Annotated in this window: 51 protein-coding genes and 1 tRNA gene (1 of these 52 running past the window's edge); 21 read left to right on the top strand and 31 right to left on the bottom strand. The window is 45.7% G+C overall.

Going from position 1 to position 57671, the window contains the following annotated elements:
- Window positions 1–23, bottom strand: the 5' end (the start) of a protein-coding gene (locus QUA71_RS20225) for a Uma2 family endonuclease (protein WP_333287711.1). The gene continues 232 nt to the left of window position 1, outside the view; 23 of the gene's 255 nt are visible here — the first part of the coding sequence; the start codon lies at window positions 21–23; its stop codon lies beyond the left edge, outside the window.
- A gap of 90 nt (window positions 24–113) precedes the next feature.
- The gene (locus tag QUA71_RS20220; RefSeq protein WP_333287709.1) at window positions 114–2324 is read right to left on the bottom strand and encodes a Tex family protein; all 2211 of its coding nucleotides are present in this window, start codon (window positions 2322–2324) and stop codon (window positions 114–116) included.
- A 237-nt stretch (window positions 2325–2561) separates the two neighbouring features.
- On the opposite strand from QUA71_RS20220, the gene QUA71_RS20215 reads away from it, so the two are divergent.
- The 3 genes from QUA71_RS20215 to QUA71_RS20205 are packed head-to-tail and all read left to right on the top strand — an operon-like array spanning window position 2562 to window position 3328.
- Window positions 2562–2711 (top strand): hypothetical protein, encoded by a 150-nt coding sequence (locus QUA71_RS20215; protein ID WP_333287707.1) that lies wholly within the window; start codon window positions 2562–2564, stop codon window positions 2709–2711.
- 3 nt (window positions 2712–2714) lie between these two features.
- A complete protein-coding gene (locus QUA71_RS20210; RefSeq protein ID WP_333287705.1) occupies window positions 2715–3104 on the top strand; it encodes a Uma2 family endonuclease in 390 nt (129 codons plus the stop codon).
- 41 nt (window positions 3105–3145) lie between these two features.
- Window positions 3146–3328 (top strand): hypothetical protein, encoded by a 183-nt coding sequence (locus QUA71_RS20205; protein WP_333287703.1) that lies wholly within the window; start codon window positions 3146–3148, stop codon window positions 3326–3328.
- 55 nt (window positions 3329–3383) lie between these two features.
- Here the strand turns inward: QUA71_RS20205 and QUA71_RS20200 are convergent, their stop codons facing one another.
- The 3 genes from QUA71_RS20200 to QUA71_RS20190 all read right to left on the bottom strand — a co-directional run bounded on the left by QUA71_RS20200 (window position 3384) and on the right by QUA71_RS20190 (window position 5749).
- Window positions 3384–4361 (bottom strand): class II fructose-bisphosphate aldolase, encoded by a 978-nt coding sequence (locus tag QUA71_RS20200; protein ID WP_333287701.1) that lies wholly within the window; start codon window positions 4359–4361, stop codon window positions 3384–3386.
- 296 nt (window positions 4362–4657) lie between these two features.
- The gene (locus QUA71_RS20195) at window positions 4658–5395 is read right to left on the bottom strand and encodes a phosphoadenylyl-sulfate reductase (RefSeq protein ID WP_333287699.1); all 738 of its coding nucleotides are present in this window, start codon (window positions 5393–5395) and stop codon (window positions 4658–4660) included.
- 147 nt (window positions 5396–5542) lie between these two features.
- Window positions 5543–5749 (bottom strand): hypothetical protein, encoded by a 207-nt coding sequence (locus QUA71_RS20190; RefSeq protein ID WP_333287697.1) that lies wholly within the window; start codon window positions 5747–5749, stop codon window positions 5543–5545.
- Window positions 5750–6324: 575 nt separating this feature from the next.
- On the opposite strand from QUA71_RS20190, the gene QUA71_RS20185 reads away from it, so the two are divergent.
- From QUA71_RS20185 to QUA71_RS20160, 6 genes are all read left to right on the top strand, one after another.
- Window positions 6325–6690, top strand: coding sequence for a response regulator (locus QUA71_RS20185; RefSeq protein WP_333287695.1), 366 nt, complete (start codon window positions 6325–6327; stop codon window positions 6688–6690).
- A 257-nt stretch (window positions 6691–6947) separates the two neighbouring features.
- The gene (locus tag QUA71_RS20180; protein ID WP_190662981.1) at window positions 6948–7451 is read left to right on the top strand and encodes a chemotaxis protein CheW; all 504 of its coding nucleotides are present in this window, start codon (window positions 6948–6950) and stop codon (window positions 7449–7451) included.
- A gap of 90 nt (window positions 7452–7541) precedes the next feature.
- Window positions 7542–13334: a PAS domain S-box protein gene (locus QUA71_RS20175; RefSeq protein ID WP_333287693.1), complete on the top strand. Its 5793-nt coding sequence runs from the start codon at window positions 7542–7544 to the stop codon at window positions 13332–13334.
- 246 nt (window positions 13335–13580) lie between these two features.
- The gene (locus QUA71_RS20170) at window positions 13581–16442 is read left to right on the top strand and encodes a hybrid sensor histidine kinase/response regulator (RefSeq protein WP_333287691.1); all 2862 of its coding nucleotides are present in this window, start codon (window positions 13581–13583) and stop codon (window positions 16440–16442) included.
- 230 nt (window positions 16443–16672) lie between these two features.
- Window positions 16673–17149, top strand: coding sequence for a chemotaxis protein CheW (locus QUA71_RS20165; protein WP_333287689.1), 477 nt, complete (start codon window positions 16673–16675; stop codon window positions 17147–17149).
- Window positions 17150–17215: 66 nt separating this feature from the next.
- Window positions 17216–17992, top strand: a complete 777-nt coding sequence (locus QUA71_RS20160) for a pentapeptide repeat-containing protein (protein ID WP_190736023.1) — start codon at window positions 17216–17218, stop codon at window positions 17990–17992.
- A 235-nt stretch (window positions 17993–18227) separates the two neighbouring features.
- Here QUA71_RS20160 and urtE read toward each other — a convergent pair whose 3' ends face one another.
- From urtE to urtA, 6 genes are all read right to left on the bottom strand, one after another.
- Entirely contained in the window at window positions 18228–18926 is a 699-nt protein-coding gene (gene urtE / locus QUA71_RS20155) for an urea ABC transporter ATP-binding subunit UrtE (RefSeq protein ID WP_333287687.1), read from the bottom strand.
- 139 nt (window positions 18927–19065) lie between these two features.
- Complete coding sequence (gene urtD / locus QUA71_RS20150; protein WP_333287685.1) at window positions 19066–19812, bottom strand: urea ABC transporter ATP-binding protein UrtD; 747 nt, start codon at window positions 19810–19812, stop codon at window positions 19066–19068.
- A 135-nt stretch (window positions 19813–19947) separates the two neighbouring features.
- Entirely contained in the window at window positions 19948–20670 is a 723-nt protein-coding gene (locus tag QUA71_RS20145; RefSeq protein WP_333220064.1) for a TIGR00266 family protein, read from the bottom strand.
- 186 nt (window positions 20671–20856) lie between these two features.
- Entirely contained in the window at window positions 20857–21999 is a 1143-nt protein-coding gene (gene urtC, locus QUA71_RS20140) for an urea ABC transporter permease subunit UrtC (RefSeq protein WP_333287683.1), read from the bottom strand.
- Window positions 22000–22026: 27 nt separating this feature from the next.
- Window positions 22027–23181, bottom strand: coding sequence for an urea ABC transporter permease subunit UrtB (gene urtB, locus QUA71_RS20135; RefSeq protein WP_333287681.1), 1155 nt, complete (start codon window positions 23179–23181; stop codon window positions 22027–22029).
- 325 nt (window positions 23182–23506) lie between these two features.
- Window positions 23507–24826: an urea ABC transporter substrate-binding protein gene (gene urtA / locus QUA71_RS20130; protein WP_333287679.1), complete on the bottom strand. Its 1320-nt coding sequence runs from the start codon at window positions 24824–24826 to the stop codon at window positions 23507–23509.
- A 737-nt stretch (window positions 24827–25563) separates the two neighbouring features.
- On the opposite strand from urtA, the gene QUA71_RS29330 reads away from it, so the two are divergent.
- From QUA71_RS29330 to QUA71_RS20115, 3 genes are all read left to right on the top strand, one after another.
- Window positions 25564–25773 (top strand): 7-cyano-7-deazaguanine synthase, encoded by a 210-nt coding sequence (locus tag QUA71_RS29330; protein ID WP_445243807.1) that lies wholly within the window; start codon window positions 25564–25566, stop codon window positions 25771–25773.
- Window positions 25774–26115: 342 nt separating this feature from the next.
- Complete coding sequence (locus tag QUA71_RS20120; RefSeq protein WP_333287677.1) at window positions 26116–26916, top strand: PhnD/SsuA/transferrin family substrate-binding protein; 801 nt, start codon at window positions 26116–26118, stop codon at window positions 26914–26916.
- Window positions 26917–27064: 148 nt separating this feature from the next.
- A complete protein-coding gene (locus QUA71_RS20115; RefSeq protein ID WP_333287675.1) occupies window positions 27065–28984 on the top strand; it encodes an ATP-binding protein in 1920 nt (639 codons plus the stop codon).
- Between the two features lie 68 nt (window positions 28985–29052).
- Here the strand turns inward: QUA71_RS20115 and QUA71_RS20110 are convergent.
- The 14 genes from QUA71_RS20110 to QUA71_RS20045 all read right to left on the bottom strand — a co-directional run bounded on the left by QUA71_RS20110 (window position 29053) and on the right by QUA71_RS20045 (window position 40956).
- A tRNA-Ala gene (locus QUA71_RS20110) sits at window positions 29053–29125 on the bottom strand.
- Between the two features lie 120 nt (window positions 29126–29245).
- Window positions 29246–29974 carry an HAD family phosphatase gene (locus QUA71_RS20105; protein WP_333287673.1) on the bottom strand — a complete coding sequence of 243 codons (729 nt, stop codon included), beginning with the start codon at window positions 29972–29974 and terminating at the stop codon, window positions 29246–29248.
- A gap of 64 nt (window positions 29975–30038) precedes the next feature.
- Complete coding sequence (locus QUA71_RS20100; protein ID WP_333287672.1) at window positions 30039–30938, bottom strand: methyltransferase domain-containing protein; 900 nt, start codon at window positions 30936–30938, stop codon at window positions 30039–30041.
- A 246-nt stretch (window positions 30939–31184) separates the two neighbouring features.
- Complete coding sequence (locus QUA71_RS20095; RefSeq protein WP_333287670.1) at window positions 31185–33749, bottom strand: ATP-binding protein; 2565 nt, start codon at window positions 33747–33749, stop codon at window positions 31185–31187.
- Window positions 33750–34044: 295 nt separating this feature from the next.
- Window positions 34045–34770: a TVP38/TMEM64 family protein gene (locus tag QUA71_RS20090; RefSeq protein ID WP_333287668.1), complete on the bottom strand. Its 726-nt coding sequence runs from the start codon at window positions 34768–34770 to the stop codon at window positions 34045–34047.
- A 98-nt stretch (window positions 34771–34868) separates the two neighbouring features.
- On the bottom strand, window positions 34869–35855 hold the full coding sequence (gene arsS / locus QUA71_RS20085; RefSeq protein ID WP_333287666.1) for an arsenosugar biosynthesis radical SAM (seleno)protein ArsS: 987 nt from the start codon (window positions 35853–35855) through the stop codon (window positions 34869–34871).
- 230 nt (window positions 35856–36085) lie between these two features.
- Window positions 36086–36481: an arsenate reductase, glutathione/glutaredoxin type gene (arsC, locus tag QUA71_RS20080; protein ID WP_006633827.1), complete on the bottom strand. Its 396-nt coding sequence runs from the start codon at window positions 36479–36481 to the stop codon at window positions 36086–36088.
- 64 nt (window positions 36482–36545) lie between these two features.
- Window positions 36546–37205, bottom strand: coding sequence for an arsenical resistance protein ArsH (gene arsH, locus QUA71_RS20075; RefSeq protein WP_333287664.1), 660 nt, complete (start codon window positions 37203–37205; stop codon window positions 36546–36548).
- A 7-nt stretch (window positions 37206–37212) separates the two neighbouring features.
- Window positions 37213–37917, bottom strand: coding sequence for an MIP/aquaporin family protein (locus tag QUA71_RS20070; protein WP_333287662.1), 705 nt, complete (start codon window positions 37915–37917; stop codon window positions 37213–37215).
- A gap of 104 nt (window positions 37918–38021) precedes the next feature.
- The gene (locus tag QUA71_RS20065) at window positions 38022–38363 is read right to left on the bottom strand and encodes a metalloregulator ArsR/SmtB family transcription factor (RefSeq protein ID WP_333287660.1); all 342 of its coding nucleotides are present in this window, start codon (window positions 38361–38363) and stop codon (window positions 38022–38024) included.
- Window positions 38364–38502: 139 nt separating this feature from the next.
- Window positions 38503–39057 carry an inorganic phosphate transporter gene (locus tag QUA71_RS20060; RefSeq protein WP_333287658.1) on the bottom strand — a complete coding sequence of 185 codons (555 nt, stop codon included), beginning with the start codon at window positions 39055–39057 and terminating at the stop codon, window positions 38503–38505.
- Window positions 39023–39616: an inorganic phosphate transporter gene (locus QUA71_RS20055; RefSeq protein ID WP_333287656.1), complete on the bottom strand. Its 594-nt coding sequence runs from the start codon at window positions 39614–39616 to the stop codon at window positions 39023–39025. Before QUA71_RS20055 ends, QUA71_RS20060 begins: the two co-directional genes overlap by 35 nt.
- A 233-nt stretch (window positions 39617–39849) precedes the next feature.
- A complete protein-coding gene (locus QUA71_RS20050; protein ID WP_006633832.1) occupies window positions 39850–40104 on the bottom strand; it encodes a hypothetical protein in 255 nt (84 codons plus the stop codon).
- 177 nt (window positions 40105–40281) lie between these two features.
- Complete coding sequence (locus tag QUA71_RS20045; RefSeq protein ID WP_333287654.1) at window positions 40282–40956, bottom strand: HEAT repeat domain-containing protein; 675 nt, start codon at window positions 40954–40956, stop codon at window positions 40282–40284.
- A 268-nt stretch (window positions 40957–41224) separates the two neighbouring features.
- On the opposite strand from QUA71_RS20045, the gene QUA71_RS20040 reads away from it, so the two are divergent.
- Window positions 41225–43684, top strand: a complete 2460-nt coding sequence (locus QUA71_RS20040) for a CBS domain-containing protein (RefSeq protein ID WP_333287652.1) — start codon at window positions 41225–41227, stop codon at window positions 43682–43684.
- 215 nt (window positions 43685–43899) lie between these two features.
- On the opposite strand, the gene QUA71_RS20035 is transcribed toward QUA71_RS20040, so the two are convergent.
- From QUA71_RS20035 to QUA71_RS20015, 5 genes are all read right to left on the bottom strand, one after another.
- A complete protein-coding gene (locus tag QUA71_RS20035; RefSeq protein ID WP_333287650.1) occupies window positions 43900–46257 on the bottom strand; it encodes a polysaccharide biosynthesis tyrosine autokinase in 2358 nt (785 codons plus the stop codon).
- A 1039-nt stretch (window positions 46258–47296) separates the two neighbouring features.
- Window positions 47297–48727 carry an MFS transporter gene (locus QUA71_RS20030; protein ID WP_333287648.1) on the bottom strand — a complete coding sequence of 477 codons (1431 nt, stop codon included), beginning with the start codon at window positions 48725–48727 and terminating at the stop codon, window positions 47297–47299.
- A 213-nt stretch (window positions 48728–48940) separates the two neighbouring features.
- Complete coding sequence (locus QUA71_RS20025) at window positions 48941–49498, bottom strand: Uma2 family endonuclease (protein ID WP_190732282.1); 558 nt, start codon at window positions 49496–49498, stop codon at window positions 48941–48943.
- A gap of 59 nt (window positions 49499–49557) precedes the next feature.
- Window positions 49558–50112 carry a hypothetical protein gene (locus QUA71_RS20020; protein ID WP_190732284.1) on the bottom strand — a complete coding sequence of 185 codons (555 nt, stop codon included), beginning with the start codon at window positions 50110–50112 and terminating at the stop codon, window positions 49558–49560.
- Between the two features lie 115 nt (window positions 50113–50227).
- Window positions 50228–50905, bottom strand: a complete 678-nt coding sequence (locus tag QUA71_RS20015) for an ATP-dependent Zn protease (protein WP_333287646.1) — start codon at window positions 50903–50905, stop codon at window positions 50228–50230.
- Window positions 50906–50962: 57 nt separating this feature from the next.
- Between QUA71_RS20015 and QUA71_RS20010 the strand changes: the two genes are divergently transcribed.
- The 6 genes from QUA71_RS20010 (at window position 50963) to rpsN (ending at window position 54335) form a co-directional block, all read left to right on the top strand.
- Window positions 50963–51124, top strand: coding sequence for a hypothetical protein (locus QUA71_RS20010; RefSeq protein ID WP_333221131.1), 162 nt, complete (start codon window positions 50963–50965; stop codon window positions 51122–51124).
- A 35-nt stretch (window positions 51125–51159) separates the two neighbouring features.
- Window positions 51160–52254 (top strand): RIP metalloprotease RseP, encoded by a 1095-nt coding sequence (gene rseP, locus QUA71_RS20005; RefSeq protein ID WP_333287644.1) that lies wholly within the window; start codon window positions 51160–51162, stop codon window positions 52252–52254.
- 206 nt (window positions 52255–52460) lie between these two features.
- Entirely contained in the window at window positions 52461–53108 is a 648-nt protein-coding gene (gene nth, locus QUA71_RS20000; protein ID WP_333287642.1) for an endonuclease III, read from the top strand.
- 160 nt (window positions 53109–53268) lie between these two features.
- Window positions 53269–53520, top strand: a complete 252-nt coding sequence (locus QUA71_RS19995) for a hypothetical protein (protein ID WP_333221125.1) — start codon at window positions 53269–53271, stop codon at window positions 53518–53520.
- A complete protein-coding gene (locus QUA71_RS19990; protein ID WP_006633843.1) occupies window positions 53520–53852 on the top strand; it encodes a type II toxin-antitoxin system RelE/ParE family toxin in 333 nt (110 codons plus the stop codon). Before QUA71_RS19995 ends, QUA71_RS19990 begins: the two co-directional genes overlap by 1 nt.
- 180 nt (window positions 53853–54032) lie before the next feature.
- Window positions 54033–54335: a 30S ribosomal protein S14 gene (gene rpsN / locus QUA71_RS19985; protein ID WP_006633844.1), complete on the top strand. Its 303-nt coding sequence runs from the start codon at window positions 54033–54035 to the stop codon at window positions 54333–54335.
- A gap of 132 nt (window positions 54336–54467) precedes the next feature.
- Here the strand turns inward: rpsN and QUA71_RS19980 are convergent, their stop codons facing one another.
- A complete protein-coding gene (locus QUA71_RS19980; protein ID WP_333049991.1) occupies window positions 54468–54797 on the bottom strand; it encodes a hypothetical protein in 330 nt (109 codons plus the stop codon).
- 46 nt (window positions 54798–54843) lie between these two features.
- Here QUA71_RS19980 and aat point away from each other — a divergent pair, with 46 nt between their 5' ends.
- The gene (gene aat / locus QUA71_RS19975) at window positions 54844–55440 is read left to right on the top strand and encodes a leucyl/phenylalanyl-tRNA--protein transferase (protein ID WP_445243806.1); all 597 of its coding nucleotides are present in this window, start codon (window positions 54844–54846) and stop codon (window positions 55438–55440) included.
- Window positions 55441–55509: 69 nt separating this feature from the next.
- Window positions 55510–57432 carry a HEAT repeat domain-containing protein gene (locus tag QUA71_RS19970; RefSeq protein ID WP_333287639.1) on the top strand — a complete coding sequence of 641 codons (1923 nt, stop codon included), beginning with the start codon at window positions 55510–55512 and terminating at the stop codon, window positions 57430–57432.
- Window positions 57433–57671 lie beyond the last annotated feature (239 nt).

Here is a 57671-nt window from a genome sequence, read left to right as displayed (position 1 = left end):
GTGTCGCTTTTACTTGCAACCATATAATTTTGAGGTTGGTGAGGATTACACAATTATAGCCGTAGCTTGCGGGGCGGGACGCCATCGCCCTTTTTCACCTTTCCCCCAAACTTTTAACGACGGCGCGGGGCCGGAAGCCTCGCGCTATTGCCATTTTGCGGTTGCGGTTTTTCTTGCAGCTTCATCGTCAAACTAACCCGCTTTAACTTCTCATTCACCTCCAAAACCCGCACTTTCACCACTTGTCCGACTTTGACAATCTGTTTGGGGTCATCTACAAAGCGATCGGCTAATTGAGAAACGTGAACCAAACCATCTTGGTGCACCCCCACATCAACAAAGGCTCCAAAGTTAGCTACATTCGTGATTATTCCTTCTAATTCCATGCCAACTTGCAAATCGGAGATTTCTTTGATTCCTGCTTGGAAAGTGGCATATTTAAACTCGGCTCGCGGGTCTCTTCCCGGTTTTTCTAGTTCGGAAATAATGTCTCGGAGTGTTGGTTCTCCTACTTTTTCTGTGACATATTTCTTGATGTTTACAGTCTTGATTTTTTCCGAAATTTGTGTTATTTCAGTCAGAGGCAAGTCTAAATCCTTGGCGATCGCCTGCACTACAGGATAACTTTCGGGATGAACTGCTGTATTGTCCAGGGGGTTTTCGCCGCCGCGAATGCGGAGAAACCCGGCTGCTTGTTCAAAAGCTTTTGGCCCGAGTTTGGGAACTTTCAGGAGTTGGCGGCGATTTTTAAATGCGCCGTTTTCGTTGCGGTAATTGACGATATTTTTGGCAACTGTTGCCGTCATTCCCGATACAAATGTCAGCAGTTCTTTGGAGGCTGTGTTTAAGTCAACTCCGACATAATTAACGCAGCTTTCGACTGTTTCGTCGAGTTTCTTTTTGAGCAGTTTTTGGTCAACGTCGTGCTGGTATTGACCGACTCCTATTGATTTCGGGTCGATTTTCACGAGTTCGGCGAGGGGGTCTTGCAAGCGCCGTCCGATGCTGACTGCGCCGCGGACGGTGATGTCGAGGTCTGGAAATTCGGCGATCGCCACTTCGCTTGCTGAATAAATCGATGCACCGGATTCATTCACCATGACTTTAATCGGTTTCCTGTCCATTTCTGCCAATACTTCCGAAACAAATTCGTCTGTTTCCCGGGAAGCTGTACCGTTGCCGATCGCGATTAATTCAATTTTATATTTTTCAATTAAATGCTTGACAATTTTACCAGCTTGCTGGCGCTGAGCTGCCGCTTGGTGGGGGAAAATTGCTTGATATTCTAAAAATTGCCCGGTTTCGTCAAGGGCGGAAACTTTGCACCCCGTGCGAAATCCCGGATCGATCGCCAATGTGGGTTTCATTCCCGCCGGCGCCGACAGCAGCAACTCGCGGAGGTTGGTTTCAAAAGTGGCGATCGACTCGATATCAGCGATGGCTTTGTTGTGCGATCGCACTTCTGTAATTAACGAAGTCTTCATCAGTCGGTTGAAGGCATCCTTCAAAGTCGATCGATAAAACTCTTTAACTTCCGGTATCCTAGTTCTAATTTCCTGAGCTTCCAAATAAGCCATCACTGCGGATTCATCAAACGCCAGTTCCAAATCTAAAACCCCTTCCGTTTCCCCGCGAAACAGCGCTAACATATTGTGCGACTGAACGCTTCTCGCTGCAACTTGGTAATTGCGGTACATTTCAAATTTGGTGCTTCCTTCCGGAAAATCATCTTTAATTTTCGAGACAAAAACTCCTGTTTTCATCAAAAACTCTCGCAAATAAGCGCGCAATTCGGCTTTTTCCGAAACCGCTTCCGCCAAAATATCCGCAGCACCTTTGAGAGCTTCTTCTGCTGTTTTAACGCCCTTTTCTTCCGAAATGTATTTAGCTGCTTCCGCCTCCAAATCTGCTGGTTTAGCCGTCGGTAAGTTCAGACATTTGATAAAATTCGCCAGCGGTTCCAAACCTTTTTCCCTAGCAATTGTCGCTCGCGTCCGCCGCTTTGGTTTGTAAGGCAGATAAAGGTCTTCTAGTTCGTTTTTTTGCAAACATGATTCGATTTTTGCTTGCAGTTCTTCAGTGAGTTTTCCCTGAGAGCTAATCGTCTCTAAAATCGAGTTTTTGCGCTCTTCAATTTCCGTCAGATAGGTGAAGCGATCGGAGATGTCGCGCAACTGAATTTCATTCAACAAATCCGTGCGTTCTTTGCGGTAGCGGGCAATAAACGGAATAGTTGCTCCCTCGGCGAAAAGTTCCAGAGCATTATTGACTTGAGACAGATTAATGGAAAGTTCTTGAGCAATCAGTTGAGGAATGTCGATCATAGTGCAGAATTTCGGATCAGTCGATTTGAGATTTAAGAGGTGAGATTGACTTCACAAAAGAGAGGAAGAAAAGTTGGCAATAAACGTTTTACAGGGTGTTGGCGCTCGTCCTGCAAGTATTAAAAAAATGATGTTAGCATAAATGCAGTCATTTCTCAATATTATATGTTGCTTTTTAAATAATATCCTGTGTCGCAAACAGATCCGCTGCGATCGCCCAGATAAACGCTGCCGACGATGTACGATTTACCCAGCGAAGACCCGGAGGAACCTGGTTTGCGGGACGAATTTCACGATTTGCAGCCGCAGTTGTTGAGCCTGACGTTTCTGCCTCGGAATTATCCAGCTTCTGAGATATTTAGCGGCACCGACATGAACCTTTATTAGGACGTGCATCACACTCTGTGGCACCAGCGGCCGGATTGGTTTGGAGTTGTGGGAGTTCCCCGACTTGACGATCGCTCCGAACAGCGGATGAGTTACGTTACTTGGCAGGAAGGGGTGAATCCTTTTGTAATTGTAGAACTGCTTTCGCGGGGAACGGAAAAAGAAGATTTAGGCGACAATACCGATGAAGAAAAGTTGCCACCTCAGTCGGGAAAGACTGCGGGTAACGGGCAAGTTTTCGAGTCGGAGACGAAGGAGGAACCGCCGAGAAAATGGGATGTTTACGAGCAAATTTTGCGTGTTCCTGTTTATGCCGTTTTCAGTCGGTATACTAACAAATTGCGAGTGTTTGAATTGAAGGGCGGACACTATCAAGAATTAGAATTGCCCTAGTCGCGAGTGTGGATGGGTGACCTAATTTTGGGCTTGGGTTTGTGGCAGAGTTTCAGGAAATCGATCGACTGTGGCTGCGCTGGTATGATGTTGATGGCAATTGGATTCTGACTGAAGCGAAACAGCAACGGCAGCGGGCCGAGTCAGCGGAAGCTCAATTGCAGTCTTTAATTCGGTGGCTGCGGGAATCTGGCATAGCTGCCGATCGCTTTTTAAACGGTTAGAGAGGACTGAAGTCCTGACTAAAAACGGGTTCGCAGTCAGGACTTTAGTTTTTTTTTACTTCAACATAAGACTCAAGGCCTCACTATACACAGGCTTTAACCTTTGATCGAAATTTGATTGGTTGCGGCTTGTTTGTTTGTTGCGGGTACTCTTTGCGGTCAATTCAGCCGTCTCGACAGAGTGATGCAAATAAGCTTTACCGACAGAACCGAAAAGTTGCAGTTTGTCAGAAATGACCCATCGCATGGCATCGATAGCTTTTTCCATTATTTCCAACAAATCCGGATGTGCCTCAGAAATGCTACTTTTTAACACGCCCATATAAGCTTCGCGAACTTCTGTATTCACATTAAATTTCGATACTCCGAATTGAATACATTGATGAATCATTGATTCCGGCAAGCCGCTAGCACCGTGCATCACTAACGGCACTGAAACAGCAGCCCGGATTTTTTCCAAACGAGGAAAATCTAGTTTTGGTTGGCTTAAATATTTGCCGTGAACGTTACCAATTGTTACAGCTAAAAAATCCACCTTAGTTTCTTTGATAAACTCTACTGCTGCCACTGGATCGGTCATCCTTGCGGCTTTCTCATCGATTGTCAAACCCTCTTCCCTGCCACTAATTCTGCCGATTTCTGCTTCAACTGCCGCACCGTTAGCGTGGGCTAATTTAGTCATTTCCCGGCTAAATATTAAGTTTTGTTCGTATGGCAAAGGAGAACCGTCTGCCATAATGGATTTAATGCCGGCGGCTAGACCGATGTGAATGTCTTTTTCTGAGGTGCCGTGATCTAAGTGTACTGCGATCGGCACAAAAGATGCGCGGGCCGCTTTGATGCACAGCGCGACTAAAGGGGATTTTCCGTATAGGAGGGCGCTGGGGTGAAGTTGCAGTATAGCAGGACTGTGCAGCGCTTCGGCCGCTTTGATGACGGCTTTTACTCCTTCTAGGTTGTAGACGTTAAAAGCACCGATCGCATAACCACTTCTCAAGGCTGTGTTCAGCAATTCTCTAGTTGAGGCGAGCATATAGTACCTACTTTAAAAACTTTTCTGAATGTTGATCATTCTATCAAAGTTCTAGGCCAAACTCAGCTTGATTTGTGTTTATTTTAATTGCGAATTCTTCCGCTAGTATTAATTCTGAATGTCGATCATTATATCAAAGTTCTAGGGCAAGGTCAGCTTAATTTGTGTTTATTTTAATTGCGAATTCTTCGGCTACGATTTATGTGAAGTGCATTTATTTTTGGGTTGGGTAAGGTGCGCTAGGCGCACCCTACTATTTTTTTGGTGCGCTAGGCGCACCTTACTCCTTAAGTGATTTACTCTTTTTGTGCGTTACCAGCGTGCAAACCGCACTCTTTTACGGTCGCTTCTTCCCACCACCAGCGACCTTCGCGTTCGTGTTGGTTCGGCAATATCGGCTTCGTACAAGGTTCGCAACCAATACTTATAAAACCGCGTTCGTGCAACTTGTTGTAAGGCACATCCAAAGCGCGAATGTATTCCCAAACCTCTGCGGAAGACCAGTTTGCTAAGGGGTTGAATTTAATTAATTCATGGTCGGGAGTGGAGAATGCAGTGTCAACTTCAATAACTGGAATACCGTTGCGGGTACTGGGACTTTGGTCTTTCCGCTGACCAGTAATCCAAGCATCGAGAGTATTCAGTTTGCGGCGCAGCGGCTTGACTTTCCGCACGCCGCAGCATTCTTTGTGACCGTCTTGATAAAAACTAAACAATCCCTTTTCTTCTACTAGGGCTTGTACTTCTGCTGCATCGGGAAACATTACTTCTAATTTAATGCCGTAATGTTTTCTGACTTGATCCAAAAACTGATAAGTTTCGGAGTGCAGCCGTCCGGTATCTAGGGTAAAAACGCGGAAATTTTTGGTAATTTTTGAGGCAAGATCGATCAGAACTACATCTTCAGCCCCGCTGAAAGAAATCGAGATATTGTCAAAATTTTCTAGGGCAAATTTGAGAATGTCTCGCGGTGTTTTTTGACTGTATTCTGCTTCTAGCGCGGCAATGTTGAGATTTCTTTGGATGGCAACCATATTTTCGGGTTTTCGGTGTTCTTTTCCTCTAGCCCTTTATTATAGCCGATCGCCGTCTCTCCCTCACCGACTAATTTGACAATCAAGCAATGTCATCCGCAGCCTCCGGATTCATCCGTGAAACGAGAAAAAAGCTCCGAATGCTCATCACCAGCCCCCGGATTTATCAGTGGGAGCGCTTTCTTCAATTCTCAAATCTAAAATCTCAAATCTAAAATCGATTGACCGCATCTTGCAGCAGTCTTTGCTGCTGGGCCCACGATCGAGCTCAAGGATGGCGATCGCCTGCTGGTAGTAGTTTTGGTGAACCCAACACTCCTCTACTGGGTAAAATGGGACTGCCGCGCGATCCATTGAATTTGCCCCCCAATTATAAATCGCACACAATAAAATTCTTTAAATGTCCTTGTTATCCTCCTCTATTTTGACTTGTCTCATTAATAAAATAATAGCGTTCACTAAGCGATATTGGGCTGTATTTTAACTAAAAAAAATATTTTAACACCAGTAACAACACCGCTATAACTACTTTTAATTGGCTGTTAGTGGCGATAATTAAAAAATTACTCTACCTTCTTTAGGCAATGCTCTAAACTAGGTGATTGGGAATAAAGCTAAAACAATATCATAGCAAATTCGGCTTTGGTATTCCCATCGATCCTTCTACTAAGACCTGTGGGTTTCCCAACCGCAAATTACCAACGATCCATTACTAATTGCCGATTTATTTATTCAGAGTGATTCCGTTAGCAAAGTAAATTTTTATCGCTTTTTAGGGCTGACCGCCAAGCTTCAGCCATACGATCGGCTATATTGTATTTAGAAGTACATTAATTTGTCCGCAAAGCGGTCTAGTCTCATCGCCGCCGATCGCGCCAGCTTCTGAATAAACGTAGTCCGCTGTCAATAACAGCAAGGAAGTGTGGAATATGTCAAAAATTTTAGTCGTGGACGACGTTAAGAGCGAACTAGAAATCATCTGCCGCATTCTTCAAGATGCCGGAATGGATGTGATCCGGGCAGGCGACGGCGAAGAAGCGATCGCCATGATCCGCACAACCCGTCCGGCTTTGGTCGTTTTAGATGTAGTGATGCCACGAATGAACGGGTTTGAAGTGATCAGAGAATTGCGGGGCGATCGCGCAACTGCAAAATTGCCCGTAGTATTTTGTACTCATAAAAACACCGAGATCGATAAAGCTTGGGGAACTGATTTAGGCGCCGACGCTTACGTTAGCAAACCCTTTGAACCTCAGCAACTCCTCCACATAGTGCAGCGTCTGCTTTCCGCGTAATCCGAATATAAAGCGATCGGCAGCTTTCCAAAAAATATTATACCGACCAACCCCGTTTTTTTTAAGAAACTGGGTTTTTGAAACCCATAAAAGTTTTATATTTAATGATAGCAACCTGCTTGTTGGCCAACCGGCGGTTTATTTAACATAAACATTTGACGCACCAAAACTGATGCAGAAAAACTAGATCGGCGATCGACTTTAGGGTCAAAGCAAAATTCTAATTGGTAAGCTACACTATAAACAAAAAATAAGCCATGAAAATAACGGCTCCCACGGCAGGGGGGAATCAGACAAGTATAACAAAGCAATTTCTCCTGTTCGGTCAGGGAGGCAGTCTGTTCGGCATAGAATTAGAGGCAGTGCGGGAAGTCCTTTCCCTCAAGGAACAACCGATTTCCCTGGTTCCCAACACCCTGCCATTTTTGCTGGGATTAACCAACTTGAGGGGCGAAATCTTAGCAGCAGCAGACTTCGGACTGTTCGTCGGTATTGAGTCGGTTGACATCTACCACCCAAACAGCCGCATCTTAGTTGTAGAAGCGCCCGATCCGCGAGACGTGAGATTGTTGTCGAGAATCCGCCTAGGATTAGCCGTTTCCCGCGTCGAAGGAGTTTTACCTCTCCATCCCGATCGCATTGTCTCAGCACTAGATGTGAGTCCCGACCTAGCTCCATTCTTAAAAGGTCTGTACAATTCCGAAGGACGCTTGCTAATGATTGTCGATGTAGAAGCGATCGCCCATTCCGAACGCTGGTAAAAATCCACCATAAACGTAAGTCTGCAACTGCTTTGCATCAATACATTTAACTAACGATCGCCCGCATCCGATTTGCCCATCCTTAATTTTATGATCGAAATTCTCTATACCTGGATCGCAACGACTTTAACCCTGACGTTGCCTGACTTCTCCCCATCGCTGCTAGCTGGGGCTGCTAATGTCATCATTTCTGGATGTTACTTTGCCATCGCTTGGCTAATCAGCTTAGCTATGTGGCGAAACCGGCAATTCGGGTTCGACATCTTCGCCACAGTCTCAGCAGGCATATTTTGGACCTGCGCTTTCGGCCACAGCGGCCACGCTGCCGAATACCTAGGACTGCCGCACTCTGCGGTGGTGCAAACTGTGTTCGATTGGATCACTGTAATTGCGGCGATCTCTTTTTTGAGTTTGTCCAACCGCTACGGCTTTTTAGTAGGTTCCACCCGCATCCTTAACGCTAAAAAACAAACAGAACAAGCGCTGAGCGAAACAACCCAGCGATTTCACGCAATCTTCGACCAAGCTTTTCAAGCGATCGCATTATTGGAGGCAGACGGTACTCTGATCGAAGCCAATCAGACAGCGCTAAAATTGGGCGATTTCCCAGCATCAGAAGTGCAGGGGCTGAAATTTTGGCTGACACCAGGGTGGGCATCATCCCCAACCAACCAGCAGCGCCTAAAAACGAATATTCAACAAGTTTCTGCCGGAAATTTTGTCCGGGAAGAATACGAAATCACCGGAGCTAACAACCAGGTAACAGTAATTGACTTGTCGTTTAAGCCGCTGTTAAATGCAACAGGAGAAGTATTTCAAATCCTCGCAGAAGGCCGGGAGATTACCAAGCGCAAACAGGCAGAAGCCGCATTGCAGCAGCTAAGCGCAGAACTAGAGCAGCGAGTGAATGAAAGAACCGAGCAGATCCTGCAAACTAACGCACAATTGGAACAGGAAATTCTCGATCGCACCGCAGCCCAAGAGCAATTAAAAACCTCAGAACTATTCTTAAACAACATCCTCAACAGCATCCCCGACCCGATTTATGTCAAAGACCAACAGCACCGCTGGATTATATTAAATGATGCCTTTTGTCAATACATAGGTCACAGCAGAGAAGAACTAATTGGCAAATCTTACGACCAGTTTTTGCCCAAAGAGGAAGCCCAGAGATATCGAGAAAAAGACGAATTAGTTTTCTTGACAAATACCAGCAGCGAAATCCAAAAAACCCTCATAGACCCAGCAGGAAACACCCGCTTTCTCTCCGCCAAAAAATCTACATTTGTAGATACCGACGGCAGGAAATTTCTCGTTTCCGCGATGAGAGATATCACCAAGCGCGTGCAAATGGAAGAACAACTGCGGCAGACGCTCGCTGAAGTAGAAAGCTCCCAAAACTTGCTGCGGACAGTCATTGACGCTACGCCAGACTGCATATTTGTCAAAGATCGAAACTCGCGCTATACCCTAGTCAATGCAAGTTTCGCCACTGCCTTCGGCAAAACTCAAGCAGAAATTATCGGCAAAGACGACGCAGAAATAGGCATATCGGTCGATCGAATTTTTGGCAACTTCCAGGCCCAAACCGATTCCCAGAACCAAATCCAAAACTTTCGGGCAGACAACCATCTCGCCCCGAACTCCAACGACTCAGCAACCTTAGCCGACGGCAAAGTACACACCTTCGACACGCTGAAATTGCCTCTCAAAGACGCAGAAGGCAACACTTTAGGAATGCTCGGCTTGGCACGCGACATCACACAGCGCCGCAAATCTGAACAAGAACTATTGCGGTTCAAAGCAATTTTAGAAACCACAACAGATTGGGTAGGCATCGCCGACTCCCAACAGCGCACCATTTATCTCAACCGCGCAGCCAGAGAAATGTTGAGAGTTGGCGAAAACGCAGATTTAGCCGGATTCAGCATTTCCGACCTGACATCGCCCAAAAGTATCGACACTCTTATCAACGTCGGCATCCCCGCAGCTTGCCGGGAGGGAACCTGGAGCGGCGAGGCAACGTGGCGAACTTTAGACGGCCAAGAAATACCAGTTTCTCAAGTAATTATTGCTAACAAATCCGAGAAGGGAGAAATTGAATTTCTGTCAACGATCGCCCGCAACATTACAGAAAGCAAGCGCACAGAAGAAGCCTTGCAGCAGAACTTGCAAATGCTCGATCTGGCAAGCGACGCCTTGATCGTTCGGGATATGGACGGCACGATTAATTATTGGAATCAGGGAGCCGAACGGATGTACGGCTGGACAAAAAAAGAAGCCTTGGGGAAACTCACCCATATTCTATTGCACAGCATTTTTCCCCAGCCTTTAGCAGCTATAGTGGCACAGTTAGAAGAGCAGGATTATTGGGAAGGAGAAATAATTCACACCACCAATTATGACACCAAAATTACCGTATTCAGTCGCTGGAATTTGCAGCGAAACGAACAGGGAAAACCGAAAGCAATTTTAGAAACTAACAACGATATTACGGAGCGCAAGCAAGCCGAAATCGAAAAGCAAAGATTGATTTCTATCGTAGAAAACAGCTCGGATTTTATCGGCACGGCAACCATGGAGGGACAGGGAACATACCTGAATGCCGCTGGACTTAAACAAGTAGGATTGCAAAATATTGAACAAGTCAAAAGCAAAAGTATGTATGACTTCTTCTCAGTAGAAGATGCTAAGATTTTCAAAGAAGAAATCGTGCCGGCTACTGTACGAGACGGTTTTTGGCAGGGTGAATTCCGCTTGAGGAACTTTCAAACCGGCCAAGACTTTCCGGTTGACTTTACCCTATTTACAGTCAAAAACCCAGAAACCGACGAGCCTATGGGGTTCGCAACAGTTACTCGCGACATCAGCGATCGCAAACGCGCAGAAGAGATGCTGCGCGATCGCGAAAGACTGTTCCGAGCCATTTTCGACCAATCGTTCCAATTCATAGGTCTGCTCAAACCGGACGGCACCGTTTTGGAAGCCAACCAAACAGCCCTCGCCGCCGCAGGCCTGCGGAGCGAAGAAATAATAGGCACTCCGTTTTCTGAAACCCCGTGGTGGCAGATTTCCCCGGAAACCAAGCAACAGATACGAGAAGCGATCGCCCTCGCCGCAGCCGGCGAGGTAGTCCGTTACGAAGTGGATGTGCTAGTTGCCAACGGTGCAGTGGCGACCGTTGACTTCTCCATCAAACCCATTACAGACGAGAGCGGCAAAGTCTTGATGCTAATTCCAGAAGGCCGCGACATCAGCGATCGCAAAGCCCTAGAACGAGAATTAGTTGTGCGTCAAACCCGCTTTGACGCATTTTTCAAAGCCGCCCCGGCCTCAATGTTTATTTTTGACGAGCAGTTGCGCTTCGTGCAAGTCAACGATAAATTAGCGGAAACCACCGGCCCCTCAGTGGCCGAACACCTCGGTAAGACGGTGAGGGAAGTTGTACCCGAAATGGTCGATACCCTACAGCCGATGTTGCAGCAAGTTCTCGTCACCAACCAACCGTTGTTAAACGTTGAAATGTCTGGCTCAACCTTAAACCAACCGGGCGTCGTGCGAGATTGGCTAGCATCATACTTTCCTTTGCCGGGAGCTGACGGCAAACCCATCGGTGTCGGGGGTGTGGTGATCGAAATTACCGAGCGCAAAAAAGCAGAAGAAGAGCGCGATCGATTTTTTACCCTTTCCCTAGACTTGGTTTGTATTATAGGTTTTGAAGGCAAATTCAAGCGCATCAATCCCTCTTGGGAAAAAACACTCGGCTACAAGACGCATGAACTTGAAGACAACTATTATATCGATTTAGTCCATCCAGACGATCGCGAATCAACCATAGAACAAGCGGAAAAAGTAGCCAGCGGCGCCGAATTAAAGTCTTATGAAAATCGCTACCGCTGCAAAGACGGTTCCTACAGGTGGCTGTCGTGGAAAGTGCGACCTGTAACCGAACTAAAGCTCATGTATGCAGTGGCTCGCGACGTTACCGAAAGTAAACAGGCGATGGTGCAACTGGAAAAAACAACAGCCCAATTAGCCAGTTCCGAAGCGCAATTTCGCCAGCAAAGCAATCTCTTGCAACTGCTAATAAACAGCATTGGCGACGGCATAATTGCTGCCGACGAAAAAGGCAATTTTGTTTTGTTCAACCCCGCCGCCGAAGATATGTTTGGCAGGGGTGCGACAGATGCTCTTCCCAATGAATGGTCAGCAAGATACGGTTTATTTTTGCCCGATACCGTAACTCCCTATCCCCCAGCCGACATACCTTTAGCGCGCACGGTTCGAGGAGAAGCCGTGGACGACCTAGACCTTTTTACCCGCCACGCAGGCAACCCAGAGGGTCTGTGGGTGAAAGTTAACGGCCGGCCACTCAAAGACGAAACGGGGGCGCTTAAAGGCGGCGTAGTCGTTTGCCGCAACGTCACCGAACAAAGAGCATCCCAGGAGCGAATGCAGCAGTTGGCCGAGACACAGGAACGCTTGCTGCAAGAACTAAAAACTCGGCAAAATGCCCTAGACGAAGCTGCGATCGTCAGCGAAACTGATGTCCAAGGCGTCATTACCTACGTCAACGACAGATTTATTGAAATCTCCGGTTACAACATAGGAGAACTCCTGCACCGCAACCACCGCCTCGTCAATTCCGGCTACCATCCCAAATCATTTTTTGAAGAAATGTGGGTGACAATTTCTCGCGGTTTGGTGTGGAAAGGGGAAGTCAAAAACCGGCGCAAAGATGGCTCGTTTTATTGGGTAGATTCGACGATCTCTCCCATTTTTGATACCACCGGCACAATAGTTAAATATATCGCCATTCGCTTTGACATCACCGAGCGCAAAGAAGCAGAAGAACGACTAGAAAAATTGGCAGCCGAACGTAAAGCTGAAGCTGATTCTCTGACGCAGCAAGTCCTTAAATTGTTGGGAGAAATTAAAGGCGCAGCTCAAGGTGACTTGACAGTCAGGGCAGAAGTGACTAACGATGTTTTAGGCGCTGTCGCCGACTCTTTCAACTTCTTAATCGGTTCTCTGCGGAAAGTGGTAACGGGAATTCAAACTTTAGCCGAACAGGTAACATCTGCCACCGACGAGTCAATTAACAATACCAGTCAACTCACCCAACAGGCAGAAATTCAAGCAGCAAAAATATCTGCCATCATGCGCGAAATCGAGCGGATTGTGAATTCGATCCGCGACGTGCGAGATGTTTCGGTGCGGGCGGAAACAGTGGCTCAGCAGTCTTCTCAAACGGCTGAAGTCGGCGGTATGGCCGTCGATCGAGCTGTCGAAGGCATTAACGGGCTCCGGTTGACGATCGCCTCTACCTCAAAAATGATGAAGCGTTTGGGCGAATCTTCGCAGCAAATTGGCAAAATTGTGACTTCGATTTCTCAACTTGCTTCGCAAACTAATTTATTAGCTCTGAATGCTACTATTGAGGCGGCGCGAGCCGGCGAACAAGGTTTAGGCTTTGCAGTTGTTGCCGAAGAAGTGCGGAAATTAGCAGAAAGATCCGCCGGCGCTACTGAGGAAATCTCGGAAATTGTCGGTACAATTCAAGAAGAAATCAGCCGCGTGATGAAGGCAATGGAATCCGGGACGCTGGAGGTAGTGGAAGGCACTAAGCTGGCAAGCGAAGCTAAAACTCACCTCAATGCCATCATCGAAGTTAGTCGAGAAATGAATGCTTTGGTGCAGAATATTACTATCGCATCTGCCAAGCAAACTGTTTCGGCTGAGGGAATTGCTAACAGTATGCAGCAAGTCAACGAGATTGCTAACACGACTGCACAAAAAGGTGCGGATGTCAAAGCATCTTTGGACGAGCTGTCTGGTTCTCTGGGCCAATTGCAAAAGTCGGTGGCGAATTTCCGCAGTTAGTTCAGTTGACAGTTGACAGTTGACTGTTGACTGTTAACAGTTGACAGTTGACTGTTATACGAATCACTAATAACTATGGTTGTTGTCGGGGCGGGTTGACAAATATCCTGAATGCGAATTTATAGATAATCGTGAACCAACCCTGACAACAATTACAGTTAAATAACGGCACATATTATATATATAAACTGGCAACAGACAACAAACAACAGTTAACTGTCAACAGACAACAGACAACAAATTAATATGAATGATGACGATTTAAACGAATTAATAGATGCTTTTACGGCAGAATGCGAAGAGTTTCTGCAGTCGATGGAGGCGAACCTACTGGCGATGGAATCTGCGGGTTTGAAAGAGCGACAAGCGGCAGTTAAAGAAATGTTTCGGGCGGCTCACTCGATTAAAGGTGCGGGTTCGATGTTGGGCTTTCAAAACGTGTCTGTCGCAGCTCACACCCTGGAGGACTGTTTTGTCATTTTGCGCGATCGCACAGACTTGTCGGCTCTGGAACCGACTACTGTGAGTGTTTTGCTGCAGGGGGTGGATGCTCTCAAAAAGATTACGATCGAATCAGTTCAACATTCCGATGTCACAACTCCAGATCAAACGGAAAACTTGGAGGCGATCGCCCAAATTTTCGCTGAGTTCCAGGCCAAGTACGGCAAGTCAGAACAGTCGCCCGTCCCCGCAGTCAGCCAATCTGCCGCCCCGGAAACCCTGAAACAGATTTTTGAACACCAAGTGCCGGCACTCTTCAATCGCCTAGAAACCGAGCTTTCCCAAGCTTCCGAGGCAGATTTGGCAAAAAGCGTCACCGCCCTCAACCAGGTTTACTACCAACTTTCCGGTTTGGCTGGAATGCTGCTATTGCCGGAATTTGGGGAAATCGCCGCAGCCCTCAGGGCTTTGATCGACTCTCCCGACTTGACTCTACAACGGTTGCAATCCGAGGGTTGGGCGATCGCCCAAAACTTGCACATCGCACGCCAACAAATATTGGAAGGAAGGGCGATCGACCTCCCCAAAATCTCCCCCTCCCCGACTCCCCCCGACTCCCCCCGACTCCCCGACTCCCCGACTCCCCCGGAAATTTCCCCCTCCCCCTCCCCGACTCCCCCGGAAATCTCCCCCTCCCCCTCCCCGACTGTCCCCCCCTCCTCGACTCTCCCAGTCCCCAACCCGCAAAGGCCGACAATCCGGGTAGACTTAGAACGCTTAACTGAATTGGTGAATCTAGTCGGGGAATTAGTAATCAACCGTACAAATTTAGAACTTCAAGAATCCGAACTGCGCGGCGAAGTCAAGCGCATCCGCCGCAATATCGTAGATTTGAGCCAATTCGGCGGTCAGTTGCGAGAAGAATACGACAGACTCAGCTTTGCAGAGTGGAGGGGGGAAAACGGGAACTCTGGATTGGGAAAACTTGCAGCAGCAGAAACAGAATTCCCAACGATCGCTAACGGCAAATCCTCTCCGGCCCATGCTCACTTCGATATCTTAGAGATGGATCGTTATACAGAGTTCCACTCGACAGCCGCAGAAGTCATCGAAACTGCCCAAGCAATTTCTCACTCCGCCACCAAATTAGACACCTTAGCGATGAAATTCGAGCGCAGTACCGACCAACTGCGCCGCATTACCGAACAACTACGCAGCCGCGTCATGCAGTTGCGAGTCGTGAGTTTCAGTCGCGCCGTCGATCACTTGCCCAGAGCCCTGCGGGAGATGTGCCTCACATACGATAAGGAAGTCAACCTGCTGCTAGTGGGAAGAGATACCAAAATTGACGAAAGTTTGCTCGATGCTTTGCGCGACCCCTTAATACACTTAGTGAGAAACGCTTTCGACCACGGCATCGAAATGCCCGAAGTTCGGAAAGCAAGCGGCAAGCCGGCCAGCGGTCAAATAGAAATAGAAGCCCGCCACCAAGGCGGCCAAACGATTATTACTGTCGCCGATGACGGCAGAGGCATTGACCCGGAAATGATTCGCCGTAAAGTTGTCACAAAGGGTTTGGCTACGGAGGAACAAGCTCAAGAATTTTCCATTACCGAACTCTACGATTTTCTGTTTTGGCCGGGTTTCAGCACTACAGAAGGGGTCAGCGACCTTTCGGGGCGGGGAGTGGGGCTCGACGTGGTGCGAACAAATTTGCGGACTGTGCGGGGGAGTGTGAAGGTAGACTCTCGCCTCGGAAAAGGTACGAGTTTTATTATCAAACTGCCGCTGCTGCTGTCGATTACTGATGCACTGATGGTGAAGACAGATCACAATAAAATAGCAGTGCCGCTGGATGCAGTCGAGGAAATTCTCCACATTAAAGCCTCGGAAGTTCACATCGCCGGCAATCAGCCGATGCTGTGGTGGCGGGAGGAATTTATTCGTTTGGTGAGGATGCAAGATTTGCTCGAATACAGCGTCGTCGGGCCGGATGCCCCCTCTCCTGACCCTTTGACCCAAGACGAAATTCCTGTCCTGGTTTTGGCTTCTACCGAAGGAATGCTGGCGGTGGCCGTGGAACGGCTGATCGGTCAGCAGGAAATAGTGGTTAAACCTTTGCCGCCGCCTCTATCCAAGCCTCGCGGCGTTTTGGGGACTACGATTTTGGGGGACGGGCGCGTGGTGAATATTCTGGATGTGGACGATTTGGTTGGCCAACCTGGGGTAAATAGTTCGATCGCCGCTGTCTCCGGTAAAGTGCAGGAGATACCGCCGAGTTCGAGTCAGTCACCGCAGATTTTGGTAGTGGATGATTCCTATACAATTCGCCAGTTGCTGTCTATGACGCTGACTCGTGCTCGCTACCGGGTGGTACAGGCTAAAGACGGTGTGGATGCCCTGGAAAAGTTGCAAAATGGTCTTGATTGCAGTTTGGCGATCGTCGATATTGAAATGCCCCGGATGGATGGATTTGAATTGTTGCGAGCGATCAGATCGACCGAGCGCTTTGCTAAGATTCCCGTAGCCATGCTGACATCCCGTAGCGGGGAAAAACATCGGCAAATGGCAATGGAATTAGGCGCAAATCAATACTTCACCAAACCTTACAGCGAAGCCCAACTTTTACAAGCTATTCCCAAATTAATCCACCAATCAATAATTTAATTCACAATCTAAAATTTCCAATCAAATAATCCCTAATCTCAAACACAAGTTAGGAAAAAAGTAATTGATCACGCGAATTATAGAGGAAAGATACGCAGCCGACTCACCTACTAAAATCCAATAATTTTCAATTCCCAATCACATAATCTTCAATCTTCAATAAAATAATCTTCACTCTTCAATAAAATAATTCTAAAATCTAAAATCTAAAATCTAAAATCTAAAATCCAATGACTCACGCCAATTACAATCGCCGATTTCGGAGCAAGAAACAAGCCACTGTTAGAATTGCCCCTCAAAAATTTGTTTCCTTTGAACTAGGAAATATTTACTATGCTGTTCCTATTGAACGAGTGGAGCGCATTGTTAAAAACTTTAATGCCTACGGTATTTTACCTAACGGTAATAGTTTATTGCGGCATCAAGAAGAACTGATTACGATAATTAATTTATCTACAATATTTCCCAGCAGTCCGAGCTTTGCTGAGTGCAAATACCTGATTATTTGTACCTTAAATAAAAGCGATCGGTTGGGGATTCCCATTCCTGATATGCCAAAAATTTTGGAAATTACCGAAGAAAGCTTCTGCGAAATTCCCGAATTGTACCGTCAACAGCAACTGCCTTCGGTAATAGAAAAGTTAATTCGCGCACCTGATGGTTCCGAAGTTTTTTATCTGAATTTCGATCTACTTAGCGAAATGTAGGGTGTTCACTTTTCGAGGTATTATACCAGATGAATGGTATTTATGCAAACAAAAACTTATTGATTTATGAAAAAACTCACAATCATGTCGATCGCCCTACTAATTTTTGCAGGAACTCTCGAACTGCCGAAGGTGGGGCTACAACTAAGTGCGATCGGGCAAATAGAAACACCCCAACCAATCCCAACACCCCAACCAATCCAAACACCCCAACCCCTCCAAACACCCCAACCAATCCCAACCCCCCAACCAATCCCAACACCCCAACCACAAACGCCCCAACCACAAACACCCCAACCAATCCAAGCACCCCAACCAATCCAAACACCCCAACCAATCCAAACACCCCAACCAAAAGCAAACGACCCCACAAAACTCGGCTACGTCTCCCCAGAATTTGCCGAAAATTTCTCCCAGCAACAAATCGACCAAATCAACGCCAACGTCGAAATGCTGCTGCTAACTCAAAGCTGCTCCCGCTGCGACCTCCGAGCCGTAAAATTAGTTAACATTAACTTAAAAAATCCCATCCTTACAGGAGCAGATTTATCAGATGCCAACCTCAGCGGTAGTCGCTTCGAGATCTCAGATTTTGTCAACACCAATCTAGCTCGCACAAACTTAAGCGGAGCCGAATTAGTGGGAGCGAGAATCAGCAACGCTAACCTCAGAAAAGCTAACTTGACAAAGACAAATTTAGACGGTGCAGACCTGCGATTTTCCGACTTGAGAGATGCCAATCTTTCCGATGCCAACCTCCGCAATGCTAATATAGATGGCGCTAGTATCGATCGAGCAAGTATGGCCGGCACCACAATGCCCGACGGCCGAAAAAATCAATAATATAGTCTCGTTTGCGACGCGATTGAAATCGCTTCTTGTCCCACAAAGTGGGGATGGTGCCCGAACGGAATCCCTTGTTCCCAGGCTCTGCCTGGGAATAAATAGCTAGAGGCTCTGCCTCGTTGCCTCGTTGCCTCGTTTCCTGCTTCCCTCTTCCCTCTTCCTTCTTCCCTCTTCCTTCTTCCTTCCATCCGTTACATCCGTTACAGAATCCGTTGCCGAACTTCCTTCTGAATCAAACAGCCAAAAACCTCTGAATCACCTCATCACTTAATTCGCTAGTGCTTCCAGAAGCCACAATGCCGCCTTTTTGCATAGCATAATACCAGTCAGCTTGCCGCACAAAATGCAAATGTTGCTCCACCAACAAAACAGAAATTCCCCTAGTAGCAACTACGCGGCGCACGGCAGCTTCAATATCTAAAATAATCGACGGCTGAATCCCTTCCGTAGGTTCATCCAAAACCAGCAACTGCGGCTCACCCATCAAAGCCCTAGCAATAGCTAACTGCTGCTGCTGTCCCCCGCTCAAATCACCTCCCAGGCGATCGAGCATAGTTTTCAAAACCGGAAATAACTCAAAAATTTCATCAGGAATTTCAGGATTTTTGATTTTGGTTGGTTTCGCTTCCAAACCCAACAATAGATTTTCTTTCACCGTCAAACGTGGAATAATTTCACGCCCTTGAGGCACATAACCAATGCCTAATCTAGCCCGCTGGTGAGTCAACTTAGAAGCAATAGATTCTCCGCCAAAAGCAATAGTGCCACTGCGCGGTTGCAGCAACCCCATAATCGTTTTTAGCATAGTAGTTTTGCCCACACCATTGCGGCCGATCAAGCAAACCATTTGCCCCGCCATGACGCTTAAATCGACATCGCGCAAAATGTGACTTTCGCCGTAGTAAACATTCAAATTAGAGACTTGTAGCATAGTTTTTAATTGGTAATTGGGTCTGGGAATTAGTAGCAACTAACAAATAACTTCTTCCTTCTTCCTTCTTCCTGATATCCGTTACATCCGTTACATCCGTTACATCCGTTACAGAATCCGTTGCCGAACTTCCTTCTTCTTACTCTTCCGGTTTGCCCAAATATACCTCAATTACCCGATCGTCATTTTGCACCTCATCCATAGTCCCCTCACACAAAACCGCACCCTGATGCAACACCGTCACCTGCCGCGCAATTTGCCGCACAAACTCCATATCGTGTTCAATTACCAACACCGAATGACTTTCCGCCAGCGAAATTAGCAACTCTCCAGTTAACATCGTTTCCTCATCCGTCAAACCCGCCACAGGTTCATCTACCAACAACAAATCAGGAGATTGAGCCACCAACATTCCAATTTCCAACCATTGCTTTTCCCCGTGAGAAAGCAAACCAGCCGAAATATCAGCTTTAGCAACTAAACCAATTGTTTCTAACAAACCGGAAACCGTGCGTTTTTCAGCAGCAGAAGCAGGCTTAAACAAAGTTGAAAAAACATTTTTATGGCGGCTGCAAGACAATTCCAAATTTTCGCGTGGCGTTAAATTTAAGTAAACTCGCGGTGTCTGAAACTTGCGACCAATTCCCAAGCGCGAAATCCTATCTTCCGACAAGTTGCGTAAATTTTGTCCCTTAAATAATACCCTGCCCTCTGTCGGCTGCACCTTCCCGGTAATTGAATCGAGAAAAGTTGTTTTGCCCGCACCATTGGGACCAATAATAACTCGCAGTTCGCCCGCATCCATGCTGAAATTTAAACCGTTTATGGCTTTAAAACCATCAAAACTAACAGTCAAGTTTTCTATTTCTAAGACTTTTCCATTCATAATTAACAATTCACTCACTAATGAACAACAACCCATACCTCTTGTAGGTGTGGTCGGCAAATATCCTCCCTTCTTAAGGAGATTTTTGGCCCTTCTCTGACACCATACTTACTACTTTTTGCTGGCAGTTTACTCTCAAGTAAAACTGCTAGAACTGCTCGACAGTGGAGATGGAGCGGCAGCCATAATTCGCTCAGCTAATTTCGAGAGCGGCAGACTTTGCAAATACACTTTTCCAGGCCCGGTTAGCTTGACTAAAAATAAGCCTTCGCCGCCAAATAGAGCATTTTTAAACCCGCCCACAAACTGAATATCGTAATCTACAGTCGGCGCAAAAGCTACCAAACAACCAGTGTCCGCCCGCAACACTTCGCCAACTCCCAAATTTTTCTCAACTATTGTTCCTCCCGCATGAACAAAAGCTAGCCCGTCACCCTGCAATTTTTGCAGGATAAAACCTTCTCCGCCAAAGAAACCGGCACCCAGCCGCTTGGTGAATGCTACCTCAATTTCAATGCCGTTTGCTGCACAGAGAAATGAGTCTTTTTGACACAAAAATTTACCGCCAAGTTGGCCTAAATCTAGGGGAATTACTTTACCCGGATAGGGCGCGGCAAAAGCGACGCGGGCCTTACGATTGCCGGCGTTGACAAAGGTGGTAATGAAAAAACCCGCTCCTGTCAGCATCCGTTTGAAACCTTGAAATAAGCCGCCGCCTGTGGATGTTTGCATTTGGATGTCGCCTTCCATGTATGTCATGGTTCCAGCTTCAGCCCTGACGCCTTCTTTGGGGTCGAGTTCAATCTCGATGAGTTGCAAATCGTCGCCGTAGATTTTGTAGTCAATAATATCTGCCATATGTTGACCCTCAAGTTAAAGAACGAAGCTGTTTGCTAGGGATATCTAAGTAGGTGGACATATATATTGCGTCTCCTTCGAGAGAAACGCAGCTTTTCCCAATTCTATTGTGATTGCTTTGTTTGTCTCTTGCAAGTGAAATTGATTTATTTCCACCTACTTATAAATTACACGATATTTTTGCACTCAATGTTCAAGTTCTTCTTTTTCGAGCTGCACTTGGGGGTCTTGTTCCAGGCTGGGGTAAGTAGATACATACTTCGGTTTTCTGAACAGGGCGCGGATGTGGTCGAAACTTTGATCTTGCAGCCATCCGACTATGCCGTCGGGCAGGACTGTTACTACTATTAAGAATAGCGCGCCTTGGAAAAATAGCCACACTTCGGGAAATTGTTCGCTCAAGAAACTCTTGCCAAAGTTGACTAGCAACGCTCCCAGTATTGCTCCCGATAATGTGGCGCGACCTCCCACTGCGACCCAGATTACCATTTCAATTGAAAAGGCAATATCCATTGCTTTTGGCGAAATGATTCCGGTTTGTACGGTAAATAATGCGCCTGCAATCCCGGCTAAGCCGGCGGAAATTGCAAAGACTAAAACTTTGTAGCCTGTGGGATTGTAACCTGAGAAACGCAGGCGCACTTCGTCGTCGCGAATGGCAACTAGCAGGCGGCCGAAACGCCCGCTGGTCAGCCATCGGCAGAGGGCGTAAGTTGCGGCTAGAAATAGTAGGGTGAGAATGTAGAAAATATATTGAGTATCTCGGTCATTGACTGTGGCTCCGAACAGGGTTTTAAAGTCGGTGAGTCCGTTAGTGCCGTTAATCAGTTTTTGCTGACCGTTAAAGAAGTTGAAAAATACAATGGTTGCTGCTTGGGTAAGAATTGAAAAGTAAACGCCTCGAATTCGATTGCGGAATACTAAATAACCTAAAAGTGCGCCCAAGATGGCGGGGATGAGAACTACTGCTAATGCTGAGAAGGGAAATGAATAAAATGGTTGCCAAAACCAGGGGAGTTCGGTAACGCCGTAGAGGTTCATAAATTCTGGCAATTGACTGCTGGCGGTTGGGGGAATTTGCAGTTTTAGGTGCATGGCGAAAGCGTAGCCACCGATCGCAAAAAATACGCCGTGTCCGAGACTCAGCAAACCGGTGTATCCCCAAATCAAGTCTATGCCGAGGGCTGCAATTGCTAGTGCTAAAAATCGCCCCAATTGATTGAGCCGAACGTCGGGGAGTATTCCTGGGATGAGCAATATGAATGTGAGGGCGATCGCGCTGACAATTGCCGCTTCTTTTAACCAGGGTTTTTGATGTGTTTTCTGCATTTTTCGCTACACTCGCAGTTATAATTTTTAATTTTCTACTGTCCGCCCTTTTTGCGGGAAAATCCCTCCCGGCTTCACTTGCAGAAAAGCCATAATTAAGGCGAATACCATCACTTTTGCCATGCTGGTTGTGGCGAAAAATGTGAAGAAGTCGGCTAAAGGCTTGACAGGAGCGAATATTATTGCTAAGGTTCCCGAACCGATCAGGTAATTTGCAGTGCCGATCGCGATCGCAGCAACTACACTCCCCACAATCTTGCCGACACCGCCCACAACCACCACCATAAAGGTATCGACTATATAATTTTGTCCGGTATTTGACCCTACCGAACCGATCAAACTAATCGCGCACCCAGCCACACCTGCCAACCCCGAACCCAAAGCAAAAGTCAGCGCGTCAACTTGTTCGGTAGGAATTCCCAAACACGCACTCATGCTGCGATTTTGCGTCACGGATCTAATCCGCAATCCCCACACAGACTTTTGCAAAAATAGGTAAATTCCCGCCAAACAAATTCCCGTCAGGACAATAATAAAAATTCGGGCGTAGGGCAACTGAAAATTGCCCAGCGGTATGCCGCCCCGCAACCATTTCGGTGCAGTTACGTCCACATTTTGAGCGCCAAACCAAGGTTGAGTTACTGCCAGTTTGTAAGTTTGCCCTAAAAAGGCGCTCGCCGCCCAGGAAATAGCCAAAGATAAAGGCAAAATTATGGCGATAATTTTGCTGCGAATGCGATCGAAATCCAGGCGAGATTTCAGCACCCGCAAACCGCCAAAAAACAGCACACAAAACACCGCAAGCCCAATTACCAGCACCCAACTAACGCTGCGGACAAACTGCTGCAAAATTAAACTTACGCCCCAAGTTGCCAGCAGAGTTTCTAGCGGCCGCCCGTAAAGATAGCGAATCACTCCGCGTTCGAGAATTAATCCTACCAATGCAGCCACTAAAAAAGCTAGGGGAATCGCAAATAAAATGTATGTTTCAAACGCAAATCCTCCCATACCTTTGAAGACATTTTGCACCACAAAAGTTGTATAAGCCCCCAGCATCATCAACTCGCCATGAGCCATATTAATTACGCCCATCAGCCCGAAAATAATCGCTAATCCCAGGGCTGCAATTAGTAAAACGGCGCCGATGCTAATGCCGTTAAATAAACCATCTAATATCGCCAATTTTGTTACTCCTGCATCAAGTCGGTTAACTTTGTTCGCGGATAATTAGGGGCGGATTTTACCCCCTTGGTGTCAACTTAAGCGTCAATTTTTCTATAAATTATGCTTAGAGTGAGTATCTCGATTCCCCTAAACCCCCCTTAATAAGGGAGACTTTGAAGACTCAAGTTCCCCTTTATGAAGGGGGACTTTGAAGACTCCTGTTGCCCTTTATTAAGGGGAGTAGGGGGTGACGCAAGAACGCTCTTGTCCGCCCTTAATAAAAGGAGCGTAGGGAGATAAAAGATACCTTGCCAACCTTAAAAAAATTGGTATTACCTACTTATCAAGCTTGGAATTTGCCACCTTTGGCGGGGTCTGACCAATCGCAAGAAAAGCCTTTTGTTTCAGCGACAAATTGATTCCAAGGCACCGGCTTCACTGCTGCTGGTGTAGCAAAAGCGATGTCAAACAAACCGTCTTCTCTCACTTCGCCCAAGCGCACAAATTTAGAAAGGTGATGGTTAACATCCATCGTTACTGTGCCCCCTGGCGCGTCAAAGGTTTGACCCAAAGCTGCTGCCCGCACTTTTTCCAAATCGTCGGCTGTCCCGGCTTTTTCGACGGCTTGCTTCCACAGGTAAACCATGATGTAGGCTGCTTCCATCGGGTCGTTAGTCACTCTATCGTTGCCGTATTTTGCTTTGAAAGCTTGCACAAATTTTGTATTAGCCGGAGATTCCACAGTCATGAAGTAATTCCAGGCGGCGTAATGGCCTTTAAGATATTCTACGCCGATCGCCTTTACTTCTTCTTCAGCAATACTGACAGACATTGACGGATATTTGTCCGGCCCCAAACCTGCACCCTGCAACTGTTTGAAAAATGCTACGTTGCTGTCGCCGTTGAGGGAATTGAAAATGACACCCCCGTCTGGCAAAGCGGCCTTAATTTTAGTAATAATTGGCGTGACTTCTGTCCCGCCCAAAGGAATGTAATCTTCCCCAACTAATTCGCCGCCTTTGGCTGCTAGCTGTGCCTTGATAATGGTATTTGCCGTGCGGGGGAAAACGTAGTCAGACCCGACTAAGAAGAATTTTTTGCCTTTATTTTCTAGCAGCCAGTCAACTGCTGGTTCGATTTGCTGGTTCGGCGCAGCCCCGGTGTAGAAAATGTTCTTGGAACACTCTTGACCCTCGTATTGTACGGGATACCAGAGCATATGATTTTTTTCTTCAAATACTGGCAATACTGCTTTGCGGCTGGCGGATGTCCAGCAGCCGAAGACGGCGACAACTTTATCTTGGTCGATCAATTTTTTGGCTTTTTCGGCAAAAGTCGGCCAGTCTGAGTTGCCATCTTCTATTACTGCTTCGATTTGTTTTCCGAGGACACCCCCAGCTTTATTAATTTCTTCTATCGCTAATTGTTCGGCATCGACAACGCTTTTTTCGCTGATTGACATCGTGCCGCTCAAGGAATGCAAAATTCCTACTTTGATCGTGTTTCCGCCCCCGGCTGCTGCTGGTGTATTTCCTGTTGATGTGGGAGAAGCGGCGGGAGTTGTTGTTGGAGTTGGAGTTCTACAAGCTTTGAGAAATAAACTTGATGTTAGGGTAGCAGAACTGTATAAAATAAATTTCCGCCGATCGAATCGCTTTGTCATTTTTTCTTGTTACTCTTGAATAGATGAGTCAGATGATTGAGAATAATAACACATAGCGACTTGATATTAAGACTCCCTTAATAAGAGAGTTGTATTTTTGGATACAAAATTTATTATTAAGTAAATTAAAGTTTAAAGACAATTTTCGACAATTTACAGTACAGTATCTCAAAACGGGTGGCGATCGCACTGCGCTTTGAGTACGATCACACTTGTGTAAATCACCCTGATTGTCGAATAACAAATTATTTGTCGCTTTAAAAAATTAATGCCGTATCGCTCCTAGGAGCTGAAGTCCTTGCTAGATAGGGATTGTAGCAGCTTTTTTCAGCAAAAAAGTACAGCAGTGATTTTAACACGCTCGTTGTCGCTATTTAAACTTTTCAGAAATTCTGTGTTGCTTCTTAAAAAACGGAGCTGGCAAAAATTAGGGCAGCGTCTAACAAATTAAGCATAGTTTTTTGAAAAAACAGCTTAGAGTGTTGATTATAAAATCAAATTGCTCTGGAGGCGTGCTCGTGATAGGGGATTGTACCCGATCGATCCATCTCCGTTGAGGCGATCGCTCCCTTGAAAACGGTTACAGGACACCCAGACGCTTTTTTGGCGCGATCGCACCCTCGATCAAATGTCCGAAAACATCCCCATCACCTACGTTCCCACTCGCCATACAATTTTCGTATACAATTTCCCTAAGTTTTGCCCTCGCCTAGGCCGAAAGTCTCAACGCCGATCGCATTTGCATTTGCGTCAACGCTTTAGACTATTCCGGCTATCGAGACTGTCGCCCCGATTATATTCAAGCCATACAACAAGTATTGCGGTTAGGGACAAGACAAGGAAGAGAAGGCGAAGCAATTTCTATCTCAACACCGCTGATTGAGCTAAACAAGACAGAAATCATTAAATTAGGCAATAATTGGAGAGTGCCTTCGGAAAAAACTTAGTCTTATGACACCGACGGTGAGGTTGCTTGTGGCGTTTGCGATTCCTGTCACTTACCACGGGCAGCGTTTAAGCAGTTAGGTTTACAATATCCGCTGCCTTACGCTGCTAACCCAAACACCGATCAAAAATTTTCTTAAAGATTTTTCCGCACTGGAGTTTAACCAATGGATAATCTCTTTTAATCAAAGCTTATTCCAAATAGCTTATAATAGTTATGAAATTTTCAACTGCCACTAAAATTCCTAAAAATTATGAAGAGGCGGCCTTTTGTTGGGTTCTCCCTATTGTTTGTAGCAAGCTGTTCTACAACAGTAAGTCAATCTAATCGCAGTTTTTCCAATTTGGCCGTCAGTGAACCAGAAACCCTTGAATTTGCCGTAACTGATATTCAGGGAGCAGAAGATTTACAACAAAATTATCAAGCATTTCGGACTGTTATTGGGGAAGTTTTGGAGAAAAAAATTGAATTTTTCCCGGTAGATAACTATATAGAAGCAGCCGTAGCTCTCCAGTCGGGTCAGCTAAAATTAGCTCTAACAGGGCCATCTGAATATGTGATTATGCGGGCCCGGACAAATGCTGTTCCCATCATTGCCATCACCCGCCCCAACTATCACTCGCTTATTCTTGTTCCTGCCAATAGCGAGATTAAGTCCCTAGCACAGTTGAAAGGTAAAACAATAGGTATGTGGGAAGTAGGTGCCACTGGCGGTCATCTAGGGCCGATTAAAATTCTCATGGATGCTGGCTTAAATCCCCAATCCGACTTCCAAATCTCAATGTTGGGAAAAAAGGGTTTGCAAGCTATTAAAAAACAACAAGTTGATGCATTAGGAATTGGTTTGAATAGATACAAAGATCTGCTAAAAATAGACGGTTTATCAACCAATGATTTTCGGATTATTGCCACAGGGCTACCCTTACCTAGTGACTTGTTTGTTGCTAGTAGCAACCTGCCTAATACACTTGTGGAAAAAATCCGCACTCGCTTGGTAGAAAATCAAGACAAAATAATTGAAGCCATTTTAGTTGGGAAAGCTAATGATAAGTATCAAGGAGCTAAACTGGTGCCAGCAAACGACAGTGATTATAACATGATTCGTGAAGCTTATAAAGCCATTGGTCAGGGTAATGTCTTGTAATATTAAATTTTATTTAATACCGAATTTGTAGTACAGCTTTAGTCCTTAATCCCTAAACTATAGGGAATATAGCCCCTACTACGAATAAGAGACTTTATTTATGTGCATTTACTAATAAAATTCTTAAAATTTAGCTCAGGTTGCTAGTATGCAAAAATTTGAACAGGGAGAAAATAAGGCGGTAAAATTCCCCAATCTTACCCTAAATAGACGGAAAAATAAAGCCGCTGTCACAGAAGGCGATACGGAAGGCGATCGCCACATCAAAAATTCTATCAAAAAAACTCCCTTGACTGCCATTAACCGCTTCATTTCTGGCTTAAGCATTGCAAAAAAAATTACTTATGGCTACTCGCTAGCAATTGGAATAGCCGTACTAGGAACCACAGGAGGAATGCTCTGTGGAGACTATTACCAAAAGCAAGCTTTCCAAGCTCTAACCTTCGCTGATGAGCAACAACATTTGCTCAGCGATTTAGAATATTCCGTGCAAGCAGTGCAGTCACATCCCAAACGCTTAATCTCAGTTTTGGGAGATTCAATCTGGTTTGAATATGAAACTGCTAAGTTCTTGAAAGATGTGGATGTAGTCAAAAAACATATTGCAGAACTAGCTTTTTTTACGGAAGAACATTCCACAGAATTAGCAGTTAATTCTTCTGAATTAAAGGAACTGTTAAACGGTTATACAACTGCGACAGATTCGTATTCTCAATTGCTCAAATCTTTTTGGCAAGAAATAGCTCCCTCCTCACTAAAACCAGAGGAAGTTGAAGATGCACAGCAGCAAGTATTGGATTTAATTAGAGGGGATAAAGCAGTTAAGCTCGATGTGAAGTTTGAGCGGCTGTCAGAGAGTTTGAGCTTGATGACACAAGTAGCTAAGGCACAGCAGGGACAAGCTTACATTAATTTTAATAGAGCTGAGGAATTGCGAGTGCAAATCATCGTAGTGAGTATGTTAGTGTCAGTCGCGATCGCTATTTTTCTAGCCATCTGTACCAGCCGCGCGATCGCCCTTCCTCTCCAAGCGGTAACGAGGGTTGCTAAAACTATTACTCAACAAGCAAATTTTGATTTGCAAGTACCTGTTACCACAGAAGATGAAGTGGGCACCTTAGCCAAATCCATCAATCAATTAGTTGAATGGGTAGCAGAATACACCCATGAATTAGAACAGGCTCGCCAAACTTTGGAAGAGCGAGTAGAACAAAGAACAGAAGAACTTACAGCAGCCCTTTACGAACTCAAACACACCCAAACCCAGTTAATTCAAACCGAAAAAATGTCCAGTTTAGGTCAGATGGTGGCAGGGGTAGCCCATGAAATAAACAACCCTGTTAACTTTATTCACGGCAATCTAGAATATGCTAGCGAGTATATTATAAATTTGCTAAATTTACTTAGTCTCTATCAGCAGGAATACCCGCAACCAACAGAGGCGATCGCAGAAGAAATCGCAGAGATAGAACTAGACTTTCTCAGAGAAGATTTACTAAAACTGCTTGACTCTATGAAAATCGGTTCAGAACGCATCAGGCAAATAGTTTTGTCTTTGCGAAACTTCTCTCGTTTAGATGAAGCTCAAATGAAATTAGTTGATATCCATGAAGGCATTGACAATACACTATTGATTTTGAGCAGCCGCCTCAAGCAGGGAATTGAAGTTGTCAAAAACTATGGAGAATTGCCCGAAATAGAGTGTTATCCAGCGCAGCTAAATCAAGTATTTATGAATATTATAGTAAATGCGATAGATGCACTAGAAGAGTCATCGCATAACTCTAAAAAAGGTAAAAATCCTCAGATTTTCATTCAGACACAAAAGTTGGACAGTAGCCAAATTCTGGTGCGAATTAGCGATAACGGCCCTGGCATTTCACTCGCGATCCAAAGCAAGCTATTTGACCCATTTTTTACAACTAAAGCACCAGGAAAAGGCACTGGTATTGGCCTCGCGATTTGCTACCAGATTGTGGAAAAACATCGGGGTAAAATAGAGGTAATTTCATCTTTGGGAGGGGGAGCAGAGTTTGCGATCGCACTCCCCGCCTCCTCTCAAACTTGAAGCTAGGTATTGTCTATTATGAGGACATTAATGTGTTAACAACGACAAATAATTTCTAATTCGACATATGGAGAATAGCGGACTCGAACCGCTGGCCTCTGCGGTGCGATCGCAGCGCTCTACCAACTGAGCTAATTCCCCTGATTGAGTTTTAATTTAGCATTTTAGATGCGGGATTGCCGAATCTAAAAGGCTTACAGGTCTTGCTTGCTCTCACGTTCGCAGACCGTCACCTACACTAGCACGTAACTGCTAAAAAGGTCAAGTTTTTTCTGCAGCCGACTCAGTGGGAGCGATCGAGCAAACTTGCGCCACTCTGTCCAACTCTAAATCAGCAAAATAGTCCACCGTCCAATTGGCTTGGCGCTGGATCATGTGAAACGGGTAAGTGTGAGTCACACCCGCTACCTGAATCCCCGCTTTTTTCGCCGCTTCAATCCCCGCAAAAGTATCTTCTAGCGCCAAACACTCGATCGGTTGCAGGTTAAATTCGGGATATTTCTGGTTGAGAAGTTCCACAGCCAATAGATAGCCGTCGGGTGCTGGTTTGCTCGCCGTCAAGTCGTCGCCTGCGACAATGAACTCAAAGTTTGCTGCCAAACCGGCCCGATGTAACACCAATTCTATCTCCGATCGCATTGCCCCGCTAACTACGGCCATTTTTAGTCCGGCGACCCGAATTTTGTCAATAAATTCTGCCAAACCCGGATAAATCGGCACTTTCTCCAAAGTATCTATTTGAGCTTTGTAAGCTTGGGCCTTGCGCTGCTGCAGTCGCTCAAGATATGTTTCTGTCAGAAATCGTCCCCGGCGCTCTAGCAGTGCGGTAATGCAAGCGCAATCGCTTTTTCCCAAACAAACTTCTCGAAACTCCCCACGTTTGAGCTGGAGATTTTCATCGAGCATCAATCGATCGATTATTTTCTCGTGAATCGGCTCGTCATTAACAATTACGCCATTAAAATCAAATAAAACTGCTTTTAGAGTCATTAGTCATGAGTCATTAGTCATTAGTTTGCTAACAGTTAACCATTAACAGACAACAGTTAATAGATCAAGCAGGAGCTGGAATGCCCGGTAAATCCCCATCAAAATCAGGAGTTCGATCGCCCAAATTCCACCCCCTTGCCACCTGCACCTGTTCCAAATCTTCCCCCGGCAAAGGTTTCACGCCCTGCGTCACCTGATTCGTCCACCAGTGTTCGTGAGTTTGCACCGCCGCGAATCCAGCCGCCCCCGCCCAAGCATCGAGGCTGCCAGCCGCGTAAGACTTAATATAAGGCTCCTCAAAGATATCAGTCAGCCACTCTGTCTGCCGCAAAGTTTTTTGGTTTCCGTCCAAAATTGCCACTTGTCCCCCAACCTTCAGCAGGCGGAAGCTTTCTCGCAAAATTGCCCGCGAGACAGCAGGCGGCGTCTCGTGAAACAGCAAGGAAGCTGCGACTAAATCGAAGCTGGCATCGCCAAAAGCAACGCTTTCGGCATTTCCGTGCAACCACTCGATATTTAAGCCGGCTTTTTGCGCTTTCATGTCGGCAACTACCAGCATATAAGGCGACAAATCCAGCCCGACAACTTCCGCTTCGGGAAAGGCTTGCTGGAGCATGAGCGTTGTCGAACCGGTGCCGCATCCCAAATCTATAATTCGGCGCGGTTTCACCCGCACAGCGTCAATTAAGCCTTGCCTGACGACTGTTTCGTGGGGAGGCAAAACATATTGCGTGATTGGATCGTAGGAAACGGCGGCACCGGGGTTGAGGTAGCCGCGTTTAATGCCGTGAAAGTTTTGGCTGGTGTAATATTCGGGATAAACTAAGTCGGGTTGTCGGTAGCGATCGCCCGCTGTTTCCCAGTCGATACCTTCGTAGAGTCGTTTCAGTGCTTGTTCGTCGATCGCCAGTCGAATCAGGGGCGACAAAAAGCGCTCGAAAATTGTATCCTTGCCAACAGCCATAAAACTCCTTTAACCAAAACTAAAACTCTTCTAATTTTAGCCAACGGTCGTAAGTTTAGCATTAATTAAAACTGTTGAGCCCCTCTTCTCTCTTCCCTGTATCCGTTACCGCCGTTACAAAATCCGTAGGCTTCCTTTCCCACTTCCTTCTTATACCTGTTTCAAAAATAAATGCAACTATAGGCAAGCTCCCAACATTATTTCATCAGTCATTACCCATTCTAAAATCTAAAATCTAAAATGGTATTACTTCCCGTTACTAATAGGAATTTTTACCAAAAACTCCGTCCCGCCGCCCGGAGGTTGAGAAATTTTGATGCTGCCGCCGTGTCCATCCACTACAATCTTGTAGCTAATTGCTAACCCCAAACCAGTGCCTTGGCCCACTGGTTTAGTAGTAAAAAATGGGTTATAAATTTTGTCTTTAACGCTGTCGGGAATGCCGGGGCCGTTGTCGGCGATCGCCACTTTCAGAAATTTACCGCCATTTTCGCGAACTACTCCCGTGGAAATTGTAATGATTTTATCTAGGCGATCGATCTCGTTCAAGGCATCGATCGCATTGCTCAGCAAGTTCATAAAAACCTGATTGAGCTGAGACGGATAGCACTCGACTGAAGGCACTTTTCCGTATTTCTTGACTATATAAATTCTATTTTTGATGCGGTTGGAGAGCAACAGCAAGGTATTTTCTATACCTTCGTGAATATCCGCCTGCTTTTTGTCAGATTCATCAAGGCGAGAAAAGTTACGCAAAGAAAGAACGATGTTGCGAATGCGCTCGGTTCCTATTTTCATAGAATCCAATATATGCGGCAAATCTTCCTCGATAAAGTCTAACTCGATTTCTTCGGTAAAGTCTGCGATTTCCGGGGGGACTTCCGGGAACTTTTGTTTGTATAAACTCACCAATTCTAATAAATTTTTAGTATATTTGCTGGTGTGAGGTAAATTAGCCGAAATGAAGTTAACCGGGTTGTTGATTTCGTGCGCTATCCCAGCTACCATTTGACCTAGTGATGACATTTTTTCGCTCTGCACTAAATGAGTTTGAGTCTTTTTCAGTTCATTTAAGGCACTATTAAGAAGTTTTACTTGGTCTTGGGTTTGACTGTAAAGGTGAGCTTGAGTAATTGCGATCGCCAGTTGGTCGGCTACAGCTTTTAAGAGTTGGATTTCCTCCTTGCTCCAAAGCCAATGAGTAACGTGGCTGCAAATTAAATAACCCTGCGGCTGGTTCTGAGTATGGACAGGTACGGCTAAATAGCTATTAGCTTTAAAGTCGGGCGGTTGAGTTACACCCTCCGCCCAAGTGTCGCTCGAAAGAATAATTGGTTCGCCTTGAGCGCTCCGTACTAACACATTTTCGATCAAGTAAGGCTCAAAGTTTATGGCTTGTGTCCGAGAATCAGATGGGCAACATTCCCAGAGGATTTGTAACATTTTTTCTTGCGGTTTGTACCAACCAAAAGCCGCCCGTTCTAGGTGCAGCAAACTTGCTATTTCTTCGACTGTACTTTGCACAATTTGGTCTAATTCCAGGGAAGCGCGAATGCGTCCAGCAATCCGGTTGAGCATGGCTTCTCGCTCCGCTTGAGCGCGATTGTTTTCGGAGGAGTAAATTAGCCAAATGGCTGCTAGCATTGCCGGGACGAGCAGTCCGGCGACTACGGATGTCAGCAAATTTAATGCTTGCAGTTGGGATTCAATATTTTCGCGGGGAATTACTAAAGCCATCGACCAGTTAACTTCCTTGAGGGGAGCATAGGCCACATACACCCATTTATTATCTATTTTTACCAGTTCGATGTTCGTCTGGCGGTCGATCATCTGCCGCGCAATTGTGGAGAGTGCGGGGTCTTGTGACTGTAAAAAGCTTGGGGTCTCCCGGTCGATATTTCCGATTAAGTTACTGTTGGGATGAACAATTGGCACTCCTTGTGAATTGAGCGCAAAAGCATAACTGTCAGAACCGTACAGTAAGCTGTCAGCGACCGATGTTACTCGGTCTAATTTAATGCTGCCCGATAGGGTTCCAATTACTTTATTAGGAGCGGGGGGTAAGGCCCAAATAGGAGCTGAAATGATGATCGTCGGAACTTTTGTACTGCGGCCGATCAGCGGGTCGGAAACGTTGAGCTGCCCTGCCATTGCTTTTTTAAAGTGTTGGCGGTCTTTGTTGTTCGCGCGGTTGCCTAGAGTGTTGATAAACGAGCCGTCCGGTTGAGTTAATGACAGGATGAAATACTCTTTTAACCTGTATATTTCTCCTTGCAACCTGGGTTCGACTAATTTCCAATTGAGAGTGTTAACCGTAGGATCGTAAGCAAGGGTTTCTATTTCTGCTTTGCGAGTGCTGAGCCAGCGGTCGATTTCGTCAGTGCCTTTTTCTAGTTTTAATAGTGCTATTTGCTTTAAATTGTCGAGGATTAGCCCGCGCACAAAAAAATAGCTGATGCAAGCAGTTGTGCTAATGGTTAAAGCCGTGGTGGCCAGAATTAGCAGGGTCAGCAAATGGCGGCGCTGCCGTCTGTGCTGCCAAAGACTGTGCGCTTGCTGCCACCTTGATTGAGCAGAATTGGTGATGTTTTCCCAAAAGTGGCGCAGGTTTTTTGTTTGGTGTGGGGGCGCCGCAGACACAGATCCGGCTTGATTTGCTGGGTTTTGCATCATCAAATGTTCTCTCCGAATCAAATTCATCAAACGGTATTGGTCATTCGGCAGAATTAATATCAGGCAAGTCGTGAGACCACTTTCAGAAAATAATGCAACTGTAGGCCGGTGCTCCCGACCCTGGTAGTCATCAGTCATTCCGAATCTAAAATCTCAAATCTAAAATTTAAAATGGTATGACTTGCATTCCTGACTCCAAACAATTCTTATTCCGAGCGCACGATCGCCTTCTATTTTGGCATCAATTTTATATTTCGACCTTCGGTTTACCTACTTGAGGTTAGTGCTTTACGATATCTTTAATATCTATCTTGTTTGTATAACAAAATAATTGTAAATAACACAGAGAAAATACGGACTTTTTTAAATTAGCAATGTATTATAATGTATGGGAAAAACACTATTGACAATTTTACCAATTTGCGCTGTGGTTTCAAGGGGAAATTTTTTCGTCTAAAGCTTTCTTAGCCAAGCGGGTTGCATAAACGGTGAGGGCGATCGTTGCTAGCAAACCAATGCCGTAGAGAGCCCACTCAGCAGCAGTGCGCGATCGCCCTTGCGCTCCAAGTGCAGTCAAACTCCCGGCCAGGGAACCGATATAAACATACATGACAGTTCCCGGAATCATGCCGATCCAAGATGCCAAAAAATAGTCTTTTAAAGATACCTGCGTGACTCCGAAAGCATAGTTAAGCAAATTAAACGGAAAAATGGGAGAAAGCCTCGTCAGCAGCACAATTTTCCATCCTTCAGAAGCAACTGCGGAGTCGATCGCCTTAAATTTTTGATTGCCCTCTATCTGTTTGGAAACCCAGTCGCGAGTTAAATACCTTCCTGTTAAAAAAGCGCAAGTTGCGCCTAAAACCGAGCCGATGGAAACACAAACCGAACCGCCAACGACTCCGAACAAAACGCCAGAACCGAGAGTCAGCAAAGAACCAGGGATAAATAGAACCGTTGCTACAATGTAAATTAGAATAAAAGCTGCCGGGCCCCAAGGGCCGAGACTCGCGATCGACTCCAGGGCATTTTTCAGAATTCCTTGAAAGTTAAAAAACCTGGTCGCAGCAATTAAAGCCACAGCTAAACCAATCCCTAAAATCAGCTTCCACCTGTTTGATGTTGGCGGATTTTCCTCGGGCGATCGCGAATCATTCATTACCTAAACTCCCCAGTCTAAATTGCATACACCCTAAGCTTGGCAGTTGCGCTTTAGCGCTGCAATACTCTGTAATAAAGCGCAACTTTTCCCTTAAATTAAATCAAAGTACCGCCGCAGCTAGAACCGCAACCTGCCGTACAGCCGTAACAATAAGCAGCAGTTTGCACCTCTTGAATCACCTCTAAACTCCCAGATTCCAGCAATTTAGCAACAGTTATCTTTTCCCCGCTGCCAGTTTTCGCCGGCAGATTTTCCATTTGGTTAAAATCGCAGTCGTAGACATTGCCCAAATAGTCGATAGACAATTCGTTGCGGCACATTAAATGTTCCAGAGTACCGGGGTTAAAATTCTCCTCCAAAAACCCCAGATAAGGCTTGTGCAGTTTCTTATGTTCCAAATGAAACTTAGTCCGTCCCACCGGCAAATTAGTAATCGCGAACAATTGATTAAAACAAATCCCAAAATGTTCGGCTAAATAAATCTTGTAATCTTGCTCTAACTTGCCTTGTTCCGGTGTTAGCGAAAACTTGTCTGTAGCCGGCACTTGTGGATTGTACACCAAATCGAGAATTAAATTTGGGTTTTTTCCGTATCCCAACTGATTTAGCTTTTGCAGCGCCCGAATCGAACTGTCAAAAACACCGTTGCCGCGCATTTTGTCCACATTGTCAGCTTGGTAGCAGGGAAGCGACGCCACAATTCTGAGTTGGTGCTGCGCGCAATATTCGGGAATATCTTCAAAATCTTTTTCAAAGTAAATCGTCAAATTAGAACGAACAATTACCTCTTTACCTGCCGCCCTGGCAGCTTCCGCTAGCGGTTTAAAACCGTAAAGCATTTCGGGAGCACCGCCGGTGAGATCAACTGTTTTAATTTGAGGAAAGCGGCGAATGATTTCAATTAATTGGTCGCAAATTTCCGGGGAAAGTTCTTCTGTTCGTTTCGGGCTAGCTTCTACGTGGCAGTGAGTGCAAGCGAGGTTGCAGCGTTTGCCGAGATTAATTTGTAAAACTGTAATCTGCTTTTTAGTTAAAGCTGAGTTAATTTTGTTTTTGAAAGGCGTGACTGCTGTCTGAATCATGTGCTAACCTTTTGGTTTGTGCTCGCAACGAATGTAGAGGCGTTCCGGCGGAACGCCTCTCATAATTTAGCACTAATTCTTTGGATGCGACAGCGACTAATTTGAATGATTGGCAACAAAGTTAATTGAAACTCACATCTTGCACCATTCTTAAGAACAGGCAAGATGCCTGTTCCACAAAAGTTAATTTTCTTGTGGGGTGGGCATCCTGCCCGCCCGTCTACTTAATCTTACTTGAGAGAGTCAACTAATGTTTCAACTCGTGCTTTAATTTCATCTCGAACGCGGTGAAAAGTTTCGATGGGTTGTCCGTCGGGGTCGTCGAGTTGCCAATCTTCAAACACTTCTCGCAATACCCACGCTTCGGGTAAATTCACGCCGCAGCCGCACAAAGAAATTACTGCATCGTAGTCTTCTGCATTGAATTCGCTTAATGGGTTAGATGTTTGATCGGTGATATCAATGCCGATTTCTGACATGACTTGAATTGCTGTCGGATGAACTCTGCTTGATTCTAACCCGGAACTGGTGACTCCAATCTTGCCGGCTCCGATGGTTTTAGCGAATCCTTCTGCCATTTGCGATCTGCAAGAGTTTCTTTTGCAAACAAACATTACTTTTTTCATGCTTTTTGTTGGTTGTGAGTTGTTAGTTGTTGGTTATGGGTTGTTGTCGGGGTTCCAGGGGTTTCTAAGCGCCCGGTAATTCAAGGGCGCGATTTGCTAGTGCGATCGCCTCTTTAGCTGCTTGTTCCTTGCGTTCGCTGTAGCGATCGGTCAAATAGTCGGCTTGCTCCCGCAACAGCAGGGTAAACTTGTACAGTTCCTCCATTACGTCGATCGCGCGATCGCGATAAGGCGAATCCTTCATCGTCCCATCTTCATTAAATTCCTGATAAGCTTTCGCAACCGAAGACTGGTTCGGAATCGTAAACATCCGCATCCACCGGCCCAAAATTCTCAAAGTATTGACAGCATTAAAAGATTGCGAACCGCCGCTAACTTGCATCACCGCCAAAGTTCGGCCTTGAGTCGGTCTGACAGCCCCAATGCTTAAAGGAATCCAGTCAATTTGATTTTTCATAATGCCGGTAATATTGCCGTGCATTTCTGGACTAGACCACACTTGACCCTCCGACCATAGGCTCAATTCGCGCAACTCTTGAACCTTCGGATGAGTATCAGGAACGCTGCCGTAAATCGGCAATTCAAGAGGATTAAAGAACCTAACCTCTGCACCGAAATCCTCAATAATTCTCGCCGATTCTTCCGCCAACAAACGGCTGTAAGAACGCTCTCTTAAAGAGCCGTATAGAAACAAAATTCTCGGTTTGTGCGTAAAACTTGTCATGATACTTTCAATTAAAATCCCGAAATCCGTTAGACAATTCCCGATAAACTGCGACTGCTAATTGTGCTCCCCAGATAGGAGCCACCCAGTAAACCCAGTGGTGTTCCCAAATGCCGCCCACTAAAGCCGGGCCGAGAGAGCGTGCCGGATTCATGCTAGCTCCGGTAATCGGCCCCATAAATGCAGCTTCTAACCCTACAGTTAACCCAATTGCTATCCCGGCAAAGCCGATGTGAGCGCGTCTATCTAGTCCCGAGCCGAGGATAACAAACATTAAGATAAAGGTCAAAACAGTTTCTAAAATTAGAGACTGCAACCAGTGACCATTAAGAGGGATAGTTGCACCGAGATTTGCTACTTCACCTAAAGTAATTAGCAGCAGTTGAGAAGCTGCGATTGCACCCGCACACTGCGCTAAAACGTAAGGCAAAACTTTATATTTTGGGAAAAAACCGCTCGCCCAAAACCCTAAAGTTACGGCAGGATTAAAGTGTGCACCGCTGATGTGTCCGATCGCGTAAATCATGGCACATACTACTGCACCAAATACAAAACTGACGCCTAAATGAGTTACGGAACCAGCGCTAGTTTTGTTAACCATCACCGCGCCGGTGCCTGCAAAAACCAAAATAAATGTACCTAGAAATTCGGCGATCGCCTCTCGCCTGCAATCGGGCCGAGTACAAGCTAACCTATGAGCTATTGCATCCATCGCTCTCAACTAATTGGTTCCATGCCATCATATCAAAAAAAATTGATATGTCAATCCTCAAACACTCCATATCAGTATTTGAGTGATTAAGAAATGCTGATAGGTTAAACCGCGTCGGAACAGGGGCGCGCCGGCAGGATCTGGCTGAAGCGGCGGTATTCGGCGAGGTACTGTTCGAGGGCGACAAACTGCGTCAAATTGAGGCTGTAGTAAATCCAGCGGCCTTCTTGGCGGCTGCGGACTAAACCGGCTTCTTTTAGGGTTTTGAGGTGGAAAGAGAGTTTAGGCTGAGAGACAGAAAGTCGATCGCACAAATCGCACACGCACAACTCCTGTTCCCGCAGCAACTCCAAAATCTGAAGCCGCAGGGGGTCGGAAAGAGCGTGAAAGCCAGCACCAATCCATTTATCTGCAGCAGGCGGCGCGATCGTAGAATTTTTAACCATAAATTACCCTTAAATTTTTATTCCAAAACTCCCGGCGCGATTTCTTGTTTTTAGCGTTAGATTTGGTAAGGTTATCCTTTGATGGCAATCCCCAATCAACTGCGAACTCTTTCTATTCTATGACTAACGATTAAAATTTTTACCGATGCAACACCCCGTAAGCACAGCCGCTGATTGCCGCAGCAATTGGCAAGGTCAAAATCCATGATAGTAGAATCTGATAGAAAACGCGCACATTAGCTTTTTTTGAAATCAATCCAACACCAAAAATTGAACCTACCGAAACATGGGTTGTAGAAACTGGAAGCCCATAACGACTGGCAACAATAACTAAAAATCCAGTCACTAAGTTTGCCACCAGTCCTTGACCCGTATTCATTGCTGTCAGCTTTTTGCTCATTGTTTCGGCAACTTTTTTAGCATTCAATAAACCGCCGAGCGCCATTCCCAAAGCTACTGCTAAACTTCCCCACTGAACTGATATTGATTGACCGACTAACATGAGCGAAACAATTTTCGGCGTATCGTTCAATCCTCTGGCAAAACTGACGATTCCCGCACTCATAAAATGGCAAACATCCACTAACTTTTGGCTGGGGATTTGTAAGAAATTTCCCCGGTACCTTTGCGTGCATTTATCTAGAGAATCGACGGCGACATCAGCGGTTGTGATGCTTAAGTATGTTAGTTGCATCGGGCTGGGGAATCGGAATAATCTGTTGAATTTGACCAGCGCAAATACACCATTCTTTCTGGATTCCTAAATAAACTCGCAGGTAGCGAGACAGCGCATAAATTAAAGCTCCTAATAGAATCGCAATCATGGGACTCAGCAACAAAGGCATTAGAAAATTTTTCTGCAATGCAGTAAAATTAACTTGAGTACCAATTGCTACTAAACCTGCACCGCTAAGGGCACCTGTAAGACCGTGAGTTGTGGAAATAGGGAATCCAGTTAAGGTAGCAAGAATAACGGTTAAACCCGCAGCGATCGCGACTGCCAAATGAAAATCTTGACCATTGGCGATCTCGTCTGGAACTAGCCCTTTTCCCGAAAAGCTTTTTACCAGCGTTTCTGCTAAAAAAATAGAAAATATTGAACCTGCAAAAGTTGTGATAGTGGCCCAACCAATTGCTGTTTTATAGTTCGTGGTCTGACTGCCAAAGAGTGTCGCCACGCCTTTAAAATTATCATTAGCACCATTGCAGTATGCTAAAAAAAACGTGGCGATAAATAGGGCAATAAGTAACATTCTCTTACTCAGAATAAGTGTGGTTTATTTAAAACTGTTTTTGACCCGGGCCGCTACAGCACCGAATTTGATTGTAGAGACACAGGTGCATCAAAAAAAATAATGAAAATATTAAGATTTCTTTGGAAGGCGAGCGAGCGCATCTTAATTTCGCGCCAGCAACATGGTCACGATATTGAACGATATTATAATTAAGGCTCGGCGATCGCTTCAGGTACGCTCAACCCACCCATTCACTTAGGATTCTGTACCCTTGCCGGCACATCTGTCAGTCCCGCCTTCTGCATCAGCGAAATCACCCCTATAGACAGAATTCCCCCAATAATTGCCCCGACAACTACCAGGATAATAAAGACTTTTTGCAGAGTTTTTTTAGTTGCCGGGTGGTACTGTCTCGGCAATGCTTCACCTTGATCGTCAACTTCTTGCTCCAAGGGGTCTAGGGGATTGGAGGGATTTGAGTTAAAGGGATTGGGCGCTTGATTCATGGTTAGTTTGAGTTAAAGGAGATTGACAACTATTTTAACTGGCGATTTAGCCTTGCAGCTTAAATAATACATTCTGGTTTTACTGAATACTCTATAAATTTTATTAAGATTGCTAAAATACGGATTAACCCGGTTTATTTAATAAACCGGGTTTTTCAACATACTAAAAGTTTTATGTCACGCTTCTGCTTTTGACAGGCGATCGAGAGAAATTGTTGCCGCCTTAGATACTTGAGAATTCCTATCTTTTTCTAAGTATTTCAAAGCCGAAACGCTCTTAACACTCGGCAAATTGCCCAAAGCTTCAGCCAGCCTCTGGCGAATCAGCCAATCTTCCGACTGAGCAAAATTGAGGATGCGATCGATCGCCCCAATTTCCTTAATTTCCCCCAAAGCCGAAATTGCCGCCTGCTGGATCACCACTTGCTCGCTGTCGAGAGCTTTCAGCAGCACGTCGCGAGCTCGGGGATCTTTGAGATTTCCCAGAGAAACAGCAGCACTGAAGCGCACCAGCCATTGAGTATCTTCGTAAAAAGCCCGCACCAAAGCGTCAAAAGCTCTGATATCTTCCAGATAGCCCAAAGCACCCGCAGCGTCAGCGCGAATGCCGTAATCCGGGTCTGTTTCTAGCAATTTGACTAAAATAGGATAGCACTCTGCTGTCGGTTTGACCCCGAGAGCAAACACAGCCATCGAGCGCACTTGCAAACTTTCGTCGTTCAACACCTTTTTAATCAAAGGCACCGCCTCTGCAGCAGGCACGTTCCGCAAGTTGGCCAAAGCCACCATTCGATCGGCTGAATTTTCGCTTTCTAACTTGGCTGCAATTTGCTCTAAGCTTAAAGTTGTCATTATGGATAAATCTTGTAGTAAAACTTTACATTCGGGTTATTTTGATTATAGGAGAGTCTTAGGAGAAAAGCAGGCAGTAAAAACCGCCCAAGGATTTGAGATCGGTGAGATTGCGAATTAGTGGCACCATTAATCTAAAGCTCAGATTGCGTGGAAATAATCAATGAGAAAGTTTATTATTTAAATCCCAAGCACAGGCGAGGTGTTTCTGCCGTTCCCTAAGGCTTTGCCCGATAGTTAGCCGCCCTCTGACAACCTGCAATCAACTATGCCGTTTTACCACCCGCCCTTTTACTCCTCAGCCTTAGAACAAGCGATCGACCGCTACCCCCTAACTGCCGGGCCAGAAACTTCCTTAGCAGCGGCGATCGCCCTGATGAGTCAGTTGCAAAACAGTTGTCCCCTAGTCAAAACACCTGTACCCTCAGACCGGGGGGGGATGACCGAAACCTCCCCGCCGGACAAGGTGCGGGCCCGGTGCGTGCTCGTCGTGCAGAACCAGCAGACTATTACCACAGGGAACTTATCCGATAGCCCCACGCGCGGACTGTTAATCGGCATATTAACTCCCGCCGACTTAGTGAGGCTGATAGCTTCTGGCAAAATAGACACCCAGCACAAAGTAGCCCTGCACAAAATACCAATTTCTGAAGTGATGTCCCCGGTTTCGGTCTCCCTCACAGAATCCGACGACCAAGACGTGTTTACCGCTTTATCCTTATTTCGCCAGCACAAGATTCGCTATTTGCCGATCGTCAATCAATTGGGCCACTTGTTAGGAGTGCTGACGCGGGAAAGAATTCGCCAAGTATTGCAGCCTTCAAACATTCTCAAGTTGCGGCGGGTAGCAGAATTGATGACTACGCCAATTACAGCACCCCACACCGCCTCGCTGCAGAGTATAACCGAACTGATGTCTGAGCATCAAGTCAGTTGCGTAGTCATCACAAAAAACAAAGAATTAACAATGGAGAAGCCCAAAGATGACTATACCTCCATTTTTCACTATTCCTTTCACCAACCCCTGGGAATTGTTACCGAATACGACATCGTGCAGGCACAGTTTCTCGAACTAAATTTCGAGCAAACCCCAGCTCAAAAAGTCATGAGAACTCCCCTGCAATTTCTTCAACCTTCCGATTCCCTGTGGACGGCCCACAAAGAAATGGAGCAGCAACAAGTGCAGCGGTTGGTCGTGTGCGGGGGGCGCGGAGAACTGTTGGGAATTATTACTCAGACCAGCTTGCTCAGAGTCCTCGACCCCACCGAAATGTACCGAGTTGTCAAACAGTTGCAGCAGTCGGTTTATCAGCTCCAAGCCGAAAAAGTGGAACTGTTGCAAAGCCGCAACGCCAAACTGGAACAGCAGGTGCGGGAACGGACTGCAAAACTCCACGAACAATTGCAGCGCGATCGGTTGTTAACTCACATTTCCTTGCGGATTCACCAATCCTTAAACCTCGAAGAAATTCTCAACGCCAGCGTCGATGAAGTCCGCCAAGTTTTGCAAGCTGACCGAGTAGCAATCCTGCATTTAGAGTCCAGCAATTACGGCATTGTAGTGGCAGAATCCGTTGCCGAAAATTGGCCTTCAATCTTGGGAGAAATCATGCCGGATAATATTTGGCAAGAATCGGCTTCCGTGATCGAACAGGAAATTTATGCGGTTCCGGACCTCGACCAAGCCTGTTTGAGCGCCGAAAAATATGCCCGGTTCCAGCAAGCGCAAATCAAAGCTTATTTGATTGTACCAATTTTGCAAGACGGCAATTTGTGGGGGATGATGTGTGTCCATCAGTGTTCCCAATCCCGTCAGTGGCAACCTTCGGAAGTGGATTTGCTGCTGCAACTGGCAACTCAAATCGCGATCGCCATTCAGCAAGCCCAACTCTATCAGCAAGTCCAAAATCTCAACACCGACCTGGAACGCCAAGTCCAAGAACGCACCGCCGAATTGCAGCAAAAAGTTCACGAACTCCAGCATTTAAACGTCCTCAAAGATGAATTTCTCAGCACCGTTTCTCACGAACTGCGGACGCCTTTAGCTAATATAAAAATGGCTATTCATATGTTGAGAATTTCTCCCACGCTAGATCGGCGCCAGATTTATCTAGAAATTTTAGAAACAGAATGTACTAGAGAAACAGATTTGATTAATGCTTTGCTAGATTTGCAGCGGCTCGAAGCCGCAACTTGTCCGATCGACCTCGAACCAGTAAACTTAGAAGTCTGGCTGCCTACTATTATCGACCCGTTTTACACCCGGGCCCACGACCGCCACCAGGATTTGCGAGTAGAGTGCGATCGCCACCTCCCCACGATCAGTTCCAACCGCGCTAGTTTGGGACGAATTTTAGCCGAGCTCCTCAACAATGCGTGCAAATATACTGCCAATGACGGCGAAATTTTTCTGAAAGTTGAGTGCAAAAACGGAGACGGGGAACAGGGAGGACAAAGGACAAATTCGCGACAAGCAAGTGCCGTGGCTTCAGAAATCCAATTTACACTCAGCAATCAATCGTCCATTTCCATAGAGGAATTGCCTCGAATTTTTGAGAAATTTTATCGAGTTCCCAACGCCGATCCTTGGAAACAAGGAGGTACAGGTTTGGGTTTAGCTTTGGTTCAAAAACTTGTCGAACAGTTGCAGGGAAAAATTGAGGTTGAAAGCAGGAATGGCTGGACTAATTTTACCGTCACATTTCCTACCAACCCGGATGGAAATTAGTGCCCCATCAGTCAATTTTAGATTTTAGATCTTAGACTTCGGTCTAAGAGGTTAGGCGAGCGCTTAGTCAAGTCGCGCTCACTCGAACGATTTTAGATTTTCGATTTACTCCACAGACGAATCTGGGAGCTTGAACAAGAGTCTAAAATTTTAGGAGTGCCATGACTCCTGTCGGGGGCTGGTATTCATTTTTTGGGGGTCAGCTTTTTTGGGTGTCACTCTTTTTTAGGAGCTAGTTTGCGGATACGAGACGGTGCTGGTACCAAATTCAAATATTCATTTTTACCTTCAACAACTGATGATCTAGATGCTGGATACTTCTTGCGTTTAGTGGCATGATTCGCCACTGTGCCCAAGCATGGTATGCCAAAATTTTCTAATTGACTGAAAACTTTTTTGACTACAGAAAAGGGAACCTGCTTAATTGCTACAACCATCAGTATGCCATCGGTGCGCGCCGCTAAAAAATTCGTATCTTTACTGTCCGCCAGCGGCGGCGTATCGTAGATAACTAAGTCAAATTTTGCCTGAAGTTCTTCCATTAAATACTGCATCTGAGATGATGCCAGCCGTCTAGCAGTACCAGGCTCCGGGAGACCGGCAGTTAATACAAAAAGATTATCTGCTAGATGCGATCGTTGGATAATTTCATGGGGTTCGTTTTTATTATTGAGCAAGTTGCTCAATCCCTTGACATTAGGCAGTTCCAACAGCAAGTGCAGGCTGGGGGAATGCAAATTGGCGTCTACTAACAGCACTCGCTGACCCGCCAGCGCTGCCACGTGAGCTAAGTTTAAAGCAACGGTAGACTTGCCTTCGCCAACTGTAGCCGAACCAATTGCCAAAGAGCTAATCGTTCGATTTGAAGAAAGAAAGCGGATATTAGTATAAAGAGAGTCAAAAGCTTCTATAAATTCCGCAGCATTTTTCTTATTACCCTCTTTTCCTTCAAGATAAGCATAGGCATTAGCAATAGAAGGCGGCAATTTTCTAGCATTTTTGTCAAGAGGGATTGCTCCCAATAAAGGTGCTTCAACCGCATCTTTAACGTCATCAGCACAGTAGAAAATATTGCGTAACTTTTCAATTAGGATAGCCGTTCCCAGACCCAAAACTAGCGCCCCAACAACTGCCATCATCAATTTGTTTTTAGCTTTCGATGGAACTGCCATCAGCTCGCCCTTCTCATCCCGCGGTATGCCTGGTTCAGAAACTATTTCCCAAGGTACTTGGCTTTGAGCTGCTTGGACGCGCAGAGTTTCCCGCTGACTTAAAAGTTGATCGCGGGTGCGGGCAGCTACTTCTAATTGCTGTTGCAGTTCGTTGTAGCGCCGGGCTATGGTGGGGAATTCTGTTGCTTGTCGGTTTAGATTGTTTTTAGTTTGGGTGATTGCTTGAAGGCGAGCTTCTAAGACTTCAACTTGGTTAGCAGTATCAACCAATTGTTTAATCAAGCCTATGCGAATAGAATTTTGAAAATTCTGAACTTTAGAATTAGCTTGGGTGCCTACTAAATTTTGCCCCAAAATTCGAGCAGTTTGCTGGTTGAGCAAAGCTACTAAATTTGCCCGCTTGCGCTCTAAAGCTTCCACTATAGGGTTAGCAGATTTAAAACGAGCTGTTTCTACAGCAATCTGACCTTCTACTTCCTTAACCTTGGTCAGCAACTCTTTATATTGAGGTTCTTCGCTTAAAGCTGAAGCGGCAATAGCTTCATTGGGTGTAAAATCTAATTGTTTTTGCAAGTTAGCGTACAGCGTTTTCTGTTCTTGCAGTAGCCTTTGAGTTTCTAACTCTAAAGTTTCTACAGTGCGAACTTGCTCGATCAATTGCGCGCCTTGTTCTTTAGGATCGGTAATCTGTTGCTGCTGCTGTATCACCTGTAACTCCGATTGCAGCTTGTTTACGCGCTTATTGAGTCCCGGAAGCTGGTCTTCAATAAATTTAACACCTTCACCAATCCGAGTCTTGCGTTCATCAAGACTGTACTTTAAATATTTCTTTTTAGTTTCTTGTAAAACGAACTCAATTAATTTAGGGTCATCCCCCATGAAGCGAACTTGCAAAATTTTAGTCATCGTCATCTCATCTTCTCCCATCCGCAAAACGACTAATTCTTTTTCAAGAATTTTTTCGGTAACTTTTGGATATCGTTTTTGGACTTGTTTGGCAATAGCAGAAAGCATCTGAGGACTCTTGAGAATTTCAAGTTGAGTTGCGTAGTCCAAACTAAAAAAATCTCGATTAGGTACTCCTCCCCCCTCGGTGCGATTGGCGAGGGCAGCGGGGTCAGCAATTCTGGCCTCCGTTGTCACTGGTTCCACTAGCATCCGAAAATCGCCTTGATATGTTTTCTTGCCTCCCTGGATCTGATAAACAGCTCCAGCGCCTACTAGACCTATAATCCCAATAATGATTAGGGCTTTTCGCTGAAAAGTCCTCAACAACGGTTTTACATTCAATCCTTTCTGAGGCTGCGCGCTTAACTCTTCTCCCTCGTCAACGGAAAATTGCTGCACCTGTCGGCTCTGGTTGCTAATGGGTACGATATGAGCGTCCTGTTCTCTTTCCATGTTGACCTCTTTCATATTTTGGGGGTAAAATCAGCTTTGTTCTGCGAGCCTTCTAGTTGATACTTTGAGCATTGGCTTAAGGATATCACACGAGATTCTTGGTTGGTCGAACCCAATTCCTTCTAATAGTTCTCACTCTTTTCACCTAGTATACAAAAATAACTAAATCCCTATGCTGTGCCGGCTGCCAAAGTTATTTTACAACTTCTGGAGAGTTGTATCGGACTGCATTTGGGTCTGCTGCGTTGTGCTTGTATGTAGGGTTTCCGGGCGACGAAGCAAACTTTTTCCGGTGTCGCTCAGCTTCGCGGTAGGGGCGCAATAACTTTACCAAACTTTTACAATTGACTGTAACACCTCAGCCGTCGCTTGCGCTGGTATTGCTTTGTAATCTATGACCTTTTTCGCTTCGCAGTCAACGGCAGAAGCATATGTTAACTTACTCATTAACTGACAGGCTAAAACGTTTGGCATTTTCCATGTAGATATAATTAGTAACATTCAGCAAATTTTTGGAACGGCAACTAATCGAATTAATTTCCGATAAAAATCCGTCTTTTCTTTTAATTATAAACTTTTTGAGTAGCTGGATGACTGTTGAAGTTTAGACAGTTACTCACAGTTCCAGTATATCACACACTACTCTCAATAGTGCGCGACAGACATAAAATTTAATAATTTGTTTTTTTCAAGCTCGATCGACATCTCGAACAACTCAAGCCTTCTGGGTCTTTCCACCGGGGCGGATGGCGCTACGCACTTTATATTTCTGCGTAAAAAAAAGTAGGTTTCTGGGTGCCGGGACTCTTACTAAAACTATCGCTTTTATTCGCCTTCCAAGCAAGCTATAGCAATCCTTTCGGTAAACGCGCAACGGGCTTTTTTTTGAATTAACGGATGCAATAAGAAGATGACACATTGTCAAACAAAAAAAAGAGTTCGCACAGGATGGGAGGATTGCTATAGCTCTGGCTCGGATTAGCTATTGGTAGTTGTTGTTTTTAGATTTTACTAATAACCAACTACTCCTTATTAGCGCTTACTGATTTTGTGCTTTTCTTTCTCGAAGTTTCAACAATATTTCTGCATGAACTTCGCGGGTTATGGGATAAAAATATGTAAGAATCATGCCAGCAATTAAAGCAATTGTGGGCAGAGGCCCGATCGCAACTCGAATCGCAAACAGTGCAGACTCTGGCTGTACGGGTGCAGGCTGTCCCGGAACTGTAGATAAAAATCCAGCTCCTTCTAATGCTTGGCCTACCAACCACAAACCCCCTGCCAATCCGATTTTTTGTAGCAGTACCATAAACGAATAGAAAACGCCTTCGCGTCTTTCTCCTGTTTGCAGTTCGTCGAGTTCGATCACATCCGGTATCATCGACCAAGGTATTAGATAAGCCGTGGAAACTCCGACACCTGCCATGACTGCTAATAAGTACATCTGCAATACTTGTCCTGGTTGGAGGAAAAACAGTCCAGCTTGGGCAATAATCCACAAACTCATGCCCATAAAATATACGGCTTTTTTGCCGTATCTCTCGCTAACTTTACTCCAAACAAATAGCAGGATTAATGCAGTGCCTTGAACTGCGAGCGCAACTAAGTAAAAAACGTACTCTGGCTGTTGCATCCAGTTAACAACAAAAAATGGAATAATAGTAGCAGTCAACTGCACTCCCAGCCAAGAAAAAAGATAAATTCCAATTACGTACAAAAAAGGGCGATTGCTAAATGCAATCTGCAACTGTTCTTTCAGTGGCAACGATGTAGAATTATCTAGTTCTGCGTTTTCTAATAGTTGGGCTGCGAGGTGCTTGCGAGTTCCCCAAACACACCAATACAAAGGCAAGACAGAGATAACTGCACAGATTGCACCTAATACTAAGTATTGTTGATAGGGGTTGTTTTGAAATACACGAGAGAGAATAAAACCTAAGATTAATGAAAAGATGCTGCCCCCAAGTGAAAAAGCAAACCGGAAACTATTCAGGCTAGTGCGTTCGTTGTAGTCTTGGGTTAATGCTGGGGTGAGCGCGGTGTAAGGCAGGTTAACGGCGGTGTAAGCTGTGTTAAAAAGGATAGCGATCACAACATAGTACCAAAATAACACTGTGCGATCGGTGCTAGGTACAATCCACTGCAATAAGAAGAATATGCCGAAGGGAATGCCACCATATATCATCCAAGGATATCGGCGGCCCCAAGGGTGAGAAGTGCGATCGCTCAAAACCCCCACAATCGGGTCATTTATGGCATCCCAAATCTTACCAACTACCAAAATATTGCTGGCTAAGCCAGCAGGTAAACCAGCGACATTGGTAAAGAAAATTAGCAGGCAAAATGCCAAAACATTAGCGGTAATTGCCGGGCCTAGATCGCCGGCACCGTAAGCTAATTTTGTCGAGAGGCTGAGTTTTTGTGTTGCGGGGTTGTCGGCGGCTGGTTGAGGCGGGGAAGTGTTGCTCATAAACTTTGATTTCGGGATGTTTTTGCAGTCACAGTCTTTCCAGTAGGAGTATAACTCACGCTACGCCCTAATACTAAGTTTTTTGTAGCGATCGGGACGACTCTGAAGATTTGGTAATTGATAATTGGGTAATTGGTAATTGATAGGTTGATGGGGGCAGGTTTACGAGATTATTTGTCTTAGGCAATTATTCTTAGTAAAACCTGCCCCTACTTAAGGAAAAAGTTGCGAAATCTGAACTTCTATTTCTGGAAATGCCAGCATTGACAAAACATCATCTTCATTAAATACAGTTTCTTGTCGGTAGTTTGCCTCGCCCGGTTCGCGAAAAACATAAACTTGCCGCGTGTTAACATCAAGTATCCAATAATCAGTAATTCCCGCCTTAGCATAAGCCGGTGCTTTCCGCTTGCGGTCTGTTTCTAAAGTCGTGTCAGCTATTTCTATTAATAAGAAAATATTGTCTGGTGCGGGATGAAAATCTTGGTACAGCCGAGGGTCGATTTGCACTACAGCAATATCCGGTTCTGGTTCTGAATTATAACTTAGAGCGATCGGGTCTTGGATGCGAATTAAAGCAAGTCCTGCCAGCAGATTTCTGAGATAGTCGGCTGCACAGAGATTAGTTGCTGCGTGGGGAGGATTTTTTGCACTCATTGAAATAATTTGCCCGTCAATTAATTCGACTCGTTCATCGGGATTGAGAATGCCTGTTTCGGTCATGCGGCGATATTCCTCTACAGTCCACAAGCGTAAATCTGTTACAGTCATGGCACAATTTCCTTGGGCGATATTATCTATTATCGATTCACATTCTAGTTTTTCTTAAATTACTCGGTCAACAATCTCGATTTAGCTGTAATTGCTCCCACACACCACAAAATGGCATTGACAATTTCCGATCGCTGAATATCTTCTGCGTCTAAAAAACTTGCAAACTCTTCCTCAATATTCAAATGATCGGCAAAATCATAAAGTATGCGCTTGTATTCCGTTGGCATCGGTATTAAAGTAGCTTTCACTAAATCGAAAAGCGCGTTCAAACAGTTGAGTATAGTAGCTGACTCGTCACAATCTTCGGCATCGAGCAAGTACAGCGTTTCTGCAATGTCGCAAATAGCGTCTATTTGTGTGGGTGGCTTTCCCACTTCGCTGACATCGATATTGCACAATTGGAGAGCGTTAATCGCTAGTTCTGGACGGGTAAAAAATACAAGTTGACCGCCGGCTACTAAGGGTGGCTCTTGTTCTCCATAGACAATTAGAGTATATAGATTTGGTATTTCGGTGCCGGGGTCGATCCGGAAACCGAACAGCCACAACAATTTTTCTGTATTTGGGTTCGCTGTTTGCAGTGTTGTTGGGAAACTTTTTGGTTCTGACATGAATTTTTAATCCCTATAATACGCTCTTAAACTCGGTTTATATACATTTTTTTTGGAGTTGTGATAAATCTACATATCGACCGGGTTTATAAGGCAAGAGTGCGTAACCTTTTTCCTATAAATTTTGCTGAATTATGTCGCAGCATTCGGCAACAGTTGCTCTTTCTTCCATTGCGGTCACTAGGGCTTCGTAAGCTGATTGGTGGCTTTCTATCAGGTTTTTTGCTCGCAGCAAACCCCAGTTTTGTTTGAGTTGAATCTCGGAACTTGGACGGCGCAGTTGTGTTAATATTGCACTAATTTTGGTGCGGTCTTCTGCTCCTCCTTCTGCACTGCCGTAAACAAATTTTTCGGCGACTATTCCGGCCATCCACACGGTGCAGTATTGGTCTAAAAGTTGGGCGGAAAGAGTGCCACTTTGGAGTTGAGATGCTAATTGTTCGTCTTCAAATCGGACGCCGCCTTGGGCTGTTTGACCTTGTTTAAATGCTTCCCAAGCGCTGAGGGCGTAGCTGGTTACGGGAATTCCCAAGAGGTGGGCAACTAGGAAGTGTCCGGCTTCGTGGTGAAGGATACGATCGCGCTTTTGTTTGGAAGTTCCCCCCAGCCAATCTAATAAAATAGTACCGCCTTGACCTTGCCACTGGAAACTGTCAAGGGTCGCTAGCCCCAACAGGCAAAAAGTGGCGATCGCAGGTACGGCTTCTGGCAAGTTGAATAGGGGCCCCAACAATATTGAAACGGTGATGGCAAAGATAGAAATAGCGATAATATTCAAAGAAGTGTCTTTCATAATGGGGAATGGGTAACTGGGAATTGGTAATGGGGAATTTGTAATAGGGAATTGGTAATGGGAATTGGTTTTAGAGGTAAACTCAGGTACGATCGCGCGATCGGTTTGGCAGCGTCGGGTCGATCGCAGCACCCGGGACTTCCGACAAAAACACCACCTTCCAGTTTGACTGAAAATTGTCCCTCCGAAGCCACTGATATTAAAAAGATATTAAAATAAATCAAAGTCCAGTAAAAGTGTTAGTGGAATCCTTCATGTCAGTTTTGGCAGCGATCGCAGTTTTAGGTATCTTGATTGTCGTTCACGAACTCGGCCACTTCTTGGCGGCGAGACTTCAACACATCCACGTCAACCGCTTCTCCATCGGTTTCGGGCCCATCCTCTGGAAGTACCAAGGCCCGGAAACTGAGTATGCCCTCCGCGCCTTTCCCCTGGGAGGTTTCGTGGGTTTCCCGGACGACGATCCCGAGAGTACAATTCCCCCAAATGACCCGAATTTGCTCAAAAATCGCCCCGTGCTCGATCGGGCGATCGTCATTAGTGCAGGGGTAATTGCCAACTTAATTTTTGCTTATTTCCTGCTGGTGGTGCAATTGACCACTGTCGGCGCTGCACAAATGAACTACCTACCGGGAGTTAAAGTCCCGGAAGTCGCCGCAGAAGTCAGCTCGGCCGCGAAACAAGCGGGAATTCGATCGGGCGACGTTGTTCTGTCTGTTGACGGCAAGGAATTGGGGGCTTCCGCTGAAGCAAGCAAATTATTGGTCGCAGCAATCGAACATAATCCCAACCAACCCCTAGCGTTGGAAATTCAGCGCCAAGAACAAAAATTTGTGGTGACAGTCACTCCTGAACTGTCGCCCGAGGGTAAAGGTCGCATTGGCGTGAAGCTAATTAATAACGGCACTGTCGTGCGGCAGAGAGTCGGAATTGTAGAGGCGTTTAGCAAGGCCGCCACAGAATTTGAGCGGATTGTGGTGCTGACGGTTCAAGGTTTTGGGCAGTTATTTAGCAATTTCAGCCAGACTGCCGACAAGTTGTCCGGGCCTGTGGCGATTGTGGCGATTGGTGCAGGGATTGCCGAATCGGATGCTGCGAGTTTGTTTCAGTATGCTGTGCTAATTAGCATCAATTTGGCTGTGATTAATATCTTGCCTTTACCTGCTTTAGATGGCGGCCAGCTAGCTTTTCTGTTAATAGAAGGACTGCGGGGCACTCCTCTGCCGAACCGCATTCAGGAAAATGTTATGCAGACGGGTTTGGTGTTGTTGCTGGGTTTGGGAATTTTCTTGATTATTCGCGATACAGCTAATTTGGCTGGGATAGATTTTCGATTTTTAATGCAATAGTAAATGAAGAAAGAGGGAAGAAGGAAGAAGGAAGAAGGAAGAATTATGTCTACTTTTCCGTTTTCCTATTTTTTCCTCTACTTTTTTTGCTACGCAAGCGAGGCAGAGCCTCTGGTTATGGGTTCCCTGGTCGTGCCTGGGAACCAGTTAAAAACAAATAACAAATGACTACTGATTAGTGACTAATGACTAATGACTACTGACTAATGCCTAAAAAGTTAAGTTTAAAACAACGATCGCTCGAAATTCTGATTCGCCTCAAACGCCTCTATCCAGAAGCTCCTTGCACTCTCAACTACGAAACTCCCGTGCAGTTGCTGGTGGCGACAATTCTCTCGGCTCAGTGTACGGACGATCGAGTAAATTTGGTAACGCCGGCTTTGTTTGAGCGTTTTCCCGATGCGGTTGCTTTGGCAAATGCTGATTTAGAAGAACTCGAAAGTCTCGTGCGATCGACTGGTTTCTACCGCAATAAGTCTAAAAACATTAAAGGTGCTTGTCAGGCGATCGTCAATAAATTTAACAATCAAGTGCCGCAGCGGATGGAACTGCTGCTAGAATTGCCCGGAGTTGCCCGCAAAACAGCTAATGTCGTTCTCGCTCACGCTTTTGGTATTAATATGGGCGTGACAGTAGACACTCACGTCAAACGTTTGACTCAGCGGTTGGGATTGACCGAACATACCGATCCTACAAGGATCGAGCGGGATTTGATGATATTGTTGCCGCAGCCGGATTGGGAAAATTGGTCGATTCGGTTGGTTTATCACGGCAGGGCAGTTTGTAATGCGAGAAATCCGGCTTGCAATATTTGCGAACTTGCAGATTTGTGCCCTTCTGCTAATATTTCCTAGGGTGCGTCAGTGCGGAGGCTAGCAACTAGGATTAAACAATAGGAGCTGACACACCTTACAATTGCTGAGATGAAAAGTTTGTGAATAAAGTTTGTCAGTCGATCGTTTTTTTACTTTGCTATAATTATTGTCAACAGCTTAATGCTAAGGAAGTAAGTATATGAGTATTGCGATTTCCCTCAGTCCAGAAATAGAGGCACTACTTCGTGAAAAAGCCACTCGGGAAGGACAAGATATTAGCCTTGTTGCGGCCCAATTGCTAACTCGGATATTAGAATGGGAAGCCCGAGACTCTGAAGAAGCTATTGAGGGTATTCAGGAGGGGTTAAATGATTTTGAGTTAGGACGGTTCCGTTCTTTTGATGAATTTGCTAAATCACAGCGCACAAAGTACAGTTTTCCAACAAACTGATGAGATATCTCATAGAAATTTCTAGCGTTGCAGAAGCACAAGCGGATAGTGCATTCCTGCTCTTATCTCAGATGACATCACCAGAGAAAGCAAGGGAGTGGTATGAGGGATTGTTGAAGGCGATCGAGTCTTTATCAGCGATGCCAAAACGCTGTCCTCTCGCCAGGGAAAATCAATACTTCAGTAAAGAAATTAGGCAGTTACTTTACGGTAAAGGGCGCAACTCATACCGCATTCTTTTCACTATTGCCGAAAGTGAAGATGTGTCCGCAGTTCGCATCCTCCACATTCGACACGCTGCACAACAAACTCTTGGCGAGAACCAAGAGTAGTTCCTAGGGTGCGTCAGCTCGAATTAGAGCAACTGTCAATCGCACAATATTAGCTGAGGCATCCTGCAAATGATATAAGTTGTTGGGTGTAAATAAAAATATTTAAAACTAAAGTTATCCAAAAAGACAAAAATATAGTAAAATAGTAGATTGTGATTAATCTAAGGATATCAACAGATTATGGCTAAGAAGAGCATGGTCGAGCGCGAGAAAAAGCGCCAGAGACTCGTAGACAAGTACGCCGACAAGCGGGAAGACCTGAAAGACCAGTTTGACCAAGCTAACAATCAGATGGACAAAATGGCGATTCACCGCCAACTGCAACAGCTACCCCGCAGCAGTTCGCGGACTCGCTTGCGGAACCGCTGCTGGGCAACTGGACGGCCCAGAGGTTACTATCGTGACTTCGGACTGTCTCGCAACATGATGCGAGAAATGGCTCACGAAGGTCTTTTGCCCGGTGTTGTGAAGTCTAGCTGGTAGCACGAAGGAAGAAGGAAGAAGGAAGAAGGAAGAAGGAAGGAAGAAGAAAAAAACTCACAATTAATCGGCAGGATTAGGTTTGGGGTTGATTTTTGTTTCAGACTTATGAGTTAAATTTTTCTCCTTCTTGCTTCACTGGCCACAGCATTTATCGATGCCGAGACTTTCGAGTAACAAGTCGCTGACGGCGTTGGCGATCGCAAATTCGCCGTAGAAGCTTTTAGAAAAATCATAGGCCTGCATTTCGGTGACGATCGCAATTACGAGGCTGCCCAAGTCGTTTTCGCCTTCCATACGCTGGCGGACATAGATTTGGGCAGCTCTTTTAGCTATTTGCTGGTTGGCTGCTTCTGGGATAAACTCGGAGTCTAGCCATGCCAGCAGCGTTTGTTGGAGCCATTGGCCTTCTTGTTCGGGGTTTTTCGCGGGCGGTAAGGTAATAGGTTCAATGATTTCAGACATGATTATTCCTAATTGCTAATGTTGACTTTGAAAAGTTAACTGAGAAATGACAACTGATAAATATATGCAATATGATATACCGACAATTATACAAGGATACGCGCAAGGCTATTTCTTGATGGCCAATGACGGCGAGGAAAGTTTGGGGTGGTATTCGAGCCGGCAGCGGGCGCTGATTCCCCTGGATGAAAGATTTACCTATCCGAAATCCCTGCGTCGCCAAATCAATCAAAATCGATTTTCGGTGGCTGTAAACCGCGATTTTGGGGCGGTGGTTGAGGGTTGTGCCGATCGCGAAACGACTTGGATTTCTAAGGAGCTCAAGAAGATTTACTGGGGTTTGTATGAGGCCGGTTGGGCTTACAGCTTCGAGACTTGGTGCGGGGACGAATTGGCGGGCGGTATTCTCGGATTGTCGATCGGCGGTGCGTTTATTGGGGAGTCGATGTTTTACCGAATTCCCGAGGGTTCTAAGGTGGCGATGGTGAAGTTGGTGGAGAGATTGCGCGATCGATCTTATCTGCTTTTCGACGCTCAAATGAACAATCCGCACTTGGAAAGATTCGGCGCTTATACTGTTAAGGAAAAACTGTACAACACTCTTTTGCAAGCAGCTTTGAAGCGCCGCTGCTCGCTATTGTGATAGCTTTGAGCTAATCAGGACTCAATTTTGCGACTGCCAACCACTTTTATTATGGAGAATTAACCGGATATGATATTATCTCTTTATGCTTGGGAGTTTTTGCGGGAATTTGAAAAACAAAAAACGATTGAATTAGATGACTTGATTCAAGTTTACCGGGAACACTGGCGAGATGAGTCTTGGCATGAAGTGTTAGGTTTAATGGCAGGAATGGTGGATGCTAAATTTACCGGTGAAGTCCTGGAATACCTGATTGGTGAAAATGGGGAAGCAGAAAAGTTTAGCAATCTATTTTTGGCGGCGGAGTGTGTTTCCGAAGTCAAGAATAGAAATGATATCGCTGCTATTGCTAGTAAGTTGCGCGAGCGAGTCAAAGAGTTAACTAAATACGAAAATAGCAGTGCTTCTACACCTCAAGAAGATGACAACCTAGATTGGGAAATTCGCAGACAAGCAGTACCAGCACCTCAAGAAGATGACAACCTAGTTTATGAAATTCGCCGACAAGCAGTAGCAGCAGTTGCAGCAACTTGGAAAGATGACCCGGAAACCTTACCTTGGCTCAAACAACGGGCTCAATCTGATGATGATTGGGCTGTGCGAGAAGCAGCAGTTCAAGAATTAGCACGGGGGTGGAAAGATGACCCGGAAACCTTACCCATTCTCAAACAACGGGCTCAATCTGATGATGATTGGGCTGTGCGAGAAGCAGCAGTTCAAGAAATAGCACGGGGGTGGAAAGATGACCCGGAAACCTTACCTTGGCTCAAACAACGCACTCAATCAGACGATAATTGGGATGTGCGACAAGCAGCAGTCCAAGAAATAGCGCGGGGGTGGAAAGATGACCCGGAAACCTTACCTTGGCTCAAACAACGGGATCAATCTGATGATGATTGGGCTGTGCGACGTGCAGCAGTCCAAGAAATAGCGCGGGGGTGGAAAGATGACCCGGAAACCTTACCTATCCTCAAACAACGCGCTCAATCAGACGATGATTCGGATGTGCGAGGTGCAGCAGTCCAAGAAATAGCACGGGGGTGGAAAGATGACCCAGAAACCTTACCTTGGCTCAAACAACGCGCTCAATCAGACGATCATTCGGATGTGCGACGTGCAGCAGTCCAAGAAATAGCACGGGGGTGGAAAGATGACCCGGAAACCTTACCTTGGCTCAAACAACGCGCTCAATCAGACGATGATTCGGATGTGCGAGGTGCAGCAGTCGAAGAATTAGCACGGGGGTGGAAAGATGACCCGGAAACCTTACCTATCCTCAAACAACGCGCTCAATCAGACGATGATTCGGCTGTGCGACGTGCAGCAGTCGAAGAATTAGCACGGGGGTGGAAAGATGACCCGGAAACCTTACCTATCCTCAAACAACAGGCTCAATCAGACCATAATGTGCTTGTGCGACGTGCAGCAGTCGAAGAATTAGCACGGGGGTGGAAAGATGACCCAGAAACCTTACCTATCCTCAAACAACGCGCTCAATCAGACGATCAGTGGTATGTGCGACTTACAGCAGTCGAAGAATTAGCACGGGGGTGGAAAGATGACCCAGAAACCTTACCCATTCTCAAACAACACGCTCAATCAGACGATAATGGGTATGTGCGGTCTTCAGCAGTACAAGAATTAGCACGGGGGTGGAAAGATGACCCAGAAACCTTACCCATTCTCAAACAACACGCTCAATCAGACGATAATTGGGCTGTGCGATCTTCAGCAGTACAAGAATTAGCACGGGGGTGGAAAGATGACCCAGAATTATTTGAGTTATTGTGCGAGGTTGCTATCCATGATCCCTTCGATCGCAAGTATGATTGGCAAGATAATCCCCGGCAAACAGCTCTTGCAGCTATGATTGAGTTATATCCCGATCGCCCTCAAACTTTAGAACTTGTGCGCGATCGCGCTCAGAACGATTCTGACGACATTTTCCGCGAATTTGCCCAGAAAGAATTGGCAAAATTAGAACGCCAATGAGCGATATATTCGATCGCCGATCGCCATTTTTTCTAATTTTAGGAGTCCTTGGGTGGGGGCGGGTTTATGATATTATGGGTTTTAAACATAGATAGTTGGTAAAACCCGCCCCGACAAAATTATCAATTACCAATGATAAATTGCGGGTTGAACAATATCTATGTAGATACTGTCTTGACCTGTCAAGAGGTAGCGATCACATAATTGGGGTCGAAAGGCTTTTGGGATTTTAAAATACC

Origin of the sequence: Microcoleus sp. MON1_C5 (genome assembly GCF_036701875.1) — a bacterium.
Lineage (GTDB): Bacteria > Cyanobacteriota > Cyanobacteriia > Cyanobacteriales > Microcoleaceae > Microcoleus.
Note: the sequence above shows the minus strand (reverse complement) of the source record. Positions and strands in the feature narration are given on the sequence as shown.

Excerpts from the sequence above, each read along its gene's own strand:
- QUA71_RS20220 (WP_333287709.1), bottom strand. The coding sequence starts at position 2,324 with ATGATCGACATTCCTCAACTGATTGCTCAAGAACTTTCCATTAATCTG.
- QUA71_RS20215 (WP_333287707.1), top strand. The coding sequence starts at position 2,562 with ATGTACGATTTACCCAGCGAAGACCCGGAGGAACCTGGTTTGCGGGAC.
- QUA71_RS20200 (WP_333287701.1), bottom strand. The coding sequence starts at position 4,361 with ATGCTCGCCTCAACTAGAGAATTGCTGAACACAGCCTTGAGAAGTGGT.
- QUA71_RS20195 (WP_333287699.1), bottom strand. The coding sequence starts at position 5,395 with ATGGTTGCCATCCAAAGAAATCTCAACATTGCCGCGCTAGAAGCAGAA.
- QUA71_RS20190 (WP_333287697.1), bottom strand. The coding sequence starts at position 5,749 with ATGGATCGCGCGGCAGTCCCATTTTACCCAGTAGAGGAGTGTTGGGTT.
- QUA71_RS20185 (WP_333287695.1), top strand. The coding sequence starts at position 6,325 with ATGTCAAAAATTTTAGTCGTGGACGACGTTAAGAGCGAACTAGAAATC.
- QUA71_RS20180 (WP_190662981.1), top strand. The coding sequence starts at position 6,948 with ATGAAAATAACGGCTCCCACGGCAGGGGGGAATCAGACAAGTATAACA.
- QUA71_RS20175 (WP_333287693.1), top strand. The coding sequence starts at position 7,542 with ATGATCGAAATTCTCTATACCTGGATCGCAACGACTTTAACCCTGACG.
- QUA71_RS20170 (WP_333287691.1), top strand. The coding sequence starts at position 13,581 with ATGAATGATGACGATTTAAACGAATTAATAGATGCTTTTACGGCAGAA.
- QUA71_RS20165 (WP_333287689.1), top strand. The coding sequence starts at position 16,673 with ATGACTCACGCCAATTACAATCGCCGATTTCGGAGCAAGAAACAAGCC.
- QUA71_RS20160 (WP_190736023.1), top strand. The coding sequence starts at position 17,216 with ATGAAAAAACTCACAATCATGTCGATCGCCCTACTAATTTTTGCAGGA.
- urtE (WP_333287687.1), bottom strand. The coding sequence starts at position 18,926 with ATGCTACAAGTCTCTAATTTGAATGTTTACTACGGCGAAAGTCACATT.
- urtD (WP_333287685.1), bottom strand. The coding sequence starts at position 19,812 with ATGAATGGAAAAGTCTTAGAAATAGAAAACTTGACTGTTAGTTTTGAT.
- QUA71_RS20145 (WP_333220064.1), bottom strand. The coding sequence starts at position 20,670 with ATGGCAGATATTATTGACTACAAAATCTACGGCGACGATTTGCAACTC.
- urtC (WP_333287683.1), bottom strand. The coding sequence starts at position 21,999 with ATGCAGAAAACACATCAAAAACCCTGGTTAAAAGAAGCGGCAATTGTC.
- urtA (WP_333287679.1), bottom strand. The coding sequence starts at position 24,826 with ATGACAAAGCGATTCGATCGGCGGAAATTTATTTTATACAGTTCTGCT.
- QUA71_RS20115 (WP_333287675.1), top strand. The coding sequence starts at position 27,065 with ATGCAAAAATTTGAACAGGGAGAAAATAAGGCGGTAAAATTCCCCAAT.
- QUA71_RS20105 (WP_333287673.1), bottom strand. The coding sequence starts at position 29,974 with ATGACTCTAAAAGCAGTTTTATTTGATTTTAATGGCGTAATTGTTAAT.
- QUA71_RS20100 (WP_333287672.1), bottom strand. The coding sequence starts at position 30,938 with ATGGCTGTTGGCAAGGATACAATTTTCGAGCGCTTTTTGTCGCCCCTG.
- QUA71_RS20095 (WP_333287670.1), bottom strand. The coding sequence starts at position 33,749 with ATGACTGATGACTACCAGGGTCGGGAGCACCGGCCTACAGTTGCATTA.
- QUA71_RS20090 (WP_333287668.1), bottom strand. The coding sequence starts at position 34,770 with ATGAATGATTCGCGATCGCCCGAGGAAAATCCGCCAACATCAAACAGG.
- arsS (WP_333287666.1), bottom strand. The coding sequence starts at position 35,855 with ATGATTCAGACAGCAGTCACGCCTTTCAAAAACAAAATTAACTCAGCT.
- arsC (WP_006633827.1), bottom strand. The coding sequence starts at position 36,481 with ATGAAAAAAGTAATGTTTGTTTGCAAAAGAAACTCTTGCAGATCGCAA.
- arsH (WP_333287664.1), bottom strand. The coding sequence starts at position 37,205 with ATGACAAGTTTTACGCACAAACCGAGAATTTTGTTTCTATACGGCTCT.
- QUA71_RS20070 (WP_333287662.1), bottom strand. The coding sequence starts at position 37,917 with ATGGATGCAATAGCTCATAGGTTAGCTTGTACTCGGCCCGATTGCAGG.
- QUA71_RS20065 (WP_333287660.1), bottom strand. The coding sequence starts at position 38,363 with ATGGTTAAAAATTCTACGATCGCGCCGCCTGCTGCAGATAAATGGATT.
- QUA71_RS20060 (WP_333287658.1), bottom strand. The coding sequence starts at position 39,057 with ATGCAACTAACATACTTAAGCATCACAACCGCTGATGTCGCCGTCGAT.
- QUA71_RS20055 (WP_333287656.1), bottom strand. The coding sequence starts at position 39,616 with ATGTTACTTATTGCCCTATTTATCGCCACGTTTTTTTTAGCATACTGC.
- QUA71_RS20050 (WP_006633832.1), bottom strand. The coding sequence starts at position 40,104 with ATGAATCAAGCGCCCAATCCCTTTAACTCAAATCCCTCCAATCCCCTA.
- QUA71_RS20045 (WP_333287654.1), bottom strand. The coding sequence starts at position 40,956 with ATGACAACTTTAAGCTTAGAGCAAATTGCAGCCAAGTTAGAAAGCGAA.
- QUA71_RS20040 (WP_333287652.1), top strand. The coding sequence starts at position 41,225 with ATGCCGTTTTACCACCCGCCCTTTTACTCCTCAGCCTTAGAACAAGCG.
- QUA71_RS20035 (WP_333287650.1), bottom strand. The coding sequence starts at position 46,257 with ATGGAAAGAGAACAGGACGCTCATATCGTACCCATTAGCAACCAGAGC.
- QUA71_RS20030 (WP_333287648.1), bottom strand. The coding sequence starts at position 48,727 with ATGAGCAACACTTCCCCGCCTCAACCAGCCGCCGACAACCCCGCAACA.
- QUA71_RS20025 (WP_190732282.1), bottom strand. The coding sequence starts at position 49,498 with ATGACTGTAACAGATTTACGCTTGTGGACTGTAGAGGAATATCGCCGC.
- QUA71_RS20020 (WP_190732284.1), bottom strand. The coding sequence starts at position 50,112 with ATGTCAGAACCAAAAAGTTTCCCAACAACACTGCAAACAGCGAACCCA.
- QUA71_RS20015 (WP_333287646.1), bottom strand. The coding sequence starts at position 50,905 with ATGAAAGACACTTCTTTGAATATTATCGCTATTTCTATCTTTGCCATC.
- QUA71_RS20010 (WP_333221131.1), top strand. The coding sequence starts at position 50,963 with ATGGGAATTGGTTTTAGAGGTAAACTCAGGTACGATCGCGCGATCGGT.
- rseP (WP_333287644.1), top strand. The coding sequence starts at position 51,160 with ATGTCAGTTTTGGCAGCGATCGCAGTTTTAGGTATCTTGATTGTCGTT.
- nth (WP_333287642.1), top strand. The coding sequence starts at position 52,461 with ATGCCTAAAAAGTTAAGTTTAAAACAACGATCGCTCGAAATTCTGATT.
- QUA71_RS19995 (WP_333221125.1), top strand. The coding sequence starts at position 53,269 with ATGAGTATTGCGATTTCCCTCAGTCCAGAAATAGAGGCACTACTTCGT.
- QUA71_RS19990 (WP_006633843.1), top strand. The coding sequence starts at position 53,520 with ATGAGATATCTCATAGAAATTTCTAGCGTTGCAGAAGCACAAGCGGAT.
- rpsN (WP_006633844.1), top strand. The coding sequence starts at position 54,033 with ATGGCTAAGAAGAGCATGGTCGAGCGCGAGAAAAAGCGCCAGAGACTC.
- QUA71_RS19980 (WP_333049991.1), bottom strand. The coding sequence starts at position 54,797 with ATGTCTGAAATCATTGAACCTATTACCTTACCGCCCGCGAAAAACCCC.
- aat (WP_445243806.1), top strand. The coding sequence starts at position 54,844 with ATGACAACTGATAAATATATGCAATATGATATACCGACAATTATACAA.
- QUA71_RS19970 (WP_333287639.1), top strand. The coding sequence starts at position 55,510 with ATGATATTATCTCTTTATGCTTGGGAGTTTTTGCGGGAATTTGAAAAA.